Below are 56,080 nucleotides of genomic sequence, written 5' to 3'. Positions count from 1 at the left end.
CCTCGGCGAGCAGCGTCTTGGCGATCCAGTCGTACAGGCCGCCCCAGTACTCGCTGCCGAACAGCACGACCGGGAACTTCGTGACCTTCTTCGTCTGCACCAGGGTGAGCGCCTCGAACAGCTCGTCGAGCGTGCCGAAGCCGCCGGGCAGGCAGATGAACGCCTGCGAGTACTTGATGAACATCGTCTTGCGGGCGAAGAAGTACCGGAAGTTGACGCCCAGGTCGACCCACGGGTTCAGGCCCTGCTCGAACGGCAGCTCGATGCCGAGGCCCACGGAGAACCCGCCGGCCTCGTTGGCGCCGCGGTTCACCGCTTCCATCGCGCCGGGGCCGCCGCCGGTCATCACCGCGAAGCCCGCGTTCGCGAGCGCGGCGCCGATCTTGCGGCCGAGTTCGTACTCCGGGTTGTCCCGTTTGGTCCGCGCCGAGCCGAACACCGTCACCGCGCGCGGCACCTCGGCCAGCGCGCCGAAGCCCTCGACGAACTCCGCCTGGATCCGCAGCACCCGCCACGGATCGGTGTGCACCCAGTCGCTCGGCCCCCGTGAGTCCAGCAGGCGCTGGTCGGTGGTGCTGCCCTGGTCACGGCGATCCCGCCGCAGCACGACCGGGCCCTTGTGGCGCTCGATCGGACGTTCCGGGTACTGGCCGTCGGGGAACTCGCTTGTCTCACTCACCCCGCCAAGCCTACGACGTCGTCACCGTCCGGAGCGGCAGCATCGCCGCGAACAGAAGTAGTCGGCTACGCGAACGCGGGGCCCGCCGCGAAGCGGGCCCCGCGAGCACGGTCAGGAACGTCCGGTCAGCGCGAACGCGAGCATGGCCGTCGAGGTGAAGTCGATGGCGGGCTCGTTGCTCGGCCACGAGGCGAGGTCGTCGGTGTAGCGCGACTCGGTCGTGTCGAAGCTGTCGAACGGCTTCGTGCACTCCTTCGCCCCGGCCGGGAACGGCAGGTCCGCGAAGTGCTCCGCGCCGTTCGGCCCGTTCACGACCGCGCCGTAGAGCACCTTCTCCTCACCCGCGAGGTTGGCCGCCTGGTGGTGCGGGCACTTCGGCGACGTCGTACCGACCCCGACGACCAGCGAGACACCCCACGCGTTCGCGCCGAGGGTGAAGTTCCGCTGCTGCGAGCCGAACGCCGCGTACCGCCGGTCACCGGTCACGTCCGCGTAGAGCCGCTCGGTCGCGGCGAACCCGAAGCTCTTGCTGGCCGCGTCGAAGTCCTTCACCGAGACGGCCGTCCGGAAAGGACTCTGAGCCGCGCTCGCGACACCTTCGTCAAGCTGACGCCGGAGGTCGCCGATCAGCTCCTTCGGGCCCAGCGCCGCACCCGGGACACCGTGCCGCAGAAGCTTCGCCAGTTCGGCGTGCGCCAGCGCGCTGGTGTCGTACAGGTTGAGCGTGCTCTTCTCTTCGACGTCGATGTAGGCCTTCGCCCAGTGCGCGGCCTGCCGCGTCCACTCGACGGATCGCGGATCCCGCAGGGCTTTGGCCGCCAGGGCGAGCTGCGTCGCGCCGAGTTCCATGTCGTCCCGCCAGGACGATTCCGGGTAGTACGCGTGCGGGAACGCGGTCACCAGCTCGCCGACGTTCTCAGTCTTGGCCTGTGCGAACACCGAGGCGGCCTCGGCGAAGTACTTCCTTGCCAGCGAAGGATTCCGCTTCGCCTCGACCTGCGCGCCGAGCGCGAAAGCGGCGGCGACGCGGCCGGCGAGGTTCGGGCTGAGCGCGGATCCGCCGGGGTTCGCGGGGAAGACCGGCCGATGCTTGACGAAATACTTGGGGTCACCAGGTTTCACGTCGAGCGCGTCGTCGTCGTGCGGGTTCCGCCAGACGTCGTGGTCACCGAGGAAACCGAATTTGTCGCTGCCCGTCCCGATGCCGACCTGGGCGTAGAGCGTCTTGCTCTTCTCGTCCCACATCTTGTCGAGCCAGTCGAGACCGAGGTTGACCTCCTTGGCCAGCACCCGGTCGTAGTCCTCGCGGAGCACGTATCCCAGCTCCGCCAGCGAATACGCCGTGTTCGAGGTGAACTTGACGAAGTCGCCCGCGTCGACCCAGCCGCCCTCGACGTCGATCGGGCCGCCGATCGGCTTCAGCGGTTCGGCGATCTCGTCGCCGCCCTCGCCGACGAACACCGGCCAGTCGTACACCGTGGCCTGCTTGTCGGCCAGATGCGACGGCTTGCGATCGAGACGGCCGGGGACGATGTCGTCGCCGTCGCGCTGCGCCTGGAAGAACTCGTTGGTGGCGCGGACGAGCGGGGTGAAGAGCCGGTCCTTGGTGTCCACCCGGAACGTCGGCGACGTCGCCGTGGTCTCGCCGGTGACCTCGATCCGGTACTTGCCCGGCAGCCAGACCTTCGACAGGTCGAGCTGGTACACCGCCGGATACTTCGCGTTCCACGCGCCGAGCGACTGGCCTGTCCGTCCACGATGGACGGTGCGGCCGCGTTCGTCGATCACCGAGAACGAACCCGGCGCGCTGGACAGGAGATAGGCGTGCTTGGTCTCGGTGATGCCGTAGCCGACCTGATCGACCCGGACCTCACCTCGCACCGCCGCCGCGGCCGAAACCGCCGGAACCGTCAAACCCCCGAGGACCAGTGCCGAAACCGCGGCCACCGTCCGGGACCAGGAACTCACCATGGTACCCCGCTCGAATTAGTTAAGAAAGTTTCCTTTTTATGGCGCAAGACGCTAGCGCCCGGAACGCCACCAGTCAATATGTCCGTTTCGCCGGTCGGAAGTCACCCGATCCAGGAGTTGTTGGCAGGTATCCGTCCTGCTCAACCCGGATAGCCGCCGGGAAATCGTCTACCGTGTCGGGGTGCCGTCCAAGCCGAACGGGGCAGAACCACTCGGCGCGCGGATCCGGCGGTTGCGCCGGGCACGCGGGCTGACCCAGCGCGAGCTGGCCGAGCCCCGTTACGACCGCGGCTTCCTCGCCAAGGTCGAGTCCGGCGGCCGCATCCCCTCCGACGACGTGCTCTCCCACCTTTCGCGACGGCTCGGACTGACCCCCGACGAACTCCGCTTCGACCGGCCGCCGGGCGCCGCCGAAGAACTCACCGACGCGCTCGAAACCGCGTATCGCGAGCTGCAGAAGGGCGGGCTCGAAGCCGCCGAGCGCGAATTCGCCCGCGTGGAGCGGCGCGCGGCCGAGTACCGGCTGCCGGACGTCCAATGCCACGCGCGCTTCTATCTCGGCGAAGTCCAGTGGCAACGCTACGATATCCCGTTGGCGGACAAGGGTTTCGCTCACGCCATGGAGCTCGCCGACGCCGCGTCGCCCCGGTTGCGCGCGATGATCGTCAACCGCGTCGCGGCCTGCCGGGCACTGTCGGGTGACCTCGGCGCGTCGGTCGCGCTCGCCGAAACGGCGCTCGGCGAACTCCGCGCCACCGGGGCGAGCGAACCTGACGCCGAACTGGCGCTGCTGACCGCGTTGATCCACCCGCTCATCGAAATGGGGGCGCTCCGCCGCGCCCGGCGGGCCGCCGAAGAAGGCCGTCGCACCCTCGCTTCCGCGCACCGCAAGGACATCTCCGCGCGGTACCACCGGCAGGCGGCGCAACTGTGGCAGGAGATCGGCCTGGTCGACCGCGCGGAGAAAGACCTTTCGCGGGCACTGAGACTGTTCACTTCGATCGGCTACGACCGTGACGCCGCCCGGAGCCGCTGGGCCCGCGGCTTCCTGTGGCGACGGCTGGGCAAGCTCGAGGAGGCGCACGCCGAACTCCGGCTCGCCCGCGATCTCCTCGCCAAGGCCGGGTCCCGGGAGGGTGTGCTCGGCGCGACCATCGAGCTCGCCGACGTCCGCCGCCGCCAAGGGGCACTCGACGAGGCGGCCGAACTCGCCGAAGGGATCCGGCCGCTTCTGGATCGATCCCCCGACATCGAGGCGAGGACTGAGGTTCTCCGGCTACTGGGACTGATCGCCCGCGCCCGCGGCGATCTGCCCGAGGCGACCGCGTTGCTCGAAGAAGCCGCCGCCGCACAGGAAAAGTCCGAACTGCGCGGCGCGCTCGTCGCCACCTCACTGCATTTGGGCGACACGTTGCGCGCTCGAGGATTAATCGAAAAAGCGACGGAGGCCTATCGGCGTGGCGTACGCGCGGCCGCTATGTCCGATTCCGGGCCGACGGACTGAAAACCATACGAAAGTCGCCATATATCGCAGGCGGCAGGAAAAACTCTTACTACACAGGGATTTTATTCCTCGCATGTGGATCTTCATCCGCCCCGCTAGGCCATCCGGCCCATTGACGCACCTTGTGACCGGCTCCTTTACTCGGACGTGTCCATCGGAATAACTCCAGTTATCCGAATGGGCACGCTCCCCGTCCCCGCCGTGTATCCGCCCCGGTCGAATTCCCCGCCGCGCCACTGGCCTTGCGGGTACACGGTCCTGCCCATGGAAGGTTCACATGACCGTTCAGCGAGGGCTCAGAACAGGGTTGGCGGCTGTCGCCGGCCTTGCCCTGAGCATGGCGATCCCGGCGATCCCGGCGAACGCGACCACCGCCACCATCCAGCCCGCGAGCCCCGACGCCGTCGCCGCGAGCGCGGCCGACCAGGCCGCCGCGGCTGGTGTAGACCACTTGCGGAGGGGAGCCCAGGAGGACTTCCGCCGCGTCGGGATGACCCAGGGTGGCGGAGGACTCTTCTACGCCGCTTACGAACGAACCTACCGTGGCCTGCCGGTCGTCGGCGGGGACGCGGTGGTGGTCGCCGACGGCGCCGGACGCGTCCGCGGCACCAGTGCCGCGGAGACCGCGACGATCTCGGTCGACACCAAGGCCAAGATCTCCGCGGCGAAGGCGGCCGAGGTCGCGCGCGGCCAGCTGTCCAAAGTAGACAGCGTGGTCGCGCCGAAGCTCGTCGTGCTGGCGGGGAACTCCCCCAAGCTGGCCTACGAGGTCGTCGTCGCGGGCAGCAAGGCCGCGACGCCGAGCAACCTGCACGTCTTCGTGGACGGCGCCACCGGCGCGGTGCTCGAAACCCGTGACGACGTCAAGATGTCGAACTTCCCGACCGCCGCGAAGAGCACGTCGAACGACGTCAGCACCCTGGGCGCCGGGAACAGCTACTACGTCGGCAACGTCACCATCGACACGACGAACTCCGGCGGCACCTACTCCATGCGCGACCCGCAGCGCAGCAACATCAGCTGCAAGCCGCAGAACGGCGCCGTGTACAGCGGCCCCGACGACAACTGGGGCAACGGGTCCGGCACCAACCTCGAAACCGCTTGTGTCGACACGCTCTTCGGCGTGCAGACCGAGTGGAAGATGCTCGGCGAATGGCTGGGCCGCAACGGTATCAACGGCAGCGGCGGCGGCTTCCCCGCTTCCGTCGGCCTCAACCAGGTCAACGCCTACTGGGACGGTTCCTCGACCACCTTCGGGCACTCGCAGGACAACCAGCGCCAGGCCACTTCGATGGACGTCGTCGCGCACGAGTTCGGCCACGCCATCTTCCAGACCACGCCGGGCGGCGCGGGCAGTGGCAACGAGAACGGCGGCCTCAACGAGTCCACCGGTGACATCTTCGGCGCCATCACCGAGCACTACGCCAACAACGCCAAGGACACCCCGGACTACGAGGTCGGCGAGGGCGTGAACCTGGTCGGCCAGGGCCCGATCCGCTACATGTACCAGCCGAGCAAGATCTCGGGTAACCCGAACTGCTACTCGTCGTCCATCCCGAACACCGAGGTGCACGCCGCGGCCGGCCCGCAGAACCACTGGTTCTACCTGCTCGCCGAGGGCACCGCGCCCGCCGGCAAGCCGGCCAGCCCGACCTGCAACAACACCTCGATCACCGGTCTGGGCATCCAGAAGGCCGCGAAGATCTTCTACAACGGCCTGCTGAAGAAGACCTCCAGCTGGAACCACAAGGCCGCCCGCAAGGCGACCCTCGAAGCGGCGCTCGCGCTGTACCCGGGTTCCTGCACCGAGTTCAACACCACCAAGGCGGCGTGGGAAGCCATCAGCGTCACCGCGGCGACCGGCGAGCCCACCTCGTGCACCCCGCAGGGCAACGACTTCTCGGTCGGCGTCTCCCCGACGTCGGGCTCGGTCAAGCCGGGCGAGTCGGCCTCCGTCACGGTGAGCACCGCGACCAGCAACGGTACGGCGCAGTCGGTGAAGCTCACCGCCAGTGGCCTCCCGGCCGGGGCGACCGCGACGTTCAACCCGGACACCGTGCAGTCCGGTGCCTCCTCGACGCTCACCATCGCGACGTCGGCGAGCACCCCTGACGGCACCAGCACCATCACGGTGACCGGCACGGCGGCCAGCGGCACGCACACCGCGCAGTACAAGCTGACCGTCGGTACCGGCGGCAACATCCGGACGTTCAGCAACGACACCGACTACGCGCTGAACGACTACGCGACGATCAACAGCCCGATCACCTCGACCGCGACCGGCAACGCGGTGTCGCCGGTGAAGGTGACGGTCACCGGTACGCACACCTGCTCCGAGGACCTTCGCATCAGCCTGAAGGCTCCTGACGGCAGCACGTACTCGGTCAAGCCCACCGGTTCCCTTCCGTGCACCGATCTCGGCACCCGGAACTACTCGGTGAACGTGACCAACGAGGTCGCGGCGGGCACCTGGACCCTCGTGGTCTACGACGCCTACGCGCAGGACACCGGCACGCTCGACAGCTGGTCGATCACCCTCTAGCTCCGACCCCACGGTCCGTGAAGGCCTCCTTGAGGGACCCTAAGTCCCTCAAGGAGGCCTTCACGGGCCATCCTCCCGAAAGGAATACCCCGGCATGAAGTGGGGAAAGCGAATAGGAACGGCCGTCGTCGGCATGGCCGCCGTATTGGGCGTCGTCGCGGCGCCCGCGCAGGCGGTGACGGCGGCGAGCCTCAACGCGGCGCCGGACATCTCGCTCGCCAACGTCAAGGCACACCTGAACGCGCTGCAGACCATCGCCAACCAGAACGGCGGCAACCGCGCCGCCGGCCGGTCGGGCTACACCGCGTCGGTGTCCTATGTGTCGCAGAAGCTGCGCGACGCCGGCTACAACGTCACACTGCAGAGCTGCACCAGTTGCGCGGGTTCGAGCCAGAACGTGATCGCGGAATGGCCGCAGGGTGACGCGAGCCAGGTCATCATGCTCGGCGCGCACCTCGACAGCGTCAGCGCCGGCCCCGGCATCAACGACAACGGCTCGGGTTCGGCCTCGATCCTCGAAGTCGCGCTGACCTTGGCCCGCGAGAACCCCGCGCTGGCCAAGCGGGTCCGGTTCGGCTGGTGGGCCGACGAGGAGTCCGGGCTGCGCGGCTCCAAGTTCTACGTCAACAGCCTGCCGCAGACCGAACGCACGAAGATCAAGACCTACCTGAACTTCGACATGATCGGCTCCAGCAACTGGGGTTACTTCGTCTACGACGACGTCGCTTCGGTCAAGGCGGTGTTCGACGAATACTTCACCTCGATCGGCATCCAGACCGAAGGGGACTCCGAAGGCGACGGCCGGTCGGACCACGCGTCGTTCAAGAGCGCGGGGATCCCGGTCGGCGGCCTCGCGACCGGCGCCGGGGACATCAAGACCACCGCGCAGCGGGCGAAATGGGGCGGCACCGCGGGTGCCGCGTTCGACAACTGCTACCACCGCGCCTGCGACACCACGTCCAACATCCCGGACACCCCGCTGGAGAAGAACAGCGACGCGATCGCGTACGCGCTGTGGAAGCTCGCCGTCAGCACCTCGACGAGCCCCGACTTCTCGCTCGGCCTCTCCCCGTCCTCCGGCACTGTCCAAGCAGGACAGTCGGCGACCGTCACGGTCAACACCACGACGACTTCCGGTGCGGCACAAGCGGTTTCGCTGAGCGCCAGCGGTCTCCCCGCCGGTGCGACGGCGACGTTCAACCCCGCTTCGGTGCAGTCCGGTGGTTCTTCGACGCTCACCATCGCGACGTCGGCGAGCACGCCCAACGGCACCAGCACGATCACCGTGACCGGTGACGGGACCTCGGTGGACCGCACAGCGCAGTACACGCTGACCGTCGGAGACGTCAGCGTGCGCACGTTCACCAACGGCACCGACTACGCGCTCAACGACTACGCGACGATCAACAGCCCGATCACGTCCAGCGCGACGGGTACGGCGACGTCGCCGGTCAAGGTGTCGATCACCGGTACGCACACCTGCTCCGAGGACCTTCGCATCAGCCTGAAGGCCCCCGATGGCAGCACGTACTCGGTCAAGCCCACCGGTTCCCTTCCGTGCACCGATCTCGGTACGCGGAACTACTCGGTCCCGGTGACCAACGAGGCGGCTTCCGGCACTTGGACGCTCGTGGTCTACGACGCCTACGCGCAGGACACCGGCACGCTCGACAGCTGGACCATCACCGTCTGACCTTCCGAATGGCGAGGGCCATCTCATGAGGACACCCGGCCTCGTGAGATGGCCCTCGTGCGTGGGGGAGAAATTCGGGACAACTTTTCGATATCTGGTCTAGACCACCCGATCGTCGGTAGCGGGGCCCGGGTACCGCGACCTATGTTGAGCCGAACGGCCGCTTCCTGTTCGTTCAAACCGCTTTCGAGATGGGAGCTGGGTATGTTCGGTCGCGTCTCACGGCTGCTCGCAATCACCGGCGCGGCGGTACTCGCCGTCACCACACTCGTCGTCCTCACCCCGGCACAGGCCTCACCCGACGCCGAGGTCTGCGCGGTCAAATCGAAGCCCGCGGGCAAGGTCCTGCAAGGCTATTGGGAGAACTGGGACGGCGCTTCGAACGGCGTCCATCCGCCGCTGGGCTGGATCCCGATCACCGATGCCCGCATCAAGGCCAACGGGTACAACGTGATCAACGCGGCCTTTCCGGTCATCCTGTCCGACGGAACGGCCAAATGGGAGGATGGGATGGACGCGACTGTGAAGGTCGCGACCCCGTCCGAAATGTGCGCCGCCAAGGACGCGGGCGCGACGATCCTGATGTCCATCGGCGGGGCCACCGCGGGAATCGATTTGAATTCCTCCACCGTGGCGGACAAATTCGTCGCGACCATCGTGCCGATCCTGAAGAAGTACAACTTCGACGGGATCGACATCGACATCGAGACCGGCCTCACCGGCAGCGGGAACATCTCCACGCTCTCCGCGTCGCAGAAGAACCTCATCCGCATCATCGACGGCGTCCTCGCCGCGATGCCGCCGAACTTCGGGCTCACCATGGCGCCCGAGACCGCGTACGTCACCGGCGGCAGCGTCGTCTACGGCTCGATCTGGGGCGCGTACCTGCCGATCGTCAAGAAGTACGCGGACAACGGCCGGCTGTGGTGGCTGAACATGCAGTACTACAACGGAAGCATGTACGGCTGCTCCGGCGATTCGTACCAGGCCGGGACGGTCCAGGGCTTCGTCGCGCAGACCAACTGCCTCGACAAGGGTCTGGTGATCCAGGGTCAGACGATCCGCGTTCCTTACGACAAGCAGGCTCCGGGCCTGCCCGCACAGGCGGGCGCGGGTGGCGGCTACATGTCGCCGAGCCTGGTTTCCCAGGCGTACCGCGGCATTCCGGGGCTCAAGGGCCTGATGACCTGGTCGATCAACTGGGACGGTTCGCGGAGCTGGACCTTCGGCCAGAACGTGAAATCCCTGCAGGGCCGCTGACCCCCGAGTTACGCCTCCGATCACGCGAGTTCGTGATCAGAGGCGTAACTCGCGTGATCAGGGGCGTAACTCGCGCCACCTTTCCGCAAGTTCGGCCGTATCGTTCTCGGTCATGGGCGAGGAGATCGGCGGACGGCTGCGGCGGTTGCGCGCCGAACGCGGCCTCACCCAGCGCGAACTCGCCGAACCGCACTACACCGCCGCCTATGTTTCTTCCGTCGAGACCGGTGCCCGGACGCCGTCCGGTGACGCGGTGCGCCATTTCGCGGCGCGGCTCGGCGTGGACACCGGCGAGCTGCTCGGCGTGACGTCGCCCCGTGACGACGTCCGGCTCGATCTGGACATCGCGGCGGCCGCGGCGGACTTCCTCGCGGGGCAGGGCTCGGCTCCGAAGATGCGGCAGCTGGCTCGGCGGGCCGAGAAGATCGGCCGCGATCGCCAGGCCGGGCTCGCCTGGCTGTGGCTCGCGCGGTTCACCGAAGGCGACGCCCGGCCGCGGTTGGTCGCCGCCGCCGAAGCCGCGCTCGGCGACGACATCCCGCCGTATCGCGAACTCGCCGCCGCGCTGCGGGCGAACGTCCTGCTCGGCCGAGGCGAGCCGCATCACGCGATGCACCTGCTCCGGACGGCACTCGACGCGAGCCTCGACGGCTACCCGCATCCCCTGCTCCTGCTGACCTTGCGGGCGTACCTCGCCGAAGGACACCTCCGCCTCGGCGAGACCGCTCAGGCCGCGCAGCACGCGAGCGAGGCGCTGCGGCTGGCTCGCGGCGGCGAGGAGATCCTGGCCGAACTCACCGGCCACCAGCGCCGGCTGACCGAGGCCTACCTCGGCGAAGGACGCGTGGCCGACGCCGTCGCCGCCGTGTCGGTGCTGCACGATCTGCTTCACGAGCGTGCCCTGCGGCCGGTGCTGGCCCGGTGCCTGTTCGCGCGGGCTCTGGACCGTCGTGCCGAAGACCTCGAAGGCGCTCTCACGGACCTTCGCGCGTCAAGGGCGGCCGCGCCCGATCACGCCGTCACCCTGGAACTCGCTGACGTCTGCCGAGAACTCGGTCGTCTCGACGACGCCGCCGCACTACTCTCCGAAGCAGCCGAAGCCATCCCTGCGGACTCGCCGCTCTCCGCGTCGCTCACGTTCCAGCAGGGCTCGCTGGCTCTGGCCCGGGGGGACCTCGAAGCAGCCGAAGCAGGCTTCGCGCACGCCATCGAAGTGGCCGCACTCCGCGACGTTCGCGGCGTCTTGGCCGCTTCGGTCGACAAAGCGGGAGAGCTGCTTCTCGACCAAGGACGCATCGAAGAGGCCGCGGATCTGCTGCGGCGTGGCCTACTGCTTCTAGGCGCCGAAGAGGACATCGCGAAGTGACCGAAGTGGACTTGGAAGATCTCGACACCCGCTTGGTGGGCCGATTCGGCTCTGCCGCCGAAGGGTGGCTCGCCGGTGTCCCGGCCCTCGCCGAGCGGCTCGCGTCCCGATGGGACTTCACCCTCGGCGAGATCTTCGACAGCGGGGCCTCGTCCGTCGTCCTGCGCTGCCGGTGGACCGATGGGACGCCGGCGGTGCTCAAACTCAGCCCGGACGGCCCGCTGCTGACCAAACAGCTCGAGATGCTGCGGGTGTTCGCGCCGTCGGGGCGGGTGCCCGCCGTCCTGGCCGCCGACGCGGACGCCGGCGCGATGGTGCTAGAGGAGATCCTCCCGGGCACCGAAGCCGAAAACCTGCCGTCGGCCTCTCTGCCGGGGCGTTGGGGAGAGCTGCTCGCCGCGCTGCACGCGGTGCCCCCGCCCGAAGGCTGGCCGTGGAGCCTGCGCGGCCGGTTCGAGGAGTCCTTCGCCCGGATCGGCAAGCGGATCACCGAACCGGCCATCGCCGCCCGGATCGCTCCGGCCACTTGGCGGCGGACGATCGAGCGGTGCGAGAAGCTGCTGGACACGCAAACCGGCGTCGTGCTGCTCCACGGCGATCTGCATCTCGGCAACGTCCTGGACGGCGGCCCGCGCGGCCTGATCGCGATCGATCCGAAGGCGTGCGTGGGCGATCCGTGCTTCGACGCCGTCGACTACGTGGTGAGCGGCGCCGGCCACGAGGGAGTCGAGGCCCGTTGCCGCTCGGTGGCGAACGCGTGCGGGCTCGACGGCGACAGGTTGTCCGCCTGGAGCCGGGTGGTCGCCCCCATGTTCGCCATCGCGCACCTGACCTATGGCGGCCCGGAGCAGGCTCTCGACGAGCTGCTCGCCCTGATCAGCTGAGGAACGCGCGCAGGACCGAAGCGACCTGCCGGATCTCGCCCGCGCGGACGTTCTCTTGCCGGGTGTGTGCCAGCGTCGGGTCGCCGGGACCGAAGTTCACCGCCGGGATCCCGAGAGCCGCGAAGCGCGCGACGTCGGTCCAGCCCAGCTTCGCGACCGCCTTGCCCCCGGCCGCGGCGACCAGTTCGGCCGCCGCCGGGGCGCTCAGACCGGGCAACGCCCCTGGCGACAAGTCGACGACCTTGACGTCGTAGCCCTCGAAGACCTCGCGAAGGTGCGCCTCGGCCTCCTCGGACGAGCGGTCGGGCGCGAAGCGGTGGTTGATCGTGAGCACGGCCTCGTCCGGCACGACGTTGCCCGCGACACCGCCGCCGATCTTCGTGGCCTGGAGTCCTTCGCGGTAGGTCAGGCCGTCGATGTCGACCACGCGCGGCGTGTACTCGGCCAGCCTGCGCAGCGGTTCGGCGAGACCGTGGATCGCGTTGACGCCCATCCAGCCGCGCGCGGTGTGCGCGCGGACGCCTTCGACGCGGATCTCGATCCGCATCGTGCCCTGGCAACCGCCCTCGATTCCGCCGTTCGACGGCTCACCGAGGATCGCGAGGTCGGCCCGCAGCCACTCGGGCAGCTCGCGCTCGATGCGGCCGAGGCCGTTCTTCGTCGCTTCGATCTCTTCGCAGTCGTAGAACACGAAGGTGATGTCGTGCTTCGGCTCCCGAAGAGCCGCGGCGAGGTGCAGGAAGACGGCGTCGCCGCTCTTCATGTCGACGGTGCCCAGCCCGTGCAGGATCTCGTCGTCACCGGTCCCCTCGCGGCGCACGGGCATGTTCTCGTTGACCGGAACGGTGTCGAGATGCCCGGCCAGCAGCACCCGCGAAGGCCGGCCGAGGTTCGTGCGGGCGAGGACCGCGTCACCGTTGCGGACCACCTCGAGATGCGGCGCCTGCGCCTGGAGCGCGGCCTGCACGGTGTCCGCGATGACCTTCTCCTCTTCCGAGACGCTGAAGATGTCCACCAGCGCGGCGGTGAGGTCGACGGGGTCGGCGTGCAGATCGAGCGAAGGCATGCCCGCACCGTACCGCCGGGCACCCGGGGCTACCGTGAAGGAGTGCGCATGCGAACGATCTTGGTCGTCCTCCTGCTGGTAGTCAGCGGCTGCGGATCGGGCGAAGTCCCGGTGAAGGTCCGCCCGACCCAGAGCACCGGGCCGGACGTGCTGCCGATCAAGCTCAAAGCGCTGACGACCGACCAGTGCTACCTGGCGCCGGGGACCGAATCGCCCAAGGGCTGCCAGAAGTACGTCACCGAACTCTCCAGCGCCGCGGGCAGCATCCGCAAGCGCCGCCCGGACCTGTCGTCGCACGCCGACGGCCTCGACCGCCCGATCGCCGCCTTCCGCACCGCGAACTGCCAGGACCAGGCGGCTCCCGGCGGCCCGTGCGGCCAGGCGCTCGGCGACATGGCGGCGGCGCTGACCAGTGTGAAGAGCCTCGTCGGCGGCTGAGGAGGGTCTCTGGGTTACCGTTCAGGACGTGAGCGAGCAGACCCCTGACCCCGAAACGACCGGCGCCACCGGCGTCGGACTGGCCACCGTCACGACCGATGGCACGGTGCTGGACACCTGGTTCCCGCTGCCCAAGCTGATCGACGGCGCCGACGGCAAGGCCGGCACGGTGCGGCTGACCACCGAGGAGGCCTCCGAGGCCCTCGGCGAGGCCGCCGCCGCCCAGCTCGGCCCGGACACCGACCGCGGTGTCGAGGTCGTCGCGGTCCGCACGACCATCGCCCGTCTCGCCGACGCCCCCGGTGACACGCACGACGTCTACCTGCGTCTTCACCTGCTGTCGCACCGACTGGTCCGGCCGCACGGCGCGAGCCTCGACGGCATCTTCGGCCTGCTGGCGAACGTCGTGTGGACCAATCACGGGCCGTGCCCCGTCGAGGGCTTCGAGGCGACCCGGCTGCGGCTGCGGGCGCGCGGCAACGTCACCGTCTACGGCGTGGACAAGTTCCCGCGGATGGTGGACTACGTCGTGCCGGCCGGCGTCCGCATCGCCGACGCCGACCGTGCCCGCCTCGGCGCGCACCTGGCCAACGGCACCACGGTCATGCACGAAGGCTTCATCAACTTCAACGCCGGCACGCTCGGCGCCTCGATGGTCGAGGGCCGCATCTCGGCCGGTGTCGTGGTCGGCGACGGCTCCGACGTCGGCGGCGGCGCGTCGATCATGGGCACGCTGTCCGGTGGCGGCAAGGAGACCATCTCGATCGGCGAGCGCTGCCTGATCGGCGCGAACGGCGGCGTCGGCATCTCGCTCGGCGACGACTCGGTCGTCGAGGCGGGCCTGTACGTCACGGCCGGCACGAAGGTGACCTTCGAGGGCAAGGTCGTGAAGGCGCTTGAGCTGTCCGGCATCTCGGGCGCGGTTTTCCGGCGGAACTCCGGGACCGGCGCCGTCGAGGTCGTCGCGCGCACCGGCGTCGGCATCGAGCTGAACGCGGCCTTGCACGCCAACTGACCTGCGAAAAGGGAGCAAGGGACCTTTGCTACCGCGCGGCGGGGTGTGTGGAAATAGAGACGTTGAGCGTCCCTGATTCCACACACCCCTTACCCCGTGTAGCGACGCTGACCCACCGTGTGGATTTCGGGACGTCAGATGTCCCGAAACCCACACGGTCACCTGAGATGGCCAGGGACCGCTTCGCGCGCGGGAGCAAGGGACCTTTGCTACCACCAGGGCGGCTCCGAACGTCGCGAAAGCCACTTTCGCGACGTCTGATGTCCCGAAAGTGGCTTTCGCGACATCCTCGGCCGCAGCACCCGAACCCGCTGAAAGAAAGCAAGGGACCTTTGCTACCGGGCGGGCGTGACAGGAGGGTGTGTGGAAATAGAGACGTTGAGTGTCCCTCTTTCCACACACCTCTCACCCCGCGTAGCGACGCTGACCCACCGTGTGGATTTCGGGACTTCAGATGTCCCGAAACCCACACGGTCACCTGAGACCACCGAGCCCCAGGCCGCCCCAAGCGCGAAAAGAGAGCAAGGGACCTTTGCTACCACCCTCCCCCGGAGAGCGGTAGCAAGGTCCCTTGCTCCTCTCACGGCCTGGACCACCTTGCCGGTTCACCTAGAATTCATCTTGTGACAGCCGAGACCCTGCCGCGCAAGAACGTCCCTTCGACCACTCCGGCCGCGCTCGGGCTCGGCGACCGTCCCGCGAAAGCCGGGCCGGGCGATCCGGCGGCCACCCATGTCCGGGTCAAACTCGACGTCGAGATCCGCGCCCTCCTCGCGCACGAACCGGGCACCAAATCCGGCACCGACCCCGAAGACCTGCACCAGATGCGGGTCGCGTTGCGCCGGATGCGAAGCGTCCTCAAGCTCTCGGGTCGCCTCGTCGGCCCGGACGCCGAGCCCGTGCGCTCCGAGCTCGGCTGGCTCGGCCAGTCTCTCGGCGACGTCCGCGACTACGACGTCCTGATCGGGCATCTCCGCGAGGTCGTCGCCGAATTCGAGGTGCGCGACCAGCCCGCCGCGCGCCGTCTGGTCTCGAAGTTCGTCACCGAACGCGGTGTCGCGAAGCGGCGGCTCACCCGCGCGCTCGCCAGCCCCCGGTACGCCTCGATGCTGCAGGACATCGGCCGTCTCGCCCGGCAGCCCGACACCGAAGAACCCACGTCCGAGGCCGCCCAGACTTCCGCTGATCTCGTCGCCGGTCTCGCGAAGCCGCATCGAAAGCTCGCGAAGGCCGTGAAGGCGCTTCCCGCCGATCCCCCGGACGACGACCTTCACGCGCTTCGCATCTACGGCAAGAAACTCCGCTACGCCGCCGAAATGGCCAAGCCCGCCGCGAAGAAGAAGCAGGCGGAGCGGATCCAGCGGCTGATCAAGGCCACGAAGAACTTCCAGACCGTCCTCGGGGACCACCAGGACGCCTGCGTCGCCGCAGACCGGATGCGGAGCGTCGTAGCCTCCGTCGACGCCGAAGTCGCGTTCATCGCGGGCCGGATCGCGGAGAAGGAACTGCTGCGCCGCGCCGAGGTCCGGGCCGTGTGGCGCGACGTCTGGGCCGAGGTCGACGCGGCCGCTCAGGCGGTGAGCTCCCGGATGTAGCCGTCCGGGCGGATCAGCACCTGCCGTCCGTTCTCGGCTTCATACGCGGCGAAAGCGTGCCCACCGACGTCCTCGAAGTCCACATCGGACAGTGCGCTGCCCGCGGGCAGGATCCGGCGCGCGCCTTCGGGCGCCGGACCGTCGCCGAACACCAGCAGCGTCGCCTGTGGGCCGCGCAGCAGCTCGAACAGCCGGACGGACTTGCCGTTCGCGTCCTTCAACGGCGCGTCCGGGGCGCGATCGCCAGGCCGGATCCGGCCGGTGGTCACGGACGCGAGCGGGCCGCCGCGGTAACCGATGTCGAGCTGGCGCGTGTTCTCGCCGCGCTCGTGCGCGTCTTCCGCGCCTTCCTTGTACTTCTCCAGGATCTCGGTGCTGATCTTCAGCACCCGCGCGGCGACCCCGCGACGCTCGGGCTCGTAGCTGTCGAGCAGCTCCGGCGAACCGTCGGCGAGTTTCCAGCCCAGGTTGTACGCGTCCTGGACACCGGTGTTGAGCCCCTGCCCACCGGTCGGCGGGTGGACGTGCGCCGCATCGCCGGCGAGGAAGACGCGTCCGTCACGGAACCGCTCGGCGAGCCGGATGTTGGGCCGCCACACCGTCGACCAGGCGAGATCGTGCAGCCGCACCCCGCCGCCGGACAGGTCGTCGAGCCGGGATTGCAACGTGCCGAGCGACGCCTCGACCTCCTCTTCGCCCAGCGGCGCGCCGAACTGGAAGTGCGGCACCCCCGGCAGCGGCGTGAGGACGATCCCCGACATCGGATCCTCGGGCTTCGCGAACCAGTGCCCGTACGCGCGATCGAGCCCCTCGGCCTGCACGTCTCCCAGCAGCATGCGGACCGATTCGTCGGTGGTGCCTTCGAACGCGATCCCGAGCGTCTTGCGCACGAAGCTCTTCCCGCCGTCCGCGCCGACGAGGTAATCGACTCGCACCTGCTCGCCCGGAAGCTCGGCCGTCACGCCATCGGCGTCTTGTTCGAAGCCGAGTAGCGGGGTGCCGAGCTCGACCTGGACACCGAATTCGGCGAGCCGCTCGCGCAGGATCCCCTCGGTCCTCGACTGGCCGAGGAAGAAGCCGTTCGGGTAAGGCACGTCCGGGGTCGGTTCGGCGAGTTCGGCCATCATCCGCTCGCCGACGACCTCGCCACCCAGATGGATCTTCAGCGCCACGGGCGGCTGCCCGGCGGCCAGCACCGCGTCCAGGACGCCGAGGTCCTCGAAGACCTCCAGCGTGCGCGGCTGCAGGCCGTCGCCGCGCGAGCCCTCGAAGAACGTCTCGGCCTTCTCCACGATCCGCACGCCGACGCCGCGGCGCGCGAGGTCGATGGCCAGCGTGAGCCCGGTCGGACCGGCTCCCGCGATCAGCACTTCGGTCATCCCTACTCCAATGAATAATGATTCAGTGAATATGGATTCAGTTTGACCGTTGCTAGCCTTCCGTGTCAAGGAGGTGCCGATGACGGCGACGAGCCGCAAGGAGAAGGCGGCGGAGACCGAGGCCGCGCTCAAGGAGGCGGCAAAGCGCGTTTTCGCGGCGAAGGGGTACCTGAACACCAAGATCACCGACATCACGGCGGAGGCCGGGCGCGCGGCGGGATCGTTCTACAACCACTTCGCGAGTAAGGAAGAGCTACTCGAAGCGCTTCTCGCGGACCTCGCCGCGGCGAGTGACGTCAACGCGTCCTCGCCGGAGCACAAAGCCGACTTCACCGACCCCGACGCCGTGCGCTGGCACGTCCGCGAGTACTGGAACTTCCACCGCGACAACGCCGCGACGATGCTCGCGCTGCGCCAGGCCGCGATGGTCAGCGACGACTTCGCCCGCACGTACGCGCGTTTCGGCGCCGATCAGGCGGAGGACATCCTCGGCCACCTCGCGTACATCACCGCGGCGGGTATGGAACTCCCGGCGTCGGAACGGGTCACTCTCGCGATGATGGGCGAATTGGTCAACGGTTTCGCGCACACGTGGCTGCTCGACCCATCAGCGGTCTCCGAAGAAGAAGCCGTCGAGGCGCTGACACGATTCGTCTATCGGGGCTTCACGGGCCGCGACGTGAGCTGACTCAGGAAGCGAGCCGCTCCACGGCCGCGTCGATCCGCTCGTCCGTCGCCGTCAGGGCGATCCGGACGTGGTTCCCGCCGGTCGGCCCGTAGAACGTGCCGGGCGCGGCGAGGATGCCGCGATCGGCGAGCCAGTCGACCGTGTCGAGCGCGGATTCCCCACGCGTGGACCAGAGATACAGCCCCGCCTCGGAATGCGAGATCTCGAAACCGCTGTCCAGCAACGCCTTCCGCAGCACGAGCCGGCGGCGCGCGTAGCGTTCCCGTTGCACGGCAAGCGCTTCGTCGTCCTTCAGGGCGGCGACCATGGCCTCTTGCACGGGCCGCGGCACGATCAGCCCGGAGTGCTTGCGGATCTCCAGCAGCCCGGCGACGAGCTTCGGGTCACCGGTGACGAACCCGGCGCGGTAGCTCGCGAGGTTCGCGGACTTCGACAGCGAGTGGACGGCCAGCAGGCCGTCGAGGGAGCCGCCGTGCACGGACGGGTGCAGGATCGACACGGGCTCGCTTTCCCAGCCCAGCGCCAGATAACACTCGTCGGAGACCACGACGACGCCGCGTTCCCGCGCCCAGTCGACGACCTTGCGCAGATGGTCGACACCGAGCACGCGCCCGGTCGGGTTGGACGGCGAGTTCAGCCACAGCATCGACGGCCGCTGCGGGCCGAGCGCGAAAGTGCTGTCCGCCCGCAGCAGGGAAGCACCCGCCAGCAGCACTCCGACCTCGTAGGTCGGGTACGCCACCTCGGGGATGACGACGAGGTCACCGGGGCCGAACCCCAGTTGCCGCGGCAGCGACGCGACCAGTTCCTTCGAACCGATCGTCGGCAGCACGGCCGCCTCGGGAACGCCCTCGATGCCGTGCCGCCGCGAAAGCGCTTCGATCGCGGCGGCCCTGAGCTCGGGGATCCCGTGCGTGGTCGGATACCCCGGGATCTCCGACACGGACGCGAGCGCCGCGCGGATGCTCTCGGGGACCGGGTCCACCGGCGTGCCGATCGACAGGTCGACGATGCCGCCGGGATGCGCCTGGGCCTTCGCCTTGGCTTCGGCGAGTGAGTCCCAGGGAAAATCAGGAAGAGCGACCCGGCTCATTCGCCCTGCGGGGGAAGAGCCTTGATGAAGGCGGGGTCGTGGCTGGTCTTGCCGACCTTGGAGGCGCCACCGGGCGAGCCGAGCTCGTCGAAGAAGTCGACGTTGGCCTTCGTGTAGTCGTTCCACTCGTCGGGGACGTCGTCCTCGTAGTAGATCGCCTCGACGGGGCAGACCGGCTCGCAGGCACCGCAGTCGACGCATTCGTCCGGGTGGATGTACAGCATGCGGTCACCCTCGTAGATGCAATCCACGGGGCACTCGTCGATACACGCCTTGTCGAGCACGTCGACGCAGGGCTCGGCGATCACGTAGGTCACTGCGCACTCCTGCTTATCTCTGCTTCACCAGTCTGCAACGGACATTACGCGCCCACGGGCGCGACCGGCCCGCTTAGGCCACCCTTATCCACACCCCGGGTTCAGGCTTTCAGCGGTCTTTCCGGCGCGGCGGCGGAGTGGCCCTGCTGTCCCCGGTGATGCGGAACTTCGGGGCGGCGGGCTTCGCCGCCACTGTGTCCCTCTCGTCCTTCTCGACGGCCTGTTCCGCGCCCAACGCCCGGTTGAAGCCGTCGGAGATCTCGCGAACCAGGTCTTCGTTGTGCCTGTCGTCCTTGCGCGCGATGCTCATCGGGGTCCCTCCACTGCCTTCCTTGGCACAATCTAACCGTGAACAGTGCGGAAATGCTCGAGCTCACCTGTAGCCGGGCTTGGACTCCCCTGCTGGAGAGCCGGATCGGCGACTGGAGGCTCCGCTGGGCGGACGGGTTCACCGCACGGGCCAACAGTGCCCTGGCGATCGGTGACCCGGGAAAACCCCTGCCAGACGCCCTGCGGACGGTCTGTGACTTCGCCCACGATCATGCCATCCCGCCGGTCGTTCAGGTGATCCAGAACACGTCCACCGAAGCCGCGATCGAGGCACAGGGCTGGGTCCACTATGTGGAACACCGGCCCGCGCACGAGGTTCGCCTGCTCACCGGGCCGCTCTCGCGCGGGACCTCGGCCGGAGCGGTGATTCTCGACGAGCCGACGTCCGGATGGTGGGAGATGACGGCGGGCAGCGTGGAGCCGCCGGAGGCGCCGCGGCACGTCCTCGGCACCGGCAAGGTCGGCTTCGGGGTCGTCGAGCTGGACGGCGTCACGGCCGGCGCGGTGCGCGGAGCGGTCGTCGGCGAGTGGCTGCACATCGCCCGTTTGGAGGTACGGCCGGAGTTCCGGCGACGAGGACTGGCGCGCGGGCTGATGAACGCCGTGGGCGCTTGGGGCGCCGGCCAGGGCGCGACCGGGATGCTCCTGCAGGTCGCGGTGGCGAACTCGGGCGCGCTGAAGCTGTACGAAAGCCTGGGCTGTACGGAGCACCACAGGTACCGCTACTGGGCCCCGGCTCCGGGGGCGTGCGAGGATCGCCCGTCGTGAAGGTCGTCATTTTGGTCGGCGGAGTGGGCGGGGCCCGCTTCCTGCTGGGGGTCAAACAAGCACTGGGCATGCCCGCGACCGGTTCCGCGCCGGAATCGCCGCATGAGGTGACCGCGCTGGTGAACACCGGGGACGACGTGTGGATGCACGGTCTCCGCATCTGCCCGGACCTGGACACCTGCATGTACACCCTGGGCGGGGGGATCGACAAGGAACGCGGGTGGGGCCACGCCGGCGAGACCTGGACGGTCAAGGAGGAGCTCGCCGCCTATGGCGCCGAGCCGACCTGGTTCGGCTTGGGCGACAAGGACATCGCGACTCATCTGATCCGTTCGCGGATGCTGCGCGCGGGCTATCCGCTGTCTCAGGTCACCGAGGCGCTGTGCGACCGCTGGCAGCCCGGCGTGCGTCTGCTGCCGATGTCGGACGACCGCGTCGAAACGCATGTCGTGATCGACGATCCGGAAGATCCGGACCAGCGCAAGGCGATCCACTTCCAGGAGTGGTGGGTGCGCTACCGCTCCGAGCCGAAGGCGCATTCGATCATCGCCGTCGGCGCCGACGAGGCCAAGCCGGCGCCGGGAGTGCTCGACGCGATCGCGGCCGCCGACGTCGTGCTGTTCGCGCCGTCGAATCCGGTGGTCTCGGTGGGCACGACGCTCGGTGTGCCGGGGATCCGCGAGGCGCTGCGGAAGACGCGTGCCAAGGTCGTCGGTGTTTCGCCGATCATCGGCGGGAAGGCGTTGCGCGGCATGGCCGACGCGTGCCTGAGCGCGATCGGCGTGGAGACCTCCGCCGAAGCCGTCGGGCGGCATTACGGTTCCCGCAAGGAATCCCCCGACGGCGTGCTCGACGGCTGGCTGGTCGCCGAGGGTGAGACCGTCGACGTACCAGGGGTCGCCGTCCGCGACGTGCCCTTGCTGATGTCCGATGTGGACGCTACGGCGGCCATGGTGCGTGCGGCTTTCGATCTGGCGGGAGTTTCCGTTGACTGACCACGCTTCCGCGAAGATCGAGATCCTGCCGGTCGAAGGGTTGCCGGAGTTCCGTCCGGGCGACGACCTGACCGGCGCGATCGTCGAGGCGGCCCCCTGGCTGCGGTCGGGCGACGTCCTGGTCGTGACGAGCAAGATCGTCTCCAAGACCGAGGGAATGCTGATCCGCGTCCCGGCCGATCCCGAGGAGCGTGACGCCGCCCGGCGCGAACTCGTCGAGGAGGAGTCCGTCCGCGTGATCGCGCGGATCCACCGGACGGTGATCACCGAGAACAAACTCGGCATCGTGCAGGCCGCCTCCGGCGTGGACGCGTCGAACGTGGCCTCCGGCGAAGTTGCGCTGCTGCCGTCCGATCCGGACGCTTCCGCGCTCGCCCTGCGGAACGGGCTGCGCGAACGGCTCGGCGTCGAGGTCGCCGTCGTGGTCACCGACACCATGGGCCGCGCCTGGCGGGTCGGGCAGACCGACGCCGCGATCGGCGCTTCCGGCCTGCGGGTGCTGCATTCGTACGCGGGCGAGGTCGACAGCCAGGGCAACGAACTCGCCGTCACCGAGGTGGCGATCGCCGACGAACTCGCCGCCGCGGCGGATCTGGTGAAGGGCAAGCTCGGCGGGACACCGGTCGCCGTCGTGCGCGGCCTTCGGCTGACCGACGACGGTTCGACCGCCCGCAAACTGCTGCGGCCGGTCGAGGAGGACCTCTTCCGCCTCGGTACCAACGAATCCATCGCGCAGGGCCGCCGGGAAGCCGTGCTCGCGCGGCGTTCGATCCGGTCCTTCACCGACGAGCCGGTCGATCCCGAGGTGCTGCGCCGCGCGGTCGGGACGGCGCTGACGGCGCCCGCCCCGCACCACACGAAGCCGGTCCGGTTCGTGTGGCTGCGCGAGGAAGGCTTGCGCCGCAAGCTTCTCGACGCGATGAAGGCGTCGTGGCAGGCCGATCTCGAAGGCGACGACTTCACGCCCGAACAGGTCGCGAAACGGCTCAGCCGCGGCGACATCCTGTACAACGCGCCCGAGGTCGTGGTGCCGTTCCTCGTCGCCGAGGGCGCGCACACCTACCGCGACGACCGGCGGAACGCTTGCGAGCACACGATGTTCACCGTCGCCGGTGGTGCGGCCGTGCAGGGTCTGCTGGTCGCGCTCGCCGCCGAAGACCTCGGCTCGTGCTGGATCGGGTCGACGATCTTCGCCGCGGACATCGTGCGCGACGTCCTCGGCCTCGACGGGCGCTGGGAACCGCTCGGCGCGGTCGCGATCGGACATCCCGCCGCGCTCCCGCCCGCGCGCGGCCCCGTCGAACCCGGTGAAGGACTTCTCGAACTGTGACCCTGCACGACGACGTTGTGTCCACATTGTCCGGTTGGCGACCGGCGGACGCCGCCCAGGAATCCTTGCGCCAGGCCTATCTCGGCTTCCTCGCCGCCCGCGAAGACGTCTGCCGCCGCGAATGCGCGGCCGGGCACATCACCGCTTCGGCCGTCCTTCTCGACGCCGACGCGGAAAACGTGCTCCTCACGCTGCATCCGCGAGTCGGTCGCTGGCTGCAGCTCGGCGGGCACTGCGAACCCGGCGACGCGACGCTCGCGGACGCCGCTCTTCGTGAGGCACGCGAGGAATCCGGCATCGAGGACCTCGTGATCGACCCGGCCCCGGTGCATCTCGACGTCCACCCGATCACCTGCTCGCTCGGTGTGCCCACCCGCCATTTCGACGTGCGTTTCGTGGTGCGCGCACCCCGGGGAGCACAACCGGTACAAAGCGACGAATCGGACGATCTTCGTTGGTGGCCGGTGAATTCCCTCCCGAAAGGGTCGGAAGATCTCGCCGAACTGATGGAAGCCGCCGTGCCCGCGGCTTCCGGCCGTTAGGGTGTCGGCTGACGTCCTGAAGGGGGAATGATGCTGACGGCGCTGACGCCACATCTGGACCGCGTCCGGGTCCACAGCAGCGGAGACGGCGAAGGCGCCGGCTGGGTACTGCTGGTCCTGGCGATCATCATTATCATCATCGTGATCGCGGTGATCATCGTGAAGGTCAACCAGGCGAAGAAACCGCCGATGAACTTCCCGCAGAATCCGAACTTCGGTGGCGGCGGCCCGGCGCCCGGCTTCCCGCCACCGCCTCCGCCCGCCGGTGGCCCCGCCCCGCAGGGCAACTGGCAGCAGCAGCCCGGTTTCCCGCCGCCGCCTCAGCCCGGCTTCGGTCAGGCGCCCGGCTTCCCGCCGCCGCCCGCTCCGGCTCCGGCAGGTTTCCCGCCGCCGCCCGGCGCACCGGCACCCGCCCCGTTCGGCGCGCCCGGCATGGCCCAGCCGGGTTTCCCGCCGCCGCCCCCGCAGGCCGGGCCGCCGATCGACGGCAGCGCGGACCGCACGCAGGTCGTGTCCCCGCGGCAGCAGGCGGACGCCGGCGCCGACCGCACCCAGGTCGTCTCCCCCGCGGGCGGCGATCGCACGCAGGTGGTGCCCGGCGGCGCCGGTGACGCCACGCAGGTCGTCCCCGGCGGTGGTGGCGACCGGACCCAGGTGGTCCCGCCCCGTCAGTGACCCAGCAGGGAGAAACCGCATGGTCAGGGTCGACCCGAACTCCTCGGTCCCGCCCTTCGAACAGGTCCGCACCGCCTACGCGGAGCGGATCAACGACGGCACGCTGCCCGTCGGGGCGAAACTCCCGACCGTGCGGAAACTCGCCGAAGACCTCGGCATCGCCCCGAACACGGTCGCCAAGGCCTACCGCGAACTCGAAGAAGCGGGCCTGATCGAGACCCGGGGCAGGGCGGGGACGTTCGTGAGCGCCGTCGGCGACGAGACCCGCGAGCGGGCCAGGCAGGCGGCCGCCGACTACGCCGCGCTGACCAGGAAGCTGGGTCTCGGTCGCGACGAAGCCAAGGCGATCGTCGACGCCGCGCTCGGCTGATCCGCCTTTTCGAAAAAGAACAAAGGAGGTTCGCCGTGATCGGGATCATCCAGCTGGTGGTCATCATGGTCGTGCTGGCGTCCGTGGGAGCCGGGATCTTCTTCCTGGTCAAGACGCTCAACAAGCCGAAGCCGCCGCCGTATCCGCCCCAGTACCCGCCGCCGCGGCAGCCGCCACCGGGCTGGTGAGGGGGTCGCCGGTTAGTCTCTCGGCATGGTCCTTCTTTTGGTACTGCTGGTCGGCGCCCTGATCCTGGCCGGGATCGGGGTCGGCGTCTTCTTCCTGGTGAAGTCGAACTCCAAGCAGCCGCCCGCGCTCCCGCACCACCAGTACCCGCAGCAGCAGCCGCAGTACCCGAGCCAGCAGCAGCCCTACCCGCCGCAGGGCTGGGGCAACTGAGTCACATCGCGCGGTAGTCGCGGAGTTCGATCTTCGGCCCGAACCTCGGCCGCCGGAATCCGGCCGTCGACAGGTAACGCACCGCGCGCTGCCGCTGCGGCGAATACGGCGCCAGCACCTCGGACATCCCGGCGTCGTCGAGTTTCGTGCCGACGAGCGCGTGCCCGACCATCGACGGGATGTTGTAGTCGCCGAAGCTCACCGCGTCCGGGTCTCCCCAGGCGCGCTGCGCGATCTCCGCCGCGGTCCACACGCCGATGCCGGGTACCTTCCGCAGCCAGGCCCGGCCTTCGACACCCTTCAGTTCGACGGCCTTCTCCAGCCGCGGTGCGACGCGAGCCGCCGCGATCAGCGTCGTCCGCCGTTTCAGGTCCACCCCGGCGCGATGCCATTTCCAGTCCACAATGGATCGGATGGCGACGGGCGTCGGCGGCACGCGCAGCCGTGACGGCGCCGGCCCCGGTGCCGGTTCGCCGAACCAGCGGCACAGTTCACCCCACGACCGCAGCGCCTCCGCGCTGGTCACCTTCTGTTCCAGCACGGCGAGCACCAGCGCGTCCCACACCCGCCCGGTCGAGCCGAGGCGCAGTCCCGGGTTCCGGCGCCGGGCCGACGCGATGACGTCGTGGTGCGCGACGAAGTCCGAGTCGTCGTCGTGCGCGCCGAGCATCGCCGGGACACCTTCGAGCAGCTTGTCCGCGCCGGGGCCCCAGGCCTCCGCCTCGATCTCGCCGTCCGCGCGCCGAAGCAGCGCGAGCGTGCCGGCGCCGTCCGCCGTGTTGGCGGCCAGCCAGGTGACCCCGCCCTCGGTCCGGACGACGTTGGGCGAACGCGACCCACGGCTCAGCGGGCCCAGAACAGTGTCCAGGTCCAGCTCGAAGGCAGGACGGAATCGCACACACCGAACCTACCCGGCACTCGGCTAGGGTGAGCGGGCCACCTGAACCCGGATGCCCATGGAGGACTGGACGATGACCGAGCGACCGGCGAAGGCCTCGATCGTCAGCGGGTACTTCAACCCGCTCCACCAGGGCCACCTCGACCTGTTCGAGGCCGCGCAGGCGCGCTCCGGCTACCTGATCGTCATCGTCAACAACGATCACCAGCAGGTCCTCAAGAAGGGCAGGGTGATCCAGGTCGAGGACGTCCGGGCCCGGATCGTCCGCGCGCTGCGCATCGTCGACGACGTGTACATCGCCGTCGAGGAGGGGCCGGGCATCAACGAGTCGTTCGACCTGATCCGCGCGGCGTACCCGGACACGGAGCTCGAGTTCTGCAACGGCGGTGATCGGCGCAACGTCGACGAGCTCCCGGCCGACGAGGTCGAGGCAGGGGCGCGCAACAACATCTCGATGATCTACGGCATCGGCGGCACGGACAAGGCCGACTCCAGCACCCGGATCCTTTCGGACATGGAAGCCTGACACCGATATTTGTCGGACGACGTTCGCGGGTCTGCTGACGGCGGGCGCTCCCAGGGCCTACCCTGGACACCACACAGTCGGCCCTGAACCCAGAGGGCCCCAGGTCAGTCGGGAGGCCTAGGGGAATGGACCCCCGTGCTCGGGCGGACGCCTTGCTCGCACGCGCAAGCGCGCGTGGAGCCTTCGTCGTGACACCGGACAACGCGACGTCTCCGATGGACTCCGCGAACACTCAGCAGATCCCCCGGTCGGTGGTCGCCGAGATCGACCGTTCGTCGGATCCGGATACGACCACTCAGCTACCGGCTTCGCTGATCGCGGAGAACGATCACCCGCTCGCGGGGCCCGAGCCGACGACACGGCTGGACCTGCCGGCGGTGCGGGGCGAAGGCTCGACTCAGCCGCAGCCGTACCCTCGCCGTCCCGGCGCCCCGCAGCCGACCAGGCCGCTGCCGCAGGCGACGACCCCGCTCACCCGGCGGCCGCCCGCCGCGCCGGTGCAGAGCCCGCTGATCGAGCAGCCGGAGCCGGAGACCGTCGAGAACGAGGTCGGCGGCTTGGTGCCGACGGTGAAGCAGAACCCTTCGGGGCGTTCGAACCTTTCGCGCCGTCTGGACGGCATCTAGGCGCCATCCTCAGCCGGTCTGGATCACCCGGTCGATCTCCTTGATCGCCGCTCCCCCGCCGTACGTGGCGTTGGACAGCATCGCGACGTCCAGCCCCTCCGCCGGATAGTGCCGCATGAGCGAGCAGACGCCGATGTTCCCGCCGTCCTTGTAGTAGTGCCGCACCGAGCCGTCCGGCGACAGGACGAATTCGAGGCCGAAGCCGTACCGAACGCCGCTGCTGTGGAGCACTTGCGGCGTGAGGAACTCCTTCGTGCGCTCCCGGGACAGGAGCCGTTCTTCGCGGATCGCCCGCAGAAACCGGACGAGGTCGCCGACGGTGCAGTACGCCCCTCCATCGGGTGAGCCGATCGGCGGGTAGCTGAAGATGTTCTGCTTCCAGCCGGTGATCCGTTCGCCGTCGAGGATCGGGTCCCAGCCTTCGGCGACCCTCGGCTGGGGATCGCGCCGGTCGAAGAACCCCGAATCGGTCATCCCCGCGCGGTCGAGCACGGCCTCCCGGACGTGGTCGCGATAAGGCCTTCCGGTGATCTCCTCGATCACCAGTCCCGCGAGGACATACCCCGAGTTGCAGTACCGGCAGCCCTCGCCTGGCGCGAAATTCGGTGCCCGGTAAGCGAAATTGGGCAGATGGTCACGGGTGTCCACCACCGAGTACACCGGCTTGTCGACCCACAGCGCCTCGTAACTCTCGCCCGCTTCCTCGTCGGCGTCGTCGGCGATCCCGGACGTGTGCGTGAGCAGCTGCCGCGTCGTCGCCCCGGGCGCGATCACCGTGCCGGCGAGGTCGATGATCTCGCCGATCGGGCGGTCGAGGTCCAACCGGCCCTCGTCGGCCAGCCGCAGCGCGGCGATCGCGGTGACGACCTTGGTGATCGACGCGGTGTCGTACCGGATGTCCGGCGCGTTCGGCACCGACCAGCGGCGGCTGGCCAGGCCGTAACCGCGTTCGAACAACGTCTCGTCGCCGCGCCGGATCAGCACGACTCCGGCGAAACGGTCCTCCCCGGCGCGTTCCGTCAGCCAGCTGTCCAGTGCGGCGAAGTCCATGCACCGACGGTAACGACCACGGGGAACCCGGTCGCGTGAATTCCGCTGGCCGGAACGGCTACTTCCGGCGCGTTTCGAGCTTGAGCCGCAGCGCGAGACCGGCCTTCACCGCGAGCATGACCGGCTTCCACAGGAGACCGCGGTGACGGTCCGCGAGGTAGCGGTACGCGCTTTCGTGGTGCGCGCGCAGCATCTTCGCCGAAGCCTGCGAAGTCGAGTGCCCGCCGATGTGCATGACGCTGGACGAAGGCGCGTACACGTTCAGCCAGCCCGCTCGGGACAGGCGGTCACCGAGGTCGACGTCCTCGAAGTACATGAAGTAGCGCGTGTCGAACCCGTCGACCGAGTCGAAGGCCTCGCGACGGAACAGCTGGCAGGACCCGGAAAGCCAGCCGGCCGTGCGTTCGACCGGGGTGCCGGTCTCCTGCCGGTACTGCCGCGTCCACGGGTTGCCCGGCCAGATCTTGCCGAACGCCGCGTGCCCGATCCCGCGGCCGAACGACGGCAGCAGCCGGGCCGACGGGTACACCGTGCCGTCGAGATCGTGGATGAGCGGGCCGAACGCGCCACCGCGCGGCCAGCGCTCGGCCACCTCGAGCAACGCGTCGAGCGAACCGGGCTCCCATTCGAGGTCCGGATTCACCACGACGACCCAACCGTAACTGTCGTCGAGTTCCGCGACGCCCCGGTTCGCGGCCGTGCCGTAACCGACGTTCTCGCCGATGCTGAGCAGCTTGACGTTGTCCCGGCGGGCGGCCTTCTCCGGCGCGCCGTCCGTGGAGGCGTTGTCGGCGACGACGACCTGGACGTCCCGGTCCGTCGCCTTCTCGAGCGTGTCGAGGAACTTCTCGAGGGTCTCGCCGGGGAAGTACGTCACGGTCACGACGGCGATCCCGTCGCCGTAGCTGGGGTGCTCAGTCACGCGGCCATTGTCCACCCGTCACCGAACGCGACCGAGCCGCACCCACCTCGGGTGGTAGCAAAGGTCCCTTGCTCCCCCGCCGCTCTGCGAGGGGCTGGAGCCTCCAGCAGAGATGTCCCCAATGTGGCATTGGAGACGCTGAGGGTCCCCAATGCCACATTGGGGACATCCGGACGGCGGGCGGTAGGGGGTGCAGAAGCGGGAACCTCAGCCGGCCCGTCGCTGCGCATGCCGGTGCCAAGCCTTCGCGTAAGCCTCACGGTGCCGCTCCGCGGTCGTCGCCCACGAGAACTCCTTCGCCCGCCGAAGCGCGGCTTCGGCCAGCTCGGCCCGCCTCGCCGGGGCGTCGAGCAGCTCCGAGATGGCCGCGGCGACGTCTCCGGCGCCGACACCGCAGTAGGCGACCGCGTCCCCGCCGACCTCCGGCAGCGAAAGCCGTCGCGTCGTGAGCACGCTCGCGCCGCACGCCATCGCCTCCAGCACCGGCAGCCCGAATCCTTCACCGAGGCTCGGATAGGCGACCAGTTCGGAGCCGCCGAGGAAACCGGCGAGCGTGTCGAACGGCAGGTATCCGGCCCGGATCACCCGCAGCCGGTGCGGAACGGCGTCCAGCGCGCGTTCGACCTGCGAATCCCAGCCCGGCTGCCCGGCCAGCACCAGGGCGGGCGGGTTCGGCCTGCCGATCACGGCGTGCGCGAAGCCGCGGATCAGCGCGGGCACGTTCTTGCGCGGTTCCAGCGCGCCGAGAAAGGCGACGTACGGCGTCTTCCCGAGTCCGACGGCCTGGCGCGCGGCCTCGATCTCCGCGGGCGAGGGCGGATGGAACCGGTCCGGTTCGACGCCGTGGTGGATGATCTCCAGGTCAGCCGTGCGCACCTGGCCGACACGCTCCAGTTCGGCCGCCGTGGCGATGCTCGGTACGACGCACAGCGTCGCGCGGCGAAGCGCCGTCGCGGTCCAGGCGCGGAAGAAGCGCGCCTTCACCGAAGAGTGCAGGACGGCGTCGGTGAAGAAGGTCGCATCGTGCAGCGTCACCACCGAAGCGGCCGGGCTGGCCAGCGGCATCGTGTAGTGCGGCGAGTGGACGACGTCGGCGGCGAGCCGCCGGACCAGTCGCGGCAGGGTCGCCTGCTCCCAGGTCAGCCTCGCCGTCCTGGTCGATGTCGACGGTGAGGTGGGCACGATCCGCGCGCCGGGCGCGAGCCGGTCGTACAGCACCGCGTCCCTCGGCTGGCAGACGACGGTGATCCGCGCGCCGTCCTCGTCCAGCGCCGCGACCAGCGAATCCACGTAACGACCGACGCCACCCCGGTCCGCGGGGACGGCGGTCGCGTCGATCAGCACGCGAGGGTCATCGGTCACCCTAGGAGGGTACGGCGATGCACTAGGTCCGCGGTGGGGAACCGACAAACTGATCCCGCTGGTGGAGAGCCCAAACCGCCGAAGCGGCACGCTCCCAGGTGAACTCACTCGAACGGCTGAGACCACTGTCACGCAGCGCTGCCGCGCGCTCCGGCTGCCCGAGTACGTCCCGAAGGGCATCCGCAAGCGCTTGCGCATCGCCGACAGGGACGGTGACGCCCGCTCCCCCGGCCACCTCCACCAGGGCGGGGACGTCCGAATGCACCACCGGCACCCCGGCCGCCATCGCCTCGATCAGGGGCAGCCCGAACCCCTCCGCCCGGCTCGGCATCGCCAGCACCGACGCGCCCCGCACCGTGAACGCCAGCTCCGCGTCGCTCACCTTCCCCAGCAGCCGGACGTCGGCGCCGTGCTCGCGTGCCAGCGCCATCGGGTCGATGCCGCCCCAGCCCGGCTGCCCGGCCAGCACCAGCGGGACGCCGATCCGCCCGACGGCGTCGATCAGCACGTCGACGCCCTTGCGCGGCTCGATCGTCCCGATCGCGAGCACGTACCGCTCCGGCAGCGCGACCTCGGCGAACTCGGAATGCGGCCGCACACCGTGCGGGATCACGCGCACCGGCACCGAAACCGGCACCAGCGCGGCGAGCTCGTCCGCGATCGCTCGCGTGGGCACGGTCAGCGCGGTCGCCCGCGACGCGGCCCGCGCGATCACCGCCTTGTGCCAAGCGACGCCGCGCGGGGTCAGCGTCTCGGGATGCGTCCACGGCACGGTGTCGTGCACCGCGACCGACAGCGTCCGCCCCTCCGGCACGCGGGCGGGCGCCAGCGGCGTCGGCGCGTGGACCGCGTCGCCGCCCGGCCACCACGGCAGGCCCAGCTGCCACGCGGCGATCAGCGCCCGCGGCGGGATCGGCAGCACGCGCGGCCCGTCGACCCCTTCGACGACCGCGGCCTCGATGTCGGCATGCCGTGCGACGACGCTCGACACCGTCCAGCCGGGCGGAGCGGTCTCGGCGAGCGCCCGCAGCAGCTCACCGGTGTAGCGGCCGGTCCCGCCGGGGACCGGCGCCAGCAGCTGCTCGGCGAGCACGACCAGTTCGGGCATGGTCTCTATTCTCTCTGGCATGCCCAGCACCACCGTCGTCGTGGTCACCTGGCGCGGCGCCGCGCACATCACCGCGTGCCTCGACGCCCTCGCCGCGCAGTCCCGCCCGCATCGGACGTTGGTCGTCGACAACGCCTCCGACGACGGAACGGCCGCCCTGCTCGCCGCGCATCCCTCGAAGCCCGAGGTGCTCCGGCTTCGGCGCAACACCGGTTACGCGGGTGCCATGGCCGCCGCACTGGACAAAGTGGACACTCCGCTGATGGCCTGGCTGAACGACGACGCCGCTCCGGCCCCAGGCTGGCTCGCGACCTGCGAAGACACCCTCGGGAAAGCCCCGCTCGCCGCTGCCGTGAGCGCCCGGCTGACACTGGCCGACGGGACTGTCCAGTCCACCGGCGTCCGCCTGACGGCCGACGGCCACGGCGCCGACCTGCCGGAATCCACCGACGAGGTCTTCGGCTTCTGCGGGGGCGCGGCCGTGCTCGACGTCGAGGCGCTCCGTTCCGTCGGCGGCGTCCCGGCCTCCTACTTCTGCTACTACGAGGACACCGACACCGCGTGGCGGCTGCGGCTGGCAGGGTGGGACGTCGTCAGCGCCGACGCCGAAGTCACCCATCAGCATGGCGCGAGCACGCGCCCCGGTTCGGTCCAATTCCACCTGTGGAATGAACGCAATCGCCTGCTGACCCTCCTCCGGTGTGCTCCGCGGCAGGTGGCGATCCGCCAGCTGGTCAAGTTCGCCGCGCTCACGCTCGTCCTGGTCCTTCGAGGGAAACCGACGGCACCGAACTTCCGTCCGATCCTCCGGTGCCGGGTCCTGGGCGCCATCGCCGCCCGCCTGCCACGCACGCTCGTCGAGCGGCGGGCGATCGGGCGACGGGCGACACTGGGCCGAGGCGCGGTCTGGGACGCGTGGGCGGGCAATTAAGCTTGCCCCAATCGAGAGCAGGGAGTACGGCTTTGGCGCAGGGGGAAACGCAACCGGTCGTCTCGGTGATCGTGGTGAACTACCGGGGGGCCGCCGACACCGTCACCTGCCTGCGCTCACTCGCTGAACACGATTACCCGAACCTCGAGGTCATCTGCGTCGACAACGCCTCCGGCGGCACCGACGTGGCCGAGATCAAGGCCGCCGCACCGGGCGTCAAGCTCGTCGAGTCCCCGGTGAACTCCGGTTTCGCGGGCGGCTGCAACCTCGGCGCGAAGCACGCCACCGGCACCGTCCTCGCCTTCCTCAACAACGACGCCCGCCCGGCTCCCGGCTGGGCCGGAGCGGCCGTCGCCGAATTGCGCGCGCAGCCGACCGTCGCCGCGGTGGCCAGCAAGGTCCTCGACTGGGACGGCACAGGCACCGATTTCGTCGACGCGGGCCTGACCTGGTTCGGCATGGGTTACAAACGCCACGCCGGCAGCCCGCTGGCCGACGTCCCCGCCGCCGAACACGAGATCGCCAAGGACGTCCTGTTCGCGACCGGTTCGGCGATGTTCGTCCGCGCCGGGGTGTTCGCCGAACTCGGCGGCTTCGACGAGCGGTTCTTCATGTTCTACGAGGACGTCGACCTCGGCTGGCGGCTGAACCTGCGCGGCTGGCGGGTGCGCTACGTGCCGGAGTCGCTGACCTACCACAAGCACCACGCCACGATGTCCACAGTGGACGCTCCGGATTCCGGGCGCGAGACATTCCTGCTGGAGCGCAACGCCTTGGCGGCGCTGTACAAGAACCTCTCCGACGAGACACTCTCGCGCGCGCTGCCCGCCGCACTGGCCCTGGCCGTCCGCCGGGCGACGGCGCGAGGCGACCTCGACGCCACCCAATTCGATCTCGCGCGGGGCGTCGGCCCGGCCGAGACCGGTCCGGTCGAGGTACCGAGGACGACACTGGCCGGCGTGCTGGCGATCGACCAGTTCGTCGAGCTGCTGCCGTCGCTCGCCGAGTCCCGCGCCGCCGAGCAGGCCGCCCGCGTCCGCACCGACGCCGACCTGCTTCCCTTGCTGCGAAAGGCTTTGGAGCCCGCGTATCCGCTGCCGCGCTATCTCGCCGCGCATGACGTCCTGGTCGAGACGTTCGGCATCGACGCGCTCTTCGGGCAGCGCCGCAAGGTACTGGTGATCACCGGCGACGCGATCACCGAGCGGATGGCGGGCCCGGCGATCCGTGCGTGGAACATGTCCGCGACCCTGGCCGCCGAGCACGATGTCCACCTGGTGACGATCAACCCGCTCGCCGACCCGCCGCCCGCGCCGTTCCGGGTCAGCGCGGCGACCCGGCGTGATCTGGAAACGCCGATCGCCTGGGCCGACATCATCGTCCTGCAGGGTCACGTGCTGGAGCTCGCGCCCTCGCTCAAGAAGCAGTACGCGCACAAGATCGTGGTCGCGGATCTCTACGACCCGATGCACCTGGAGCTGCTCGAACAGGGCAAGGGCGTCCCCGACGACAAGCGGGCCCTCGACCTCATCGGGGTCACCAAGGTCCTCGACGCGCAGCTGGAACGCGGGGACTTCTTCCTGTGCGCGTCGGAGCGTCAGCGCCACTTCTGGCTGGGCCACCTCGCCGCGATGGGCAGGCTCTCGCCGCGGCTGTACGACGCCGACCCGACCACCCAGTCGCTGCTCTCGATCGTCCCGTTCGGACTGTCCCCCCAAGCACCGGTCCGCACCGGCCCCGGCCTGCGGTCCACTTTGGACGGCATCGGCGAGACCGATCACGTCGTGCTGTGGGCGGGCGGGGTCTACAGCTGGTTCGACCCGCTCACGCTGGTCCGCGCGATCGAACTGCTGCGGCAGCGCCGCGGCGACGTCCGCCTGGTGTTCCTCGGGATGAAGCATCCCAACCCCGAGGTCACCGAGATGGACATCGGCGCGCGCACGATGCTGCTCTCGGACACGCTCGGGCTCACCGGCAAACACGTGTTCTTCAACCAGCAGTGGGTGCCGTACGAGGAACGTCAGAACTGGCTGCTGGACGCGAACTGCGGTGTCACCACGCATTACGAGCACGTCGAGACGACGTTCGCGTTCCGCACGCGGGTGCTGGACTACCTGTGGGCCGGGCTGCCGATCGTCACCACCGACGGCGACTCGTTCGCCGATCTGGTCCGCGAGGAACGGCTCGGCGTCGTCGTCCCGGCCGAGGACGTGGAGGCGCTGGCCGACGCGCTGGAAAAGGCGTTGTACGACGAGGAGTTCGCCGCGGGCTGCGTCGAGCGGATGGCCGCGGTCGCCCGGCGTTACGCCTGGCCGGAAGCGCTGAAACCGCTGGTGGAGTTCTGCCGGAACCCGCGGCCCGCCGCGGACCGGCTGCCCGGTTCGGAAGACCTCGTGCTCACCGCACCGGTGCGGGGCAAGGAAATGCTGCGCCGCGACGTCGACCTGATCCGCGAGTATCTCGCCGACGGCGGCCCGAAGGAGCTCGTGCGGCGCGTCGGCGGCCGGGTGGTCAAGGTCGCCAAGCAGAGGCTCGGCCGTGGCTGACCGCCCCTTGCGCGTCCTGCTCGACGGGACCCCGCTTCTCGGTGCCAGGACGGGTATCGGCCGGTACACCGTCGCCCTGTCCGAAGAGCTCGCCTCGATGTCCGAAGTGGACACTCGCGCGGTCGCGTTCACCTTGCGCGGCTGGCGACGGCTGCGGCACGTGCTCCCACACGGCGTCCGCGCCCGCGGTATGCCGGTGGCGGCACGGTTGCTGCGGAAGGCGTGGCTGCGTTCGCAACTGCCGCCGGTGGAGCTGTTCGCCGGGCCGACGGACGTCGTGCACGGCACCAACTTCGTGCTGCCCGGCCGGTTCCGCGCGGCGGGTGTGGTGACCATCCACGATCTGGCCTTTTTGGACGCTCCCGAAGAACTCGCGCCGAGCGATCACGAACTGCCGCGGCTGGTCCGGCGCGGCGCCAAGCTCGCCGACGCGATCTGCACGCCCACCAACGCCGTCGCCGACCAGGTCGCCGAACGGCTCGACGTGGACCGCGGCAAGATCATCGTCACCCCGCTCGGCGTGAACCCGGCGTGGTTCACCGCGCGCCCGCCGGATCCGGAGCGCCGCAAGGAACTGGGTCTTCCGGACAAGTACCTGCTCTTCGCCGGCGCCCCTGGGCCCCGGAAGGGCCTGCACTGGCTCCAGCAGGCCCACGAGGCCGCGCCGGATCTGCCGGATCTGGTGTTCGTCGGCCCCGGTTCGTTCTCGGTGGGCCCACGTTCGCGGCACGTCGGCTACCTGTCGGACGTGAACCTCCGGCGCGTCGTCGCCGGGGCCAGCGCCCTGGTGCTGCCGTCACGCGACGAAGGCTTCGGGCTCCCGGTGCTGGAAGCGCTGGCGTCGGACGTTCCCGTGGTGTGCACGGACATCCCGGCACTGCGCGAGGTCGCGGGCAATTGCGCGAGCCTGGTGCCCTATGAGGACGTCGACGGACTCGTGGAGGCGCTTCGGATCGCCGTCAGCGACCCGCACGCCGTCGCCACTTCGGCCGCGCGCCGCGCCCACGTCGCGAACTTCACCTGGCGCGCGTGCGCCGAACTCACCGTCGCCGCGTACCGCCAGGCCAGCACGAAACACTGATCTCCCGTACTACGCCGTCAGCCCGCTGTTTCTGTATTGAATTGTTACCATCGTTCGCCGGTCTTGCTGTATCGAACGCGCCCGCGAGCCCGACTGTCGTTGCATGGTGGTCCAACGAATCGGCTCAGGGCAGACAGCAGCGCCAAAACCGGCGAAGAACCTCGGATGCGTACTGGTGACCATAGACGACCTGGACGCGTTAATGCACCTGCTGTCGAGAAATTCGACGAGCCCAACGCTGCCGGTCGTGGAGTTCGCGGGTGGCTCCTTCGACGAGGCGGCGGATATCCGCTTGTTGTCGGATGCGGAATTGAGGCAGCTGACCATCAAGACGGATTTGGTGGAAGTCGTTCTGGCAGAGGTTGAAGCGAGGGCCATCGGAGACGAAGAAGAGTCACTGAGGGTGTGTACCGAGTGGGCCCAATCTCGCCGGACGAAGATTTCGAGACTGCGTTCTTTGGACCGCTGGGAGAAGGCGCTGAGCATCTCCATGTTCCTCACCCTCCTTGCCGGCGCAGCCGGAAGCCTGCTCAGCGCCATTTTCAAAATAAAGCTGCCGGGCGAACCTGATCCTTCATTCTTCACCACCTGGCCAGGAGCCGCGTTTTTTCCCGCACTGTTACTGGGATTCATCATCGCGCTCATGACGCCGGCGACATCCGGGGTCATCATAAAGCCGGTCACACTCGCGCGGTATCGCGAGGATCAAACCGTCGGGAACCGCCATTGGCAAACGGCGACCATTTCTCTCTCCGCCGTGGTCGTGGCCCTGACCGGCTGGATTCTGACCCTGCTGATCAAGAAGTAGACGCCCCTCCACGCCAGCCGAACCTCAGGAGGCGAAGTAGGCCTTCAGCGCATCGGACCAGTCCCGAAGCGGCGTGAGACCAGCCTCGCGCCACGAGGCGTTCGACAGCACCCCGTACGCCGGACGCGCCGCCGGGCGTGGGAATTCCGCCGTCGTACAAGGCTTCACCCGAGCGGGATCCGCGCCGAGTTCCGTGAAGATCGCCTTCGCGAAACCACACCACGTCGTCGACCCGCCACCAGTGCAGTGCAGCACCCGCTGCGAAGGCCCGTCACCCGCGGCGATCCGGCCGGCCAGCTCCAGCAGCCCGGCGGCGAGGTCTCGCGACCAGGTCGGCGAACCGGTCTGATCGTCCACTACGGACAGTTCCTCGCGTTCCTTTTCCAGGCGCGCCATGGTCTTCACGAAGTTCGACCCGGTCTTGCCGTACACCCAGGACGTCCGCACGATCCAGGACCGGGCTCCGGACCCGAGTAGCGCGTCCTCGCCGGCCGCCTTCGTCCGGCCGTAGGCGTTGAGCGGGCCCAGCAAGGCATCGGTTTCGTACGGCGAAGTCGCGTCACCGGCGAACACGTAGTCCGTGGACACGTGAATGAGCGGAACGCCGCGCGACGAGCACGCCGCGGCGAGCACCCGGGGGCCGTCGGCGTTCACCGCGAACGCCCGTTCCTCATCGGTTTCCGCCGCGTCGACCGCGGTGTAGGCCGCCGCGTTGATCACCACCGGCGACCTCCCCGCCGCCCGTGCCCGGTCCGCCAGTGCGGTCACCGCGGCGACGACCTGGCCGGTGTCGCGCACGTTCAGCTCAGACGACGACGGGGTCACGGCTTCGATGGAGCCCACGGCCAGCGCCGCGAGGTCCTGCCCCAGCTGACCGGATCCGCCCGGTACGAGAATGCTCAGCACCTGTTCACGCTCCCGCACGGTTCTTCAGCGGTTCCCACCACGATCGGTTTCCGCTGTACCAGGCGACCGTGTCGGCCAGACCGTCCTCAAAGGACTGCCGCGGCGCGTAACCGAGCTCCGCCGAGATCTTGGTGATGTCGACCGAATAGCGGCGATCGTGCCCCTTGCGGTCCTCGACCGGCTCGACGCTCTCCCAGTCCGCGCCGACGGCGGCCAACAGCCGCTCGGTCAGCTCGCGGTTGGTCAGTTCCGTGCCACCGCCGATGTTGTAGACCTCGCCCGGCCTGCCGCCGTCGGCGACGAGCTGGATGCCGCGGCAGTGATCGTCCACGTGCAGCCAGTCACGCACGTTGAGCCCGTCGCCGTAGAGCGGGACCTTCTTGCCGTCGAGCAGGTTGGTCACGAAGAGCGGGATGACCTTCTCCGGGAATTGGTACGGACCGTAGTTGTTCGAGCACCTCGTGACACAGACGGGGAGCCCGTGCGTGCGGAAGAACGAACGGGCCAACAGATCCGAGGACGCCTTCGACGCCGAGTACGGCGAATTCGGCTCCAGCGCGTGGTCTTCGGCCCAGGAACCCTCGTCGATCGAGCCGTAGACCTCGTCGGTGGACACGTGGACGAACTTCCCGACCTCGGCCTCGAGCGCGGCCTGCAACAGGGTCTGCGTGCCGAGCACGTTGGTCAGCACGAAGTCGGCCGCGCCGGTGATCGAACGGTCCACATGGGACTCGGCGGCGAAGTGCACGACCAGGTCGATGCCCCGCATGAGCTCGTTGACCAGGGCGGCGTCGCAGATGTCGCCCTTTTCGAACCGGTAACGCGGATTCTTGCGCACCGGCTCCAGGTTCGCTTCGTTGCCCGCGTAGGTCAGCTTGTCGAGCACGATCAGCTCGGCGTCGGCCAAGCTCGGGTACGCGCCTGTCAGCACCTGCCGGACGTAATGCGAACCGATGAATCCGGCACCCCCGGTGACCAGCACTCGCATCCCGCGATCCTCCCTCTACGACTTCACCGACCGGCCGAGTGTGTCACGACCGGGGCAACCTTTCACCAGCCTACGGACGTCTAACACGAGGATCAGTAGAGTTGGCGGCGAGGCACACGTGTGCCCTGGGGAGATTCGTGGAGGACCGCACGTGACCGAGTGGCCCGGGCCACCCATTCCGGCGCGCCGTGGCGGCGGCGTCGTGGTGTTCGCCCGTCGCGGCGTGAAGGTCGTGTTCAGCCTGGTCTCGATCACGATCCTGGCGCTGACCTGGTGGGGCTGGCAGTTCATCGGCGACCCGTCGCAGGGCTTCGCGACCACGAACATCTTCGAGGACAACGGTCATCCGCCCGCGAAACCGCTGGACGGCGCGATCGACATCCTGCTCGTCGGCCAGGACAGCCGCACCGACGCGCAGGGCAACCCGCTGCCGCGCGAGGTCCTCGACATGCTGCACGCCGGTGTTTCCGACGGCGAGCGCCAGACCGACACGATGATCCTGGTGCACATCCCCCAGAACGGCAAGAAGGCGGTCGCGATCTCCTTCCCCCGCGACTCGTGGGTCGAGATCACCGGCGGTTTCGGCAAGCACAAGCTCAACAGCGCGTACGTGTACGCCTACAACGACACGTCGAAGACGCTGCAGCAGCAGGGCAACGCCGACCTCAAGGACGTCGACGCCAAGGCCAAGGACGCCGGCCGCAAGAACCTGATCGCGACGCTGGAGAAGTTCATCGGCAAGCCGAAGATGATCGACCGGTACGCCGAGGTGAACCTGTCGAGCTTCTACGAGATCACCAAGGCGATCGGCGGCGTCGAGGTCTGCCTCAACAACGCGGTCAAGGAGAAGAAGTCCGGAGTGGACCTGCCGGCCGGCAGGTCCACCGTGGAGGGCGTCCAGGCGCTCGCGTTCGTCCGTCAGCGCTACGACCTGCAGAACGGCGACCTCGACCGGATCGCGCGCCAGCAGGCCTTCCTGTCGGGGCTGGCGAACAAGGTGCTCTCGTCCGACGTCCTGATCAACCCGGCGAAGATCACCGACCTGATCAACGCGGTGAAGAAGTCGGTCGTGCTGTCGGCGGGCTGGGACCTACCCGAGTTCGCCGCCCAGATGCGCGGGCTGACCAGCGGAAACGTCGAGTTCCACACCATCCCGACCCAAGGCGACGCGACCATCGGCGGCGCCGCCGTGCTCCGGGTGGCCCCGGCGCAGGTGCAGGCCGAAGTCACCCGCCTGACCTCCGACGGCGAGAAGGCGCCGGCCGAGACCTCGGCCACCCTGCCGGGCGCGGAAGCGGTGACCGTCGAACTCTTCGACGGATCGGGTTCGCCCACAGCGGCCACCGAGACCCGAAACCTCTTGCAGGGCAAGGGTTTCAAACTCGCGGCCGATACCAAGCTCAGCACTCGCAACTCGACGGTCATCCGGTACGCGCCGGGCGACGACGACGCGCTGGCCCTGATCAAACAGGTCTTCGGCACCGCGGTGCAGGCCGAGGCGGACCGTGACGTCGCCCCCGGCAAGGTGCGGGTGCTGCTCGGCAAGGACTTCAAGGGCGCGTCCGCGACCACCACTGCCCCGTCGAAGACGTCGACGCCCTCGAAGCCCGCTCAGCCGCCCTCCAGCGCTCCCGCGGCGCCCACCACGACGCCGATCGTCGCGGGCAATGTGCCCTGCGTCAATTAATTCCGGGTACTCAGCGTGGCCGACCTCACGGTGGCCTAGCCTGCTCCTACGATCGGACGACGGCAGTGCCAGGGGAGGTGACCAGGGATGAGCGACGAGGACAAGAGCGTCAATGAACGTTCTGAGCAGTTGGACGACGAAGAGCCGAAGTCCGAAGAGGACACCAAATCGGACACCGAGAGTGACGAAAAGCCTCGGTTCATCCCGACGCCGTACCCGCGAAACCGGCCACTCCCCCAGCCGTCCGCCCCGGCCGAGGACGAAGACGAAGCGGTCTCGGGTGTGCTCGCCGTGCCCGAGCGCCCCCTGCGCCGCGCCGGCCGGATCACCCGCCGGATCGCGGTCGGCCTCGTGTCCCTGCTCGCCCTCGGCACGACGGGCTACGCGTACGTCACCAAGGACCAGCTGCAGAACAACGTCCCCACGACGAACGCCCTGAGCAAGGCCGACGATCCCGCCGCCCCGCCCGCCGACGACGGCGCGAACGACATCCTCCTGGTCGGCAGCGACGCGCGAACCGACGCGCAGGGCAATCCGCTTCCGCTCCGGGTGCTCAAGGAACTGCGCACCGAGGAGAAGCCGGGCGTCAACACCGACACCATCATCATCCTGCGGATCCCGAAGAACGGCGGGAAACCGTCCGGCGTCTCGATCCCGCGTGACACCTGGACCGACATCCCGGGCCGCGGCAAGAACAAGATCAACTCGGCGTACGGCGTCGCGAAGGCCAACTACGCGAACGCGCATCGCGGCGAATCCGATCAGGCGAAACTCGAACGCGATTCCGATCAGGAAGGCCGCAAGGCACTGGTCCAGACCGTTCAGGACCTGACGAAGATCCGCATAGACCACTACGCCGAGGTCAACCTGCTCGGGTTCTACCTGCTGACCGAGGCGCTGGGCGGCGTCAAGGTCTGCCTGAACCACTCGACCGAGGACAAGGACTCCGGCGCGGACTTCCGGCGCGGCGAACAGACCGTGTCGGGTGGCGAGGCGCTTTCCTTCGTGCGACAGCGCAAGAACCTGCCGCGCGGCGACCTCGACCGCATCGTGCGGCAGCAGACGTTCCTGTCGTCGGCACTGAACCAGGTGCTCTCGGCGGGGACGCTGACCAGCCCGTCGACGATGGCGGGCCTGATGGACGTCGTGCGCCGGTCGATCGTCCTGGACGAAGGGCTGGACCTGCTGGAGTTCGCGCAGCAGGCGAAGGGGATCGCGTCGGGCGACCTGACGTTCACGACGATTCCGGTGGTGAACATCAACGGCCGCAGCGCGGACGGCCAGAGCATCGTCGAGATCGACCCCGCTGCCGTGCGGACCTTCGTCTCCGGCCTGGTGGGCCGGGGCGGTGGCAGCGGTGCGCCCGGCGCGGCTCCGCTGCTCGCCGCGTCGAGTGTTCCCTGCGTGAACTAGCGTTGGGGGCGTGAGCCTCACCGAACTGCTGCTGCGGCCCGTGCTCGGGTCGCCCGCGAAACCGCTGATCACGCACTACGACGACAAGCAGGGCAGCCGGGTCGAACTGTCCGTGGCGACCACGGTGAACTGGGCCGCCAAGACGGCGAACTGGCTGGTCGAGGAGTTCGACGTCGAACCGGGCGACGAGGTCGCCGTGGTGCTGCCGTCGCATTGGCAGACCGCCGGTGTCCTGCTGGGCGCGTGGTGGTGCGGCGCCAGGGTGGTGACGGAGACCGCGGGCGCGCGGGTGGCGTTCGTCGCGCCGGGCGGCGCTTCCGACGCGGCCGCGACGGCCGTCGTCTCGCTGCACCCCATGGGTCTCGGACTACCCGCCGGGTCGGTGCCCGACGGGGCGCTGGACTACCTGACCGAAGCCCGGCTTTCGGGCGACCAGTTCAGCCCGCTGTTCCCCGTGCCCGGCGACACTCCGGCACTGGGTTCGTCCACTGTGGATGAAGTGCTCGCCGAGGCGCGCTCTCGCGCTTCTTCGGCGGGCCTGTCCGCGGACGACCGCGTTCTGTCCACTGTGGAATGGACTGGCACGGAAGGGATTCTCGCGGGTTTCCTGACCCCACTCGCCGCCGGTGCGCATCTGGTCCAGGTCACCGACGCCGATCCGGCCAAACTCGCTTCCCGGCGCGAAGCCGAGCGAACGACGGCGGATCTCCCCTCCTGAAGCGCTATGAACGTGTCTTTCCTTGCGAAATTTCGCAAGGAAAGACACGTTCATGGCATCCGGGGTCAGGCGTCCTGAAGCTGCTTCGCCTCACGCTTGCGTCCGAAGAGCGCGTGGTCGATCGACAGCTTGCCGGCGTTGAATCCGAGCGCGAGCCCGGCGACCGCCAGTACCAGGACGAGTTCGTAACCGCCCTGACCGGTGAGGCCGTTGTCGAGGTGCACCGAGAGCAGAGCGCCGACGGAGACCACGACGAAGCCGAGGCCCACTAGCGGCGTCAGGAAACCGACGATGAACAAGATGGCTCCCACGATCTCCACCGCGATCGCGAAGATCGCCGCGAGCGTCGGGAGCGGGATTCCGGTCTGCTCGAAGAACTTCGCGGTGCCGTCGATCCCGTTTTCCCACTTCTGCAGGCCGTGTGCGAGGAAGACCACACCGACACCGATCCGGCCCAGCAGGAGGGCGACATCCTTGAAACGAGCGAACATCGGGTATCAGCTTTCTGGTCGGTGAATATTCAACTTACCCGGATCACGGTAGGGCACCGAGCGCCTCCGACGGCACCTCCGGAGCGTGATCGACAGGTACCCGACAGGAACCACACACTCGGCGGCATGTCCTCAGTGGAAGGTCGCGGATGTTATCCCCCCGTACGGCAGAATCACTTCCGTGACGGACGAACGGCTGACCGGCCTGTGGTCGGACGAGATCGTGCATCCGGGCAGCGTCGAATCCGTCGACCTGGCGTTCCGCGATGACGGGTCGGGGTGGCTCTATTGGTCGAGCTGGAGCACAGAATTCGCGGTGTCCCGCTTCAAATGGGCGAGCCCGGGCGTACTGGTCTTGAAGTTCCATCGCACCCTCGGGGGCACGTGGTCGATCGAAGACGGTGTCACCCGTCACGAAGTCGAGTCCGACGAGAAGGACGAGTCGACGCTCGAAGTCGGCTATGAAATCGCGCCCGGCGAGGACCCGTTCGGCAATCCGGTGACCCTGCTCTCCCTCGACCGCGCCTTGGACGAGTACCTCGCGGGCTCGCGGTTCGCCTGGGTCGAGAACCCGGAGTCGCTCAGCGACCCGTCCGCCGATGCTCCGCGGCCAGACCCGTCCAGCCACCGCTGACGGCCAGCAGCTCAAGCACCCGCTCGGCCTGCTCGGCGAACCCGGCCAGATCGGCGTGCAGCAACGCTATCCGCTCGGCGTCGAGCGGGACCTCGTCGTCGGCCCACAGCTCGATCACCGTGCTGACGGTCCACACGAGGAACTGGATGATCCGGATGAACTCCTCGGACGGCTCTTCGACGGCGCCGCGGTATCCCGTCTCGATCTCGTCGCAGGCCGCCACCAGCTCACGCAGCGGCTTGACGACGTCGGCCGCCGTCCCGTCCCACGCGGCCGACGGCCACGTGCGATCCCCGAGTTCGAGCCACAACCGCCAGCCGGCGATCAGCTCGGCCTCGTCGTGCGGCCTCCACGACACCGGAGCGAACCAGAACATCCTTCGAGAGTGACACCGGCGGCCCATGATCGCCGTACTTCCGTGAAGCATCTCACCGACGGTTAACCGATCGCCTGTGCGGAGCGACGGCTCTAGCCTGACGCTGTGCCCGACACGAACCAGCCCTGGTCAGCCGTACTTTCCGCGGTGGACGCAGCGCCCGCCGCCGGGCTAGCTCGGTAAGATCGACGGTGTGACAGCTGCGCCTGGGGAACGGCCGAAACCCATCGATCAGTGTCAGGACGTTCAAGAAATCCTCGACCAGATCCGGCTTCGGCCGGGCATGTGGCTTCGGCAACGGTCTTTGCGGGACTTGCAGAGCATCCTCTTCGGCTATGGCGTCGCCCTGGACGTTCACGGACTCGATGAGAAGTTCGAGATGGGGCCCGTCGGCCCGTTCGCCCAATGGATCGAGGCTCGCTTTGGCTGGCCGATGGCCTTGGGATGGGCGGTCGCCATCGAAAAGCACGCCGACGGGGAGGAACCGCTGGAGGCGTTCTTCCGTCTGCTCGACGAGTACCGAACCATCTGAGCGCATTCAGGGCAGCTACCTCGGCCACTCCGATGCCGGGGTGCACCCCGCGGACGTACACGCACCTCGTCCCGTCGAGCCACGAGCGGGCTCGGCAGGCTATCGACGCGGTGTTCGGGCGGCCTGGCGCCCATGACGGCCTGATCATGAGCAGCCAGAGCCGCCCGAACTACCGGGTCAAGATCAAATCAGCCCTTGAGCAGGGCGCGCGCCATGACCATGCGCTGGATCTGGTTGGTGCCTTCGTAGATCTGAGTGATCTTCGCGTCGCGCATCATGCGCTCCACCGGGAAGTCGCGCGTGTAGCCCGCGCCGCCGAAGAGCTGCACGGCGTCCGTCGTCACCGACATCGCGATGTCCGACGCGTACGCCTTCGCGGCCGCGGCCATGTAGCCGCCGCGCTTGTCGCCGCGCTCGGTCGCCGCGGCGGAGGCGTAGACGAGGTTCCGGGCGGCCTCGATCTTGATGCCCATGTCGGCCAGCATGAACTGGACGCCCTGGAACTCCGAGATCGACTTCCCGAACTGCTTGCGCTCCTTGACGTACGCGATGGAGGCGTCGAGCGCGCCCTGCGCGATACCCAGCGCCTGCGCGCCGATGGTCGGGCGCGTGTGGTCGAGGGTGCGCAGCGCGGTCTTCAGGCCGGTGCCGGGCTCGCCGATGATGCGGTCGGCCGGGATGGTGCAGTTCTCGAAGTGGATCTCGCGGGTCGGCGAGCCCTTGATGCCGAGCTTCCGCTCCTTCGAGCCGACGGTGAAGCCGGGGTCGTCCTTGTGCACGACGAATGCGGAGATGCCATTGGCCTTCTTCTCCGCGTTGGGGTCGGTCACCGCCATCACGGTGTACCAGGACGATTCACCCGCGTTGGTGATCCAGCACTTGGTGCCGTTGAGCACCCAGTGGTCACCGTCGAGCTTCGCGCGGGTGCGCATCGACGCGGTGTCCGAGCCGGCTTCGCGCTCCGAAAGCGCGTAGGACGCCGAGGCCTCACCGGAAGCGATCGAAGGCAGCACGAGCTTCTTGAGGTCTTCCGACGCCGAAAGGATGATCGGCACCGTGCCCAGCTTGTTCACCGCCGGGATCAGGGACGCCGACGCGTCGACCCGCGCGACCTCTTCGATGACGATGCAGGCGGCGATGGCGTCCGCGCCTTGGCCGTCGTAGGCCTCGTCGATGTGGACGGCGTTGAAGCCCGACTTGACCAGCGCGTTGTACGCCTCGATCGGGTAGCGCTCGTCCTCGTCGACCTCGGCCGCGTAGGGCTCGATCTCCTTCTCCGCGAGGGCACGCACCGCGGCCCGCAGCTCCTCGTGCTCTTCGGCAAGCTGGTACAGACCCGGGCCGTCAGACACCTTCGTCACCTCTTCTAACCGCGTTTGGGAGTTTGTCCGATGTTAGCGCTCGTTCACATGGTGCGACATCGCGAGCGCTTGTGTCTTTGACCGCAAAGTCCGTACGTTCGAGTGATGGAGCTCACCCCGTTCCCCCGGTCGCTCGATTATCCCGAGGTCCCGGTCGGCTCGGTGCTCGCCGGCGCCGCTGCTCGCTGGGGCTCCCGCACGGCCTTCGCCCACGGAGACCGGAGCCTCAGCTTCGCCGAGACCTACAGCGCGGCCTGCCGGTTCGCGAACGCCCTGCGCGCCGCGGGCATCGGGCGGGACGACGTCGTCGCGCTCCACCTGCCGAACTGCCTGGCGTATCCGGTCGCGTACTACGGAACACTGCTCGCGGGAGCCACCTTCAGCCCGGCGAACCCTCTGCTCCCGCCCGACGACCTCGCCTTCCAACTGGCCGACGCCGGTGCGGTCGCCGCCGTCACCGTCGGCCCGGTCGCGCGCGTGCTCGCTTCGGTCCGTGATCGGACGTCGATCCGGCTGACCATCGTCGTTCACCCGCCGGAGTCACCGGGGGCGGGCGAGGTCGAGTTCACGGAGTTCCACTCCGGTCACTCCGACGAGCGGCCGGACGTCGAGATCGACATCTACCGCGATCTCGCCCATCTGGCGTACACCGGCGGCACCACCGGACGCTCGAAAGGCGTCCGCCTGCCGCATCGGAACGTCGTGGTCAACAGCCTGCAAAGCTCCTGCTGGCGGCTGGGTGCGGTCCCGGCCGTCGATGCCTCGGGAGAGGTGATCGTCGAGCAGCTCGGCGGCCCGGACGAGTGGCCGTCGCGGATCGGCACCGGGATCGCCCTCAACCTGACGCCGTGGTTCCACGCCATGGGCACCATCGCCGCGCTCAACGTCCCGCTGCTCGACGGCGGCACCATCGTCCTGCACGATCGCTTCGACCCGGCCGCGTACGTGGCCGACGCCGAGCTGCTGCGGGTCACCACGATCGGCGGCGCGCCCGCGCTGTTCGCCGCGTTGCTCGCCTGCCCCGAGTTTCACACAGCCGACCTGTCTTCGGTACTGACCATCGGCTCCGGCGCCGCGCCGATGAACCACGAAATGATCCGCGCCCTGCAGAAACGCTTTCCCGGCGTGCTCATCATCGAGGGGTACGGCCTCACCGAGGTCACCATGGGAGCCGTCATCGCCCCGGCCTACCGGTCCGCGGTCCGGAAGGTGGGCTCGGTCGGCCTTCCGCTCCCCGACACCGAGATCAAGATCGTCCCGGCCGAGGGCGGCGAAGATCCTTTGCCCGCCGGGGAAAGCGGCGAGGTCTGCCTGCGCGGCCCGCAGGTGATGATCGGCTATCGCGACCGCCCCGAGGAGACCTCGGCCGCGCTCGTCGACGGCTGGCTGCACACCGGCGACATCGGCGTCCTCGACGAGGACGGCTATCTGTCCATTGTGGACCGCAAAAAGGACATGCTGCTGTACAAGGGATACAACGTCTTCCCGCGCGAACTCGAGGAGCTGCTGATCACCCTCCCCGGTGTGTCGGCCGCGGCGGTCGTCGGCAAACCGGACACCGACGTCGGCGAGTTGCCGGTCGCGTTCGTGGTCCGCAGCGACGAGAACGTCACCGCCGAGCAACTCCTGGAGGCCGTCGACGCCCGCGTTCTGCCGTACAAACGGCTGCGGGCGATCCACTTCGTCGACCAGATCCCGGTCTCGGCCGCCGGGAAAGTGCTCAAACGGGAGCTGCGGAAGCAACTCGCCGACTGACGCCACGCATTTCGTCCTCTGAATGCGGTGGTTCGTCGTCGAACCACCGCATTCAGAGGACGAAACGCGGGGTCAGCCTTCGACGCGTTTCCGCAGGGCCGCGTCCTTGTCGAGCACCAGCTGCTCCAGATCCGCCTGGAACCGCGCCATCTTCGCCTGCAGTCCCTCATCGGACGCGGCGAGGATGCGCACCGCGAGCAGGCCCGCGTTGCGTGCGCCGCCGACGGAGACCGTCGCGACCGGGACGCCCGCCGGCATCTGCACGATCGACAGCAGCGAGTCCATGCCATCGAGGTACTTCAGCGGCACCGGCACGCCGATCACCGGCAGCACGGTCGCCGACGCGACCATGCCCGGCAGGTGCGCGGCCCCGCCGGCGCCCGCGATGATCGCGCGCACGCCGCGCGAAGCTGCCGAAGTCGCGTAGTCGAGCATCCGCTGCGGAGTGCGGTGCGCCGAGTAGACGCCGACCTCGTACTCGACGCCGAACTCGGCCAGCGCCTGCCCGGCCGCTTCCATCGTCGGCCAGTCCGAATCGCTGCCCATGATCAGGCCAACCTGCGGCGCCATTTTCCTACTCCTAGTGGATCTCGTAGCCGTCGAGCCAGACGGCGTGGGAAAGCCAGTGCGCGGCGAGCAGCGCGCGGTCGCGCAGCTCCTCCATACGTTCGCCCACGAGGTTGACGTGGCCGAGTTTGCGGCCGGGACGCTCTCCCTTGCCGTACAGGTGAACGCGGATGTCCGGGTACCGCGCGAACAGGTGGTGCAGCCGCTCGTCCGGGCCCATCTCCGGCGCCTCGGGCGCGCCGAGGACGTTCGCCATCGCGCAGGCGGGGGCGATCAGGTCGGTCACCCCGAGCGGGTAGTCGAGCACGGCACGCAGGTGCTGCTCGAACTGTGAGGTCTTCGAACCGTCCTGGGTCCAGTGGCCCGAGTTGTGCGGGCGCATGGCGAGTTCGTTGACCAGCAGGCCTTCGTCGGTCTCGAACAGCTCGACGGCGAGCAGGCCGGTCACGTTCAGCGTCGCGGCGATCCGCAGCGCCAGATCCTGCGCCTCCTGCGTGCGCTGAACGCTCAGCCCCGGGGCCGGGGCGAGCACCTCGGTGTTGATCCCGCCGGACTGCACGGTCTCCACCACCGGCCACGCCGCGCCCTGCCCGAACGGGGACCGGGCCACCAGCGCGGACAGTTCGCGCCGCATGACGACCTTTTCCTCGACCAGCAAGGGGGTTCCGGCGTCGAGCAGTTCGGGGACGGTCTCGCGGGCCTGCTGCGCGGTGTCGAGCATCCAGACGCCGCGGCCGTCGTAGCCACCCTGCGCCGCCTTGAGCACCACCGGCCACGAGTGCTTGTCGCCGAAGGTGATCACATCGTCCACAGAGGACACTTCGGCGAAGGCGGGGCCCGGGATCTCGAGTCCGGCCATCATCTCGCGCATGACGAGCTTGTTCTGCGCCATCGACAACGCGGCCGGATCGGGCCGGATGGTGACGCCTTCCATCGCGAGCGTCAGCAGGTGTTCGCCGGGAACGTGTTCGTGGTCGAACGTCAGCACGTCGACCCCGGCGGCGAACGAGCGCAGCGCTTCGAGGTCGGTGTGGTGCCCGTGCACGACCTCGCCCGCGACGAGGCCGGCGGATTCGTTCTCCCCGGCCGCCAGCACGCGCAGGGACTGGCCGAGGGAGATCGCCGCCTGGTGGGTCATCCTGGCCAGCTGTCCGCCGCCCACCATGCCCACGATCGGAAGACCGGTTCGTTTGTCCATAACGAGGAGCAGATTACTTGGCCGCCACGGCCACGACCTGGGCGGACCCGCGTCGCAACTCCCGTACGGCCAGGCCTGTGATGGCGATCGCAGCGGTGAGGACGTAGACGTTGCCGAGCAGCGACCAGCCCAGCCCCCAGCCGAACTCGGTCTCCCCGCCGTTGGGCACGAACATGATCACGCCGCTCGCGAACAGCACCGCGACGCCGGCGGCCGGCACCCACGATCGGCGGATGACCAGCAGGACGAGCAGCGGCACCGTCCACACCCAATGGTGTGACCAGGACACCGGCGAGACAAGCAGCCCGTAGAACGCGGTCACCAGCAGCGCGCCGACCGGCTCACCGCGGCGATGCAGGCGCACGACCAGCCAGACGGCGGGGACGGCCAGGACGGCGGCGACGGCGATGGCCACCGCCAGTGACCACGACGCGAGTTCCGAAGCGCGGTTCACCAGGCCGTTGAGTGATTGGTTGAAGATCCAGTGCACGGAGCCGACCCGGCTGGGGTCGGTCGCCGACTCGGTCCAGAACCGGACGGCGTCACCGGGGATCACCGCGAACATCACGGCTTCGAGCGCGACGAACGTGCCGAGCGCCCGCAGCGCGTCCTTCCAGCGGCCGGTGAACAGCAGATGCGGCACGAAGATCAGCGGCGTCAGCTTGATCGCGGCCGAGATCCCGATCAACACCCCGGCCCAGCGCGAGCCGCGCGCCGAAAGCACCAGGACGTCGAGGACGATCAGCGCCATCAGGATGAGGTTGATCTGCCCGAGGAAGATCGTCTTCCAGACCGGTTCCAGTGCCAGCGCGCCCGCCGTGGCCAGCGGCAGAACCCACCATCGGGTGAGCGGGGCACCGCAGGCGCGGGCGACCACGGAGATCACGACGCTGAGGCAGACCAGCGAGAGAGCTCCGACGACGCCCCAGGTCAGCCCGGCGGGGACGATCGCGAGCGGCAGGAACAGCGGCGCCGCGGCCGGGGTGTAGGTGAACGGCAGCAGCACCCACGGCGGCAGTGTCGTCAGCGCCTCGCGGGTGTAGAGCGGCTCGCCCTTCAGCAGCGTGAGAGCGCCGGCCCGGTAGACCGCGCTGTCCGCGCCGAGGTGCCACTCGCCGAGCCACGCGACGACGCCCAGCGCGAGCATCGCCAGTGCGAGCGCACCCGCCAGCGTGGCCCCGACGATCCGGGGCTCAGCCGCCGGACGCGACTTCAGCATGCTTTTCGTCGTTGCTCTGCTTTCGGCGCAGGTACCACCAGCGACCGGCGAGGGCGAGCGCCAGCACCAACGGCATGAGGATGTACGCGCTGCCGAGGATGTTCTCCCACACCTTCCAGTGCAGCTCGACGTTGCGGCCGTTCGGCAGGATCAGCAGCACACAGCTGATGAAGACGAAGAACACCGCGAAGGTGCCGAGCCAGCGTTTCCACGCCGTGGCGGGCGTGGTCTTCGGCAGCCGCGAGACCAGCAGGACGACCAGCGGCGCCACCCACACCCAGTGGTGGGTCCAGGAGATCGGCGAGATCAGCAGGATCCAGAACGCCGTCACCAGCATCGCCGCGAGCGCCTGGCCCTTGCGGTGGAAGCGCAGCACCAGCCAGATCGCCGGGATCGCGAGCAGCGCGCCGATCCCCATCGCCGCTTTCGACGCCCAGGGCGCGAGCTCGGTGAAGCGGTTCATCAACGCGTTCAGCGACTGGTTGCCCGCCCAGTGCACCGGGCCGATACGACCGGTGTCGGGCAGCGTGTAGGTCCAGTACCGGGCCGCGTCGTGCGGGATGATCAGGAACATCAGGCCCTGCATCACGATGAAGGTGATGAGCCCGCGGACGGCGTCCATCCGGCGGCCGGTGATGAACAGATGCCCCAGGAACACGATCGGGGTGAGCTTGACCGCGGCCGCGACGCCGACGAGCACGCCGCCCCAGCGGCTGCCCCTGGCCCCGATGACCAGGATGTCGAGCATCACCAGCGCCATCAGGATGATGTTGATCTGGCCGAGGAAGATCGTGCGCCACACCGGCTCGAGACCGAGGAAGACCAGGAAGAACGCGATCGTCGACCGGGCGGGCGAGGCCCACCAGCGGGGGCCGTCGGTCGAGGGCTTCGGCAGCGCGCCGATGGCGATCCGGACGCACAGCGCCAGCGCCAGCAGTGAGACCGCGGTCAGGAGCCCCCAGGCGACCTGCGTCGGGACCAGCGCGAGCGGGATGAACAGCAGCGCGGCGGTCGGCGGGTAGGTGAACGGCAGCAGCGCCCACCACGGCTCCACCGGAAGTGTGTTCGCGTCGTACAGCGGGTCGCCGTTGAGCAGTGTCTCGGCACCGGCGCGGTACACGGCGCTGTCCACGCCCAGCACCCATTCGTGCTGCCATCCCCAGATGCCGAAACCGATCGCGACCAGCGGGATCACCGACAGGATCAGGATCGACCTCGGCCGGACGGACAAGCGGGCGAGCGACCTTCGCAGCGAGAGGCGATGCTGCGGTCGGCTCGCCGAAACGTCGCCGTTGGCGTCGGCGGAAACAGTCCGGGTCACCCAAACAGGAAATCATGAACCGGGTCGTGCCTGGTCGACAGGGTCGGCCGTGACCTGGAGAACGTCTTACGCTAACCCCGCGTCAGGAGCGCGCAAGGGTGCCGAGCAGATCGCACGCGAGGTCGTAGGTCGCCGGGAGCCGGACCGCCGAGATCTGCGGGCGGCCGGTGTCCCGCAACTGAGCGTCCACGGAAAGCCGCTCGTTGAGCGCCCTTCGCAGCGCGACGCCGGATGAAGCGAGCCTCACGTCCTTCGGCACGAGGGCACCCGCGACGGACGGCCCGATCGAGGCGACGCTCTCCCCGCCGTCGAACACCTGCTTCAACGCGTCCGCGACCAGGATCATCCCGGTCAGCCGGGGCCAGCCCGCGATCGAGCTGAAGTCCATCGAGACCACCAAGAGCGTGTGCGCCTCCGCGACCGGCCGCTCGTCACGGCGGGCCTGGCGGTACAGCTCACTCAACCGGGTCCTCAAGTACGCGGCGGTCGGCAGCCCGGTGAGCGGTTCGGTGACCTCGGTGTTCACCAGCTGATCGGTCGCGACGTCCGCCCACGCCAGCGCCGTCACCCGGATCAACCGGGACGGTGTGGAGTCGACATCCGGGGCGAGGAAACCGTCCACCGCGTCCGGGTCGGCGAGCACGGCGTGCAACGCCGCGAGGTCGGCGAGCGTTTCGGCCAGTCCCGCGCCCGCGGCGGCCCGTGCCCGGCCCAGCCCGGCGAGTGCGGTCTCCGCCATCTCGGCGGGAGCGACCCGGCCGTTCTTGATCACCGCCGCGCAGACGGCGTCGACCTCGGGGAGGCCCCAGTCACTGGGGAAACGCCAGCCCGCGGCCAGGCTGGCCGTCCGCCAGCGGGCCCGCAGAGCGCGGAGTGTGCGATCTCGTTCGAACCGGTTCCAGGCGGCTTGCCCATCGGATCCCCCGGACGGCGCACCGGTAGCCGGTACGTCCACTGCCCACCGCCCCTTTCCGTTCCGATCTTTTCGATCTTGCGATCGCTTCACGGTGGGGACGCCCGTCGACGCCGCGCGTGACGGCGTTTTTCAAGGATCTTTCCGAACTCTCCATCCATGCCCCCGCCACCGCCCTCAACGGACGCGCTGCGCGCGCGGCTCAAATCCGACCCATCCTGGGTGATGGCGTTGCGCCCTCCGGGTCATCGAAGGGACCGCGAGGTGACGTGCGTCGCCCGTTCCGTCACACTGAGCGTGTTCGGGCGTTAGGAAGAGTAGACCCGCCTAACCCGCAGATGAAGGAGCCCCGTGTCCACCGTTCCCGCCGATCTCTCCGGTAAGAGTGACGCCGAGCTGATCGCCGAGGTGCGTGACGGGAAGATCGCGTCTTACGGAACCCTTTACGAGCGTCACGCCGGCGCGGCGCACAACCTCGCCCGCCAGCTCGCGCGCTCGAGTTCCGAAGCCGACGACCTCGTTTCGGAAGCCTTCGCGAAGGTGCTGGACACGCTGCGCGGTGGCAAAGGCCCCGACGCCGCGTTCCGCGCGTACCTGCTGACCGCGCTCCGGCACACCGCCTACGACAAGACGCGCAAGGACAAACGCGTCGATCTCAACGAGGACATGTCCGACGTCGGCGGTGCCGTCGGCGAAGCGCTGACAGTCCCCTTCTCCGACACCGCCGTCGCCGGGCTCGAGCGCACGCTCGCCGCGAAGGCGTTCGCCCGGCTGCCCGAGCGGTGGCAGGCGGTGCTGTGGCACACCGAGATCGAGGGGCAGACGCCCGCCGAGGTCGCGCCGCTGCTGGGGCTGACCGCGAACGGCGTCTCCGCGCTCGCCTACCGGGCGCGTGAAGGCCTGCGGCAGGCCTACCTGCAGGTCCACCTGGCCGAGAACTCCGCCGAACGTTGCCGCGCGAGCGCGGACAAGCTCGGCGCGTGGACCCGCGACGGGTTGTCGAAACGCGAACGCACCCAGGTGGAGAACCACCTGGACGAATGCGAGAACTGCCGCGCGCTGGCCGCGGAACTGGCCGACGTCAACACCGGTCTGCGCGGGATCATCGCGCCGATCGTGCTCGGTGGCGCGGCTCTCGGTTACCTCGCGACGACCGGGGCGGGCAAGGCGGGCGCGGTCACCGCGGCCGCGACGGCCGCCGCCGCGGGTTCGAGTTCGGGCGGCGCCGCCGGTGCCGCCGCGGCCGGACCGCGCCAATTCGCCGGGGTGGCCGGATCGAGCGCGGCCATCGTCGCCGCCGTCGCGGTGGCGCTCGCAGCCGGTGGCGGCACGCAGGAGATCCCGGCCGCCGCGGCGGTCCCGCCGCCCGCCGTGGCACCCGCTCCCGCACCGGCCGTCCCGCCCGCGGTGCCGCCCGCCGCCCCGCCGGCGCAACAGCCCCCGCCGCCCGCTCAGCAGGTGCCGCCTCCGGCACCTGCCCCGGCTCCCGCGCCGACTCCCGCACCCGCGCCTTCGCCGGTGATCCCGGCGCCGCCGTCGATGACGGCGTCGACCCCGCCCGGCGGTGTCCAGCTCAAGCCCGGTGAAGCGGCCGATCTGCCGATCACCGTGCGCAACGACGGCGGATCGAAGTCCGAACCCGTGGCGGTCTCGCTGAATCTGCCGAAGGGTGTGCGGGCCGTTCCCGCCGCCGGCGGTGGCGGCGCGATGGGCGCCAGCGGCTTCCGGCAGCAGGCGGCCGCCCCGATCACGGTGAGCTGCCCCGGCGGCACCGGCACGGTGACCTGCCGGACCGGCACCGGCCTCGAACCGGGACAGTCCGCGGTGCTGAGGTTCCGGCTGCTCGCCGACGAAACGGCCGTGGACGGCAGCGTGGTCACCGGTTCGGTGACGGCGGGCGCGCAGATCAACGTCCGGGTCGAGGTGAGGGTCAAGGTGCCCGCGCCGCCGGCACCTAAGGACGCCCTCACCCTGAGCGCTGAAAGCATCTGGCCGTCCTCGTTCCCCTGGTTCCGCAATCCGTGGATGACCATCCAGGTGACGAACACCGGCGAGTCGACGAAGCCGGTGACGATCACGCTCGACCACCGCGTGCTCAACTCGTCGAGCTTCTCCGGCGTCCGATGCACTCCGACGGGCGAAGGTGCGTCGTGCACTTCGCGTGGTTCGCTGACCCCGGGGCGTGTGGCGCGCGTATATGTCCAGCTGAAGGGCCGTCCGGCGGACAACATGCCTGTGACGGTGAACGCCACCCTCGGCGCTGCCAGGGCGAAGCCGGTCGAGGTCTACGTCGGCTGCTGGCACCACCAGTGTGACGACAACTCGCTGCTTCCGCCGACCACGGTGCCCTCGCTGCCTTCGGTCACTTCAAAGCCTTCGGATCCTCCGGACACGACGAAGCCGGGGCGGCCAGGGTGGCCTTCGCCGACGAAGAAGCCTTCGCCGTCCGTGACGCCTTCAGAACCTACGCAGCAAGAGCCGGCGCAGCCGGAGACGACCACGACCACGAGCGCGCCGCCGCGGCCTGGCAAGTCCAAGCCGTCCACTCAGCCCAACGGGGTGGTCGACCGTATTTTCCAGTAGCGTCGCCCGCATGCTGGGGAAGCATCGCGAGCTGCTGCGGTTCGTCCTGGTCGGGGGCGCGAGTTTCGTCATCACGATGACGATCACCTACGGGCTGAAGTTCACCGTGCTGACCGACAAACCGGTGACCGCGCTGATCATCGGCGTCCTGGTGGCGACGGTTTTCTCGTACGTGGCGAACCGGGAATGGTCCTTTCGCTCCCGCGGTGGCCGTGAGCGCGCCCACGAAGCGGCGCTCTTCTTCCTGCTCAGCGCGATCGCGCTCGGCCTCAACGCGCTTCCGCAGCTGGTTTCGCGGTACGTGTTCAAGCTGGAGCAACCGCACGTCTCGCTGCTGACCCAGGAGGTCGCCGACTTCGTCAGCGGCGTGCTCGTCGGGACCCTGCTCGGCACGGCGTTCCGGTGGTGGTCGTTCAAGAAGTGGGTCTTCCCGGAGGTCGCCGCGCGGCCGCGGCTGCTGCGGGGCGGCGGACGGGAGATTTCCGACATTCCCGACGATCCAGCGGCCTGACCGTCAGGTGGCAGCAAAGGTCCCTTGCTCCCCCGGTCACCTGGGTCGGGGGGGGGGGGGGGGGGGGGGGGGGGTGGCAGGCCCCCCCCCCCCCCCCCCCCCCCCCCCCCCCCCCCACCCAAAACAACAGCCCAACCAACACAACCCCCG

Annotated in this window: 54 protein-coding genes (1 of these 54 running past the window's edge); 32 read left to right on the top strand and 22 right to left on the bottom strand. The window is 69.2% G+C overall.

Translation table 11 applies throughout. The features are described 5' to 3' along the window. Together ACIRGA_RS19390 and ACIRGA_RS19385 are read right to left on the bottom strand one after the other, a co-directional pair. Positions 1–679: the 5' portion of a TIGR00730 family Rossman fold protein gene (locus ACIRGA_RS19390; protein WP_400942765.1), read on the bottom strand. The gene continues 107 nt to the left of window position 1, outside the view; only the first 679 of its 786 coding nucleotides appear in the window; the start codon lies at positions 677–679; its stop codon lies off the left edge, out of view. Positions 680–790: 111 nt separating this feature from the next. Next, positions 791–2,650: a glycoside hydrolase family 9 protein gene (locus ACIRGA_RS19385; RefSeq protein WP_400942763.1), complete on the bottom strand. Its 1,860-nt coding sequence runs from the start codon at positions 2,648–2,650 to the stop codon at positions 791–793. Positions 2,651–2,831: 181 nt separating this feature from the next. Between ACIRGA_RS19385 and ACIRGA_RS19380 the strand changes: the two genes are divergently transcribed. The 6 genes from ACIRGA_RS19380 to ACIRGA_RS19355 all read left to right on the top strand — a co-directional run bounded on the left by ACIRGA_RS19380 (position 2,832) and on the right by ACIRGA_RS19355 (position 11,899). Beyond that, entirely contained in the window at positions 2,832–4,154 is a 1,323-nt protein-coding gene (locus ACIRGA_RS19380) for a helix-turn-helix domain-containing protein (RefSeq protein ID WP_400942762.1), read from the top strand. A 277-nt stretch (positions 4,155–4,431) separates the two neighbouring features. Beyond that, entirely contained in the window at positions 4,432–6,696 is a 2,265-nt protein-coding gene (locus ACIRGA_RS19375; RefSeq protein ID WP_400942761.1) for a M4 family metallopeptidase, read from the top strand. Between the two features lie 94 nt (positions 6,697–6,790). After that, positions 6,791–8,389: a M28 family peptidase gene (locus ACIRGA_RS19370; RefSeq protein WP_400942759.1), complete on the top strand. Its 1,599-nt coding sequence runs from the start codon at positions 6,791–6,793 to the stop codon at positions 8,387–8,389. A 204-nt stretch (positions 8,390–8,593) separates the two neighbouring features. Continuing rightward, entirely contained in the window at positions 8,594–9,649 is a 1,056-nt protein-coding gene (locus ACIRGA_RS19365; RefSeq protein WP_400942758.1) for a chitinase, read from the top strand. Between the two features lie 112 nt (positions 9,650–9,761). Further along, the gene (locus tag ACIRGA_RS19360; protein WP_400942757.1) at positions 9,762–11,015 is read left to right on the top strand and encodes a helix-turn-helix domain-containing protein; all 1,254 of its coding nucleotides are present in this window, start codon (positions 9,762–9,764) and stop codon (positions 11,013–11,015) included. Beyond that, positions 11,012–11,899: an aminoglycoside phosphotransferase family protein gene (locus tag ACIRGA_RS19355; protein WP_400942755.1), complete on the top strand. Its 888-nt coding sequence runs from the start codon at positions 11,012–11,014 to the stop codon at positions 11,897–11,899. The genes ACIRGA_RS19360 and ACIRGA_RS19355 overlap by 4 nt, the downstream gene beginning before the upstream one ends. On the opposite strand, the gene dapE is transcribed toward ACIRGA_RS19355, so the two are convergent. Beyond that, a complete protein-coding gene (gene dapE / locus ACIRGA_RS19350; RefSeq protein ID WP_400942754.1) occupies positions 11,892–12,965 on the bottom strand; it encodes a succinyl-diaminopimelate desuccinylase in 1,074 nt (357 codons plus the stop codon). The genes ACIRGA_RS19355 and dapE overlap by 8 nt on opposite strands. Positions 12,966–13,013: 48 nt before the next feature. Here dapE and ACIRGA_RS19345 point away from each other — a divergent pair, with 48 nt between their 5' ends. From ACIRGA_RS19345 to ACIRGA_RS19335, 3 genes are all read left to right on the top strand, one after another. After that, positions 13,014–13,403 (top strand): hypothetical protein, encoded by a 390-nt coding sequence (locus tag ACIRGA_RS19345; protein WP_400942753.1) that lies wholly within the window; start codon positions 13,014–13,016, stop codon positions 13,401–13,403. A 28-nt stretch (positions 13,404–13,431) separates the two neighbouring features. Beyond that, entirely contained in the window at positions 13,432–14,418 is a 987-nt protein-coding gene (gene dapD, locus ACIRGA_RS19340) for a 2,3,4,5-tetrahydropyridine-2,6-dicarboxylate N-succinyltransferase (protein WP_400942752.1), read from the top strand. Between the two features lie 623 nt (positions 14,419–15,041). Then, complete coding sequence (locus ACIRGA_RS19335; RefSeq protein ID WP_400942750.1) at positions 15,042–16,013, top strand: CHAD domain-containing protein; 972 nt, start codon at positions 15,042–15,044, stop codon at positions 16,011–16,013. Here ACIRGA_RS19335 and ACIRGA_RS19330 read toward each other — a convergent pair. After that, positions 15,989–17,392 (bottom strand): FAD-dependent monooxygenase, encoded by a 1,404-nt coding sequence (locus ACIRGA_RS19330; protein ID WP_400942749.1) that lies wholly within the window; start codon positions 17,390–17,392, stop codon positions 15,989–15,991. The two genes, ACIRGA_RS19335 and ACIRGA_RS19330, sit on opposite strands and share 25 nt — an antisense overlap. A 79-nt stretch (positions 17,393–17,471) precedes the next feature. Here ACIRGA_RS19330 and ACIRGA_RS19325 point away from each other — a divergent pair, with 79 nt between their 5' ends. Beyond that, positions 17,472–18,080 (top strand): TetR/AcrR family transcriptional regulator, encoded by a 609-nt coding sequence (locus tag ACIRGA_RS19325; protein ID WP_400942748.1) that lies wholly within the window; start codon positions 17,472–17,474, stop codon positions 18,078–18,080. Position 18,081: 1 nt separating this feature from the next. Here ACIRGA_RS19325 and dapC read toward each other — a convergent pair whose 3' ends face one another. The 3 genes from dapC to ACIRGA_RS19310 form a co-directional block, all read right to left on the bottom strand. Continuing rightward, positions 18,082–19,173: a succinyldiaminopimelate transaminase gene (dapC, locus tag ACIRGA_RS19320; protein WP_400942746.1), complete on the bottom strand. Its 1,092-nt coding sequence runs from the start codon at positions 19,171–19,173 to the stop codon at positions 18,082–18,084. After that, positions 19,170–19,490: a ferredoxin gene (gene fdxA, locus ACIRGA_RS19315; RefSeq protein ID WP_016331413.1), complete on the bottom strand. Its 321-nt coding sequence runs from the start codon at positions 19,488–19,490 to the stop codon at positions 19,170–19,172. Before fdxA ends, dapC begins: the two co-directional genes overlap by 4 nt. 109 nt (positions 19,491–19,599) lie before the next feature. After that, a complete protein-coding gene (locus tag ACIRGA_RS19310; RefSeq protein ID WP_400942745.1) occupies positions 19,600–19,800 on the bottom strand; it encodes a hypothetical protein in 201 nt (66 codons plus the stop codon). Positions 19,801–19,853: 53 nt separating this feature from the next. Between ACIRGA_RS19310 and ACIRGA_RS19305 the strand changes: the two genes are divergently transcribed. From ACIRGA_RS19305 to ACIRGA_RS19270, 8 genes are read left to right on the top strand one after another with little or no spacing between them, the layout of a single operon-like run. Next, on the top strand, positions 19,854–20,588 hold the full coding sequence (locus ACIRGA_RS19305) for a GNAT family N-acetyltransferase (protein ID WP_400942780.1): 735 nt from the start codon (positions 19,854–19,856) through the stop codon (positions 20,586–20,588). After that, entirely contained in the window at positions 20,585–21,583 is a 999-nt protein-coding gene (cofD, locus tag ACIRGA_RS19300) for a 2-phospho-L-lactate transferase (protein ID WP_400942743.1), read from the top strand. Before ACIRGA_RS19305 ends, cofD begins: the two co-directional genes overlap by 4 nt. Next, on the top strand, positions 21,576–22,913 hold the full coding sequence (locus ACIRGA_RS19295; RefSeq protein WP_400942741.1) for a coenzyme F420-0:L-glutamate ligase: 1,338 nt from the start codon (positions 21,576–21,578) through the stop codon (positions 22,911–22,913). The genes cofD and ACIRGA_RS19295 overlap by 8 nt, the downstream gene beginning before the upstream one ends. Next, complete coding sequence (locus ACIRGA_RS19290) at positions 22,910–23,455, top strand: NUDIX hydrolase (RefSeq protein ID WP_400942739.1); 546 nt, start codon at positions 22,910–22,912, stop codon at positions 23,453–23,455. The genes ACIRGA_RS19295 and ACIRGA_RS19290 overlap by 4 nt, the downstream gene beginning before the upstream one ends. Before the next feature lie 30 nt (positions 23,456–23,485). After that, a complete protein-coding gene (locus ACIRGA_RS19285) occupies positions 23,486–24,130 on the top strand; it encodes a hypothetical protein (protein ID WP_400942737.1) in 645 nt (214 codons plus the stop codon). A 19-nt stretch (positions 24,131–24,149) separates the two neighbouring features. Continuing rightward, complete coding sequence (locus ACIRGA_RS19280) at positions 24,150–24,500, top strand: GntR family transcriptional regulator (protein ID WP_400942736.1); 351 nt, start codon at positions 24,150–24,152, stop codon at positions 24,498–24,500. A 35-nt stretch (positions 24,501–24,535) separates the two neighbouring features. Next, positions 24,536–24,688 carry a hypothetical protein gene (locus ACIRGA_RS19275; protein WP_400942735.1) on the top strand — a complete coding sequence of 51 codons (153 nt, stop codon included), beginning with the start codon at positions 24,536–24,538 and terminating at the stop codon, positions 24,686–24,688. A 25-nt stretch (positions 24,689–24,713) separates the two neighbouring features. Further along, positions 24,714–24,899 carry a hypothetical protein gene (locus ACIRGA_RS19270; RefSeq protein ID WP_400942733.1) on the top strand — a complete coding sequence of 62 codons (186 nt, stop codon included), beginning with the start codon at positions 24,714–24,716 and terminating at the stop codon, positions 24,897–24,899. A 1-nt stretch (position 24,900) separates the two neighbouring features. Here the strand turns inward: ACIRGA_RS19270 and ACIRGA_RS19265 are convergent, their stop codons facing one another. Further along, the gene (locus ACIRGA_RS19265; protein ID WP_400942732.1) at positions 24,901–25,797 is read right to left on the bottom strand and encodes a DNA-3-methyladenine glycosylase family protein; all 897 of its coding nucleotides are present in this window, start codon (positions 25,795–25,797) and stop codon (positions 24,901–24,903) included. 73 nt (positions 25,798–25,870) lie between these two features. Here ACIRGA_RS19265 and ACIRGA_RS19260 point away from each other — a divergent pair, with 73 nt between their 5' ends. Further along, entirely contained in the window at positions 25,871–26,323 is a 453-nt protein-coding gene (locus ACIRGA_RS19260; RefSeq protein WP_400942730.1) for an adenylyltransferase/cytidyltransferase family protein, read from the top strand. 125 nt (positions 26,324–26,448) lie between these two features. Continuing rightward, complete coding sequence (locus tag ACIRGA_RS19255) at positions 26,449–26,949, top strand: hypothetical protein (protein WP_400942728.1); 501 nt, start codon at positions 26,449–26,451, stop codon at positions 26,947–26,949. Between the two features lie 9 nt (positions 26,950–26,958). Here ACIRGA_RS19255 and ACIRGA_RS19250 read toward each other — a convergent pair whose 3' ends face one another. From ACIRGA_RS19250 to ACIRGA_RS19235, 4 genes are all read right to left on the bottom strand, one after another. Continuing rightward, positions 26,959–27,999 (bottom strand): serine hydrolase domain-containing protein, encoded by a 1,041-nt coding sequence (locus tag ACIRGA_RS19250; RefSeq protein ID WP_400942727.1) that lies wholly within the window; start codon positions 27,997–27,999, stop codon positions 26,959–26,961. A 58-nt stretch (positions 28,000–28,057) separates the two neighbouring features. Next, on the bottom strand, positions 28,058–28,921 hold the full coding sequence (locus ACIRGA_RS19245; protein WP_007031873.1) for a glycosyltransferase family 2 protein: 864 nt from the start codon (positions 28,919–28,921) through the stop codon (positions 28,058–28,060). Positions 28,922–29,128: 207 nt separating this feature from the next. Next, entirely contained in the window at positions 29,129–30,265 is a 1,137-nt protein-coding gene (locus tag ACIRGA_RS19240) for a glycosyltransferase family 4 protein (protein WP_400942778.1), read from the bottom strand. A 40-nt stretch (positions 30,266–30,305) separates the two neighbouring features. After that, the gene (locus ACIRGA_RS19235; RefSeq protein ID WP_400942776.1) at positions 30,306–31,391 is read right to left on the bottom strand and encodes a glycosyltransferase family 4 protein; all 1,086 of its coding nucleotides are present in this window, start codon (positions 31,389–31,391) and stop codon (positions 30,306–30,308) included. A 19-nt stretch (positions 31,392–31,410) separates the two neighbouring features. On the opposite strand from ACIRGA_RS19235, the gene ACIRGA_RS19230 reads away from it, so the two are divergent. From ACIRGA_RS19230 to ACIRGA_RS19215, 4 genes are all read left to right on the top strand, one after another. Further along, a complete protein-coding gene (locus ACIRGA_RS19230; RefSeq protein WP_400942724.1) occupies positions 31,411–32,322 on the top strand; it encodes a glycosyltransferase family 2 protein in 912 nt (303 codons plus the stop codon). A gap of 32 nt (positions 32,323–32,354) precedes the next feature. Next, complete coding sequence (locus ACIRGA_RS19225) at positions 32,355–34,868, top strand: glycosyltransferase (RefSeq protein WP_400942722.1); 2,514 nt, start codon at positions 32,355–32,357, stop codon at positions 34,866–34,868. Next, positions 34,861–35,949, top strand: a complete 1,089-nt coding sequence (locus ACIRGA_RS19220; RefSeq protein ID WP_400942721.1) for a glycosyltransferase family 4 protein — start codon at positions 34,861–34,863, stop codon at positions 35,947–35,949. Before ACIRGA_RS19225 ends, ACIRGA_RS19220 begins: the two co-directional genes overlap by 8 nt. A 103-nt stretch (positions 35,950–36,052) precedes the next feature. Continuing rightward, entirely contained in the window at positions 36,053–36,757 is a 705-nt protein-coding gene (locus ACIRGA_RS19215) for a hypothetical protein (RefSeq protein ID WP_400942720.1), read from the top strand. 24 nt (positions 36,758–36,781) lie between these two features. Here the strand turns inward: ACIRGA_RS19215 and rfbD are convergent, their stop codons facing one another. Beyond that, a complete protein-coding gene (gene rfbD / locus ACIRGA_RS19210; RefSeq protein ID WP_400942718.1) occupies positions 36,782–37,663 on the bottom strand; it encodes a dTDP-4-dehydrorhamnose reductase in 882 nt (293 codons plus the stop codon). A 4-nt stretch (positions 37,664–37,667) separates the two neighbouring features. Then, positions 37,668–38,651 carry a dTDP-glucose 4,6-dehydratase gene (gene rfbB / locus ACIRGA_RS19205; RefSeq protein WP_400942716.1) on the bottom strand — a complete coding sequence of 328 codons (984 nt, stop codon included), beginning with the start codon at positions 38,649–38,651 and terminating at the stop codon, positions 37,668–37,670. A 151-nt stretch (positions 38,652–38,802) separates the two neighbouring features. On the opposite strand from rfbB, the gene ACIRGA_RS19200 reads away from it, so the two are divergent. The 3 genes from ACIRGA_RS19200 to ACIRGA_RS19190 all read left to right on the top strand — a co-directional run bounded on the left by ACIRGA_RS19200 (position 38,803) and on the right by ACIRGA_RS19190 (position 42,469). Further along, entirely contained in the window at positions 38,803–40,338 is a 1,536-nt protein-coding gene (locus ACIRGA_RS19200) for an LCP family protein (protein ID WP_400942714.1), read from the top strand. Positions 40,339–40,425: 87 nt separating this feature from the next. Then, complete coding sequence (locus ACIRGA_RS19195; protein ID WP_400942713.1) at positions 40,426–41,751, top strand: LCP family protein; 1,326 nt, start codon at positions 40,426–40,428, stop codon at positions 41,749–41,751. A 10-nt stretch (positions 41,752–41,761) separates the two neighbouring features. Next, positions 41,762–42,469, top strand: coding sequence for a TIGR03089 family protein (locus ACIRGA_RS19190; RefSeq protein WP_400942711.1), 708 nt, complete (start codon positions 41,762–41,764; stop codon positions 42,467–42,469). 65 nt (positions 42,470–42,534) lie between these two features. Here the strand turns inward: ACIRGA_RS19190 and ACIRGA_RS19185 are convergent, their stop codons facing one another. Further along, complete coding sequence (locus tag ACIRGA_RS19185; protein ID WP_400942710.1) at positions 42,535–42,960, bottom strand: DoxX family protein; 426 nt, start codon at positions 42,958–42,960, stop codon at positions 42,535–42,537. Between the two features lie 181 nt (positions 42,961–43,141). Between ACIRGA_RS19185 and ACIRGA_RS19180 the strand changes: the two genes are divergently transcribed. Further along, complete coding sequence (locus ACIRGA_RS19180; RefSeq protein ID WP_400942709.1) at positions 43,142–43,594, top strand: hypothetical protein; 453 nt, start codon at positions 43,142–43,144, stop codon at positions 43,592–43,594. Here ACIRGA_RS19180 and ACIRGA_RS19175 read toward each other — a convergent pair. Continuing rightward, positions 43,542–43,970 carry a hypothetical protein gene (locus tag ACIRGA_RS19175; RefSeq protein ID WP_400942708.1) on the bottom strand — a complete coding sequence of 143 codons (429 nt, stop codon included), beginning with the start codon at positions 43,968–43,970 and terminating at the stop codon, positions 43,542–43,544. The genes ACIRGA_RS19180 and ACIRGA_RS19175 overlap by 53 nt on opposite strands. 193 nt (positions 43,971–44,163) lie before the next feature. Between ACIRGA_RS19175 and ACIRGA_RS19170 the strand changes: the two genes are divergently transcribed. Continuing rightward, positions 44,164–44,502: a hypothetical protein gene (locus ACIRGA_RS19170; RefSeq protein ID WP_400942707.1), complete on the top strand. Its 339-nt coding sequence runs from the start codon at positions 44,164–44,166 to the stop codon at positions 44,500–44,502. 188 nt (positions 44,503–44,690) lie between these two features. Here ACIRGA_RS19170 and ACIRGA_RS19165 read toward each other — a convergent pair whose 3' ends face one another. Next, a complete protein-coding gene (locus ACIRGA_RS19165; protein ID WP_185927251.1) occupies positions 44,691–45,863 on the bottom strand; it encodes an acyl-CoA dehydrogenase family protein in 1,173 nt (390 codons plus the stop codon). A gap of 105 nt (positions 45,864–45,968) precedes the next feature. Between ACIRGA_RS19165 and ACIRGA_RS19160 the strand changes: the two genes are divergently transcribed. After that, positions 45,969–47,618 (top strand): class I adenylate-forming enzyme family protein, encoded by a 1,650-nt coding sequence (locus ACIRGA_RS19160; RefSeq protein WP_400942706.1) that lies wholly within the window; start codon positions 45,969–45,971, stop codon positions 47,616–47,618. A 72-nt stretch (positions 47,619–47,690) separates the two neighbouring features. On the opposite strand, the gene purE is transcribed toward ACIRGA_RS19160, so the two are convergent. From purE to ACIRGA_RS19135, 5 genes are all read right to left on the bottom strand, one after another. Further along, positions 47,691–48,188, bottom strand: a complete 498-nt coding sequence (gene purE / locus ACIRGA_RS19155; RefSeq protein ID WP_400942705.1) for a 5-(carboxyamino)imidazole ribonucleotide mutase — start codon at positions 48,186–48,188, stop codon at positions 47,691–47,693. 10 nt (positions 48,189–48,198) lie between these two features. Further along, the gene (locus tag ACIRGA_RS19150; RefSeq protein ID WP_400942703.1) at positions 48,199–49,383 is read right to left on the bottom strand and encodes a 5-(carboxyamino)imidazole ribonucleotide synthase; all 1,185 of its coding nucleotides are present in this window, start codon (positions 49,381–49,383) and stop codon (positions 48,199–48,201) included. 13 nt (positions 49,384–49,396) lie between these two features. Further along, a complete protein-coding gene (locus ACIRGA_RS19145) occupies positions 49,397–50,602 on the bottom strand; it encodes a glycosyltransferase 87 family protein (RefSeq protein ID WP_400942701.1) in 1,206 nt (401 codons plus the stop codon). Next, entirely contained in the window at positions 50,577–51,923 is a 1,347-nt protein-coding gene (locus ACIRGA_RS19140; RefSeq protein WP_400942700.1) for a glycosyltransferase 87 family protein, read from the bottom strand. The genes ACIRGA_RS19145 and ACIRGA_RS19140 overlap by 26 nt, the downstream gene beginning before the upstream one ends. An 82-nt stretch (positions 51,924–52,005) precedes the next feature. Further along, positions 52,006–52,878, bottom strand: a complete 873-nt coding sequence (locus tag ACIRGA_RS19135) for a GGDEF domain-containing protein (protein WP_400942699.1) — start codon at positions 52,876–52,878, stop codon at positions 52,006–52,008. Positions 52,879–53,187: 309 nt separating this feature from the next. On the opposite strand from ACIRGA_RS19135, the gene ACIRGA_RS19130 reads away from it, so the two are divergent. Next, positions 53,188–55,419, top strand: coding sequence for a sigma-70 family RNA polymerase sigma factor (locus tag ACIRGA_RS19130; RefSeq protein ID WP_400942698.1), 2,232 nt, complete (start codon positions 53,188–53,190; stop codon positions 55,417–55,419). A gap of 10 nt (positions 55,420–55,429) precedes the next feature. Beyond that, entirely contained in the window at positions 55,430–55,930 is a 501-nt protein-coding gene (locus ACIRGA_RS19125) for a GtrA family protein (protein WP_400942697.1), read from the top strand. Positions 55,931–56,080 lie beyond the last annotated feature (150 nt).

The sequence above is a fragment of the Amycolatopsis sp. NPDC102389 genome, from assembly GCF_044765885.1.
In the GTDB taxonomy this organism is placed as follows: Bacteria; Actinomycetota; Actinomycetes; order Mycobacteriales; family Pseudonocardiaceae; genus Amycolatopsis.
The sequence above is the reverse complement of the archived record's forward strand: the minus strand, read 5'-3'. Positions and strand labels throughout refer to the sequence as shown.

Excerpts from the sequence above, each read along its gene's own strand:
- ACIRGA_RS19385 (WP_400942763.1), bottom strand. The coding sequence starts at position 2,650 with ATGGTGAGTTCCTGGTCCCGGACGGTGGCCGCGGTTTCGGCACTGGTC.
- ACIRGA_RS19375 (WP_400942761.1), top strand. The coding sequence starts at position 4,432 with ATGACCGTTCAGCGAGGGCTCAGAACAGGGTTGGCGGCTGTCGCCGGC.
- ACIRGA_RS19370 (WP_400942759.1), top strand. The coding sequence starts at position 6,791 with ATGAAGTGGGGAAAGCGAATAGGAACGGCCGTCGTCGGCATGGCCGCC.
- ACIRGA_RS19365 (WP_400942758.1), top strand. The coding sequence starts at position 8,594 with ATGTTCGGTCGCGTCTCACGGCTGCTCGCAATCACCGGCGCGGCGGTA.
- ACIRGA_RS19360 (WP_400942757.1), top strand. The coding sequence starts at position 9,762 with ATGGGCGAGGAGATCGGCGGACGGCTGCGGCGGTTGCGCGCCGAACGC.
- dapE (WP_400942754.1), bottom strand. The coding sequence starts at position 12,965 with ATGCCTTCGCTCGATCTGCACGCCGACCCCGTCGACCTCACCGCCGCG.
- ACIRGA_RS19345 (WP_400942753.1), top strand. The coding sequence starts at position 13,014 with ATGCGAACGATCTTGGTCGTCCTCCTGCTGGTAGTCAGCGGCTGCGGA.
- ACIRGA_RS19330 (WP_400942749.1), bottom strand. The coding sequence starts at position 17,392 with ATGACCGAAGTGCTGATCGCGGGAGCCGGTCCGACCGGGCTCACGCTG.
- ACIRGA_RS19325 (WP_400942748.1), top strand. The coding sequence starts at position 17,472 with ATGACGGCGACGAGCCGCAAGGAGAAGGCGGCGGAGACCGAGGCCGCG.
- dapC (WP_400942746.1), bottom strand. The coding sequence starts at position 19,173 with ATGAGCCGGGTCGCTCTTCCTGATTTTCCCTGGGACTCACTCGCCGAA.
- ACIRGA_RS19310 (WP_400942745.1), bottom strand. The coding sequence starts at position 19,800 with ATGAGCATCGCGCGCAAGGACGACAGGCACAACGAAGACCTGGTTCGC.
- ACIRGA_RS19305 (WP_400942780.1), top strand. The coding sequence starts at position 19,854 with ATGCTCGAGCTCACCTGTAGCCGGGCTTGGACTCCCCTGCTGGAGAGC.
- ACIRGA_RS19285 (WP_400942737.1), top strand. The coding sequence starts at position 23,486 with ATGCTGACGGCGCTGACGCCACATCTGGACCGCGTCCGGGTCCACAGC.
- ACIRGA_RS19280 (WP_400942736.1), top strand. The coding sequence starts at position 24,150 with ATGGTCAGGGTCGACCCGAACTCCTCGGTCCCGCCCTTCGAACAGGTC.
- ACIRGA_RS19270 (WP_400942733.1), top strand. The coding sequence starts at position 24,714 with ATGGTCCTTCTTTTGGTACTGCTGGTCGGCGCCCTGATCCTGGCCGGG.
- ACIRGA_RS19260 (WP_400942730.1), top strand. The coding sequence starts at position 25,871 with ATGACCGAGCGACCGGCGAAGGCCTCGATCGTCAGCGGGTACTTCAAC.
- ACIRGA_RS19255 (WP_400942728.1), top strand. The coding sequence starts at position 26,449 with ATGGACCCCCGTGCTCGGGCGGACGCCTTGCTCGCACGCGCAAGCGCG.
- ACIRGA_RS19250 (WP_400942727.1), bottom strand. The coding sequence starts at position 27,999 with ATGGACTTCGCCGCACTGGACAGCTGGCTGACGGAACGCGCCGGGGAG.
- ACIRGA_RS19235 (WP_400942776.1), bottom strand. The coding sequence starts at position 31,391 with ATGCCCGAACTGGTCGTGCTCGCCGAGCAGCTGCTGGCGCCGGTCCCC.
- ACIRGA_RS19230 (WP_400942724.1), top strand. The coding sequence starts at position 31,411 with ATGCCCAGCACCACCGTCGTCGTGGTCACCTGGCGCGGCGCCGCGCAC.
- ACIRGA_RS19215 (WP_400942720.1), top strand. The coding sequence starts at position 36,053 with ATGGTGGTCCAACGAATCGGCTCAGGGCAGACAGCAGCGCCAAAACCG.
- rfbB (WP_400942716.1), bottom strand. The coding sequence starts at position 38,651 with ATGCGAGTGCTGGTCACCGGGGGTGCCGGATTCATCGGTTCGCATTAC.
- ACIRGA_RS19195 (WP_400942713.1), top strand. The coding sequence starts at position 40,426 with ATGAGCGACGAGGACAAGAGCGTCAATGAACGTTCTGAGCAGTTGGAC.
- ACIRGA_RS19185 (WP_400942710.1), bottom strand. The coding sequence starts at position 42,960 with ATGTTCGCTCGTTTCAAGGATGTCGCCCTCCTGCTGGGCCGGATCGGT.
- ACIRGA_RS19175 (WP_400942708.1), bottom strand. The coding sequence starts at position 43,970 with ATGTTCTGGTTCGCTCCGGTGTCGTGGAGGCCGCACGACGAGGCCGAG.
- ACIRGA_RS19160 (WP_400942706.1), top strand. The coding sequence starts at position 45,969 with ATGGAGCTCACCCCGTTCCCCCGGTCGCTCGATTATCCCGAGGTCCCG.
- purE (WP_400942705.1), bottom strand. The coding sequence starts at position 48,188 with ATGGCGCCGCAGGTTGGCCTGATCATGGGCAGCGATTCGGACTGGCCG.
- ACIRGA_RS19150 (WP_400942703.1), bottom strand. The coding sequence starts at position 49,383 with ATGGACAAACGAACCGGTCTTCCGATCGTGGGCATGGTGGGCGGCGGA.
- ACIRGA_RS19145 (WP_400942701.1), bottom strand. The coding sequence starts at position 50,602 with ATGCTGAAGTCGCGTCCGGCGGCTGAGCCCCGGATCGTCGGGGCCACG.
- ACIRGA_RS19125 (WP_400942697.1), top strand. The coding sequence starts at position 55,430 with ATGCTGGGGAAGCATCGCGAGCTGCTGCGGTTCGTCCTGGTCGGGGGC.